At 60.7% G+C, this 54886-nt stretch carries 58 protein-coding genes (2 of these 58 cut by a window edge); 24 read left to right on the top strand and 34 right to left on the bottom strand.

The window, feature by feature from the left end; genetic code table 11:
• From Q0899_RS17980 to Q0899_RS17965, 4 genes are all read right to left on the bottom strand, one after another.
• Nucleotides 1-16: the start of a hypothetical protein gene (locus Q0899_RS17980; protein WP_298298718.1), read on the bottom strand. It extends 338 nt beyond the left edge of the window; only the first 16 of its 354 coding nucleotides appear in the window; the start codon lies at nucleotides 14-16; the stop codon falls past the left edge of the window.
• 75 nt (nucleotides 17-91) lie between these two features.
• Nucleotides 92-961, bottom strand: a complete 870-nt coding sequence (locus tag Q0899_RS17975; protein WP_299194669.1) for a 50S ribosomal protein L11 methyltransferase — start codon at nucleotides 959-961, stop codon at nucleotides 92-94.
• Nucleotides 962-1119: 158 nt separating this feature from the next.
• Nucleotides 1120-1770, bottom strand: a complete 651-nt coding sequence (gene msrA / locus Q0899_RS17970; protein WP_298298712.1) for a peptide-methionine (S)-S-oxide reductase MsrA — start codon at nucleotides 1768-1770, stop codon at nucleotides 1120-1122.
• Nucleotides 1771-1821: 51 nt separating this feature from the next.
• On the bottom strand, nucleotides 1822-3066 hold the full coding sequence (locus Q0899_RS17965; protein ID WP_298298709.1) for an MFS transporter: 1245 nt from the start codon (nucleotides 3064-3066) through the stop codon (nucleotides 1822-1824).
• Between the two features lie 86 nt (nucleotides 3067-3152).
• On the opposite strand from Q0899_RS17965, the gene Q0899_RS17960 reads away from it, so the two are divergent.
• The gene (locus Q0899_RS17960) at nucleotides 3153-4088 is read left to right on the top strand and encodes a hypothetical protein (RefSeq protein WP_299194666.1); all 936 of its coding nucleotides are present in this window, start codon (nucleotides 3153-3155) and stop codon (nucleotides 4086-4088) included.
• Between the two features lie 216 nt (nucleotides 4089-4304).
• Entirely contained in the window at nucleotides 4305-4931 is a 627-nt protein-coding gene (locus tag Q0899_RS17955) for a bifunctional 2-polyprenyl-6-hydroxyphenol methylase/3-demethylubiquinol 3-O-methyltransferase UbiG (protein ID WP_299194663.1), read from the top strand.
• A 1-nt stretch (nucleotide 4932) separates the two neighbouring features.
• On the opposite strand, the gene Q0899_RS17950 is transcribed toward Q0899_RS17955, so the two are convergent.
• Genes Q0899_RS17950 through Q0899_RS17940 form a run of 3 tightly spaced genes read right to left on the bottom strand, consistent with a single transcriptional unit; the run spans nucleotide 4933 to nucleotide 7248 of the window.
• Nucleotides 4933-5244: a transcriptional regulator gene (locus Q0899_RS17950; protein WP_298298700.1), complete on the bottom strand. Its 312-nt coding sequence runs from the start codon at nucleotides 5242-5244 to the stop codon at nucleotides 4933-4935.
• A 3-nt stretch (nucleotides 5245-5247) separates the two neighbouring features.
• Complete coding sequence (locus tag Q0899_RS17945) at nucleotides 5248-6228, bottom strand: sodium-dependent bicarbonate transport family permease (RefSeq protein ID WP_298298697.1); 981 nt, start codon at nucleotides 6226-6228, stop codon at nucleotides 5248-5250.
• 51 nt (nucleotides 6229-6279) lie between these two features.
• The gene (locus Q0899_RS17940; protein ID WP_299194659.1) at nucleotides 6280-7248 is read right to left on the bottom strand and encodes a LysR family transcriptional regulator; all 969 of its coding nucleotides are present in this window, start codon (nucleotides 7246-7248) and stop codon (nucleotides 6280-6282) included.
• A gap of 47 nt (nucleotides 7249-7295) precedes the next feature.
• Here Q0899_RS17940 and Q0899_RS17935 point away from each other — a divergent pair, with 47 nt between their 5' ends.
• The 4 genes from Q0899_RS17935 (at nucleotide 7296) to Q0899_RS17920 (ending at nucleotide 10965) form a co-directional block, all read left to right on the top strand.
• Nucleotides 7296-7910 (top strand): NAD(P)H-dependent oxidoreductase, encoded by a 615-nt coding sequence (locus Q0899_RS17935; protein ID WP_299194656.1) that lies wholly within the window; start codon nucleotides 7296-7298, stop codon nucleotides 7908-7910.
• Between the two features lie 17 nt (nucleotides 7911-7927).
• Entirely contained in the window at nucleotides 7928-8695 is a 768-nt protein-coding gene (locus tag Q0899_RS17930; protein WP_299194653.1) for an SDR family oxidoreductase, read from the top strand.
• A gap of 206 nt (nucleotides 8696-8901) precedes the next feature.
• On the top strand, nucleotides 8902-10299 hold the full coding sequence (locus tag Q0899_RS17925; protein ID WP_298298638.1) for a selenium-binding protein SBP56-related protein: 1398 nt from the start codon (nucleotides 8902-8904) through the stop codon (nucleotides 10297-10299).
• A 3-nt stretch (nucleotides 10300-10302) separates the two neighbouring features.
• On the top strand, nucleotides 10303-10965 hold the full coding sequence (locus Q0899_RS17920) for a hypothetical protein (protein ID WP_298360007.1): 663 nt from the start codon (nucleotides 10303-10305) through the stop codon (nucleotides 10963-10965).
• Here Q0899_RS17920 and Q0899_RS17915 read toward each other — a convergent pair.
• From Q0899_RS17915 to modA, 8 genes are all read right to left on the bottom strand, one after another.
• Entirely contained in the window at nucleotides 10955-12076 is a 1122-nt protein-coding gene (locus tag Q0899_RS17915) for a VWA domain-containing protein (protein WP_299194649.1), read from the bottom strand. The two genes, Q0899_RS17920 and Q0899_RS17915, sit on opposite strands and share 11 nt — an antisense overlap.
• Before the next feature lie 138 nt (nucleotides 12077-12214).
• On the bottom strand, nucleotides 12215-12835 hold the full coding sequence (gene rpsD / locus Q0899_RS17910; protein WP_298298627.1) for a 30S ribosomal protein S4: 621 nt from the start codon (nucleotides 12833-12835) through the stop codon (nucleotides 12215-12217).
• A gap of 130 nt (nucleotides 12836-12965) precedes the next feature.
• The gene (locus Q0899_RS17905) at nucleotides 12966-13625 is read right to left on the bottom strand and encodes a M50 family metallopeptidase (protein ID WP_299194645.1); all 660 of its coding nucleotides are present in this window, start codon (nucleotides 13623-13625) and stop codon (nucleotides 12966-12968) included.
• A 52-nt stretch (nucleotides 13626-13677) separates the two neighbouring features.
• Complete coding sequence (locus tag Q0899_RS17900) at nucleotides 13678-14736, bottom strand: Hint domain-containing protein (RefSeq protein ID WP_299194642.1); 1059 nt, start codon at nucleotides 14734-14736, stop codon at nucleotides 13678-13680.
• Nucleotides 14737-14897: 161 nt separating this feature from the next.
• Nucleotides 14898-18467: a hydantoinase B/oxoprolinase family protein gene (locus Q0899_RS17895; protein ID WP_299194639.1), complete on the bottom strand. Its 3570-nt coding sequence runs from the start codon at nucleotides 18465-18467 to the stop codon at nucleotides 14898-14900.
• Between the two features lie 6 nt (nucleotides 18468-18473).
• The gene (gene modC / locus Q0899_RS17890; protein ID WP_299194632.1) at nucleotides 18474-19574 is read right to left on the bottom strand and encodes a molybdenum ABC transporter ATP-binding protein; all 1101 of its coding nucleotides are present in this window, start codon (nucleotides 19572-19574) and stop codon (nucleotides 18474-18476) included.
• Nucleotides 19571-20248 carry a molybdate ABC transporter permease subunit gene (gene modB / locus Q0899_RS17885; RefSeq protein ID WP_298298612.1) on the bottom strand — a complete coding sequence of 226 codons (678 nt, stop codon included), beginning with the start codon at nucleotides 20246-20248 and terminating at the stop codon, nucleotides 19571-19573. The genes modC and modB overlap by 4 nt, the downstream gene beginning before the upstream one ends.
• A complete protein-coding gene (modA, locus tag Q0899_RS17880) occupies nucleotides 20249-21034 on the bottom strand; it encodes a molybdate ABC transporter substrate-binding protein (RefSeq protein ID WP_299194628.1) in 786 nt (261 codons plus the stop codon).
• Here modA and Q0899_RS17875 point away from each other — a divergent pair.
• On the top strand, nucleotides 21033-22007 hold the full coding sequence (locus tag Q0899_RS17875) for a threonine dehydratase (protein WP_299194625.1): 975 nt from the start codon (nucleotides 21033-21035) through the stop codon (nucleotides 22005-22007). The two genes, modA and Q0899_RS17875, sit on opposite strands and share 2 nt — an antisense overlap.
• Here the strand turns inward: Q0899_RS17875 and Q0899_RS17870 are convergent.
• Nucleotides 22004-23116 carry an acetoin utilization protein AcuC gene (locus tag Q0899_RS17870; protein ID WP_298360024.1) on the bottom strand — a complete coding sequence of 371 codons (1113 nt, stop codon included), beginning with the start codon at nucleotides 23114-23116 and terminating at the stop codon, nucleotides 22004-22006. The two genes, Q0899_RS17875 and Q0899_RS17870, sit on opposite strands and share 4 nt — an antisense overlap.
• 155 nt (nucleotides 23117-23271) lie before the next feature.
• Between Q0899_RS17870 and Q0899_RS17865 the strand changes: the two genes are divergently transcribed.
• The 5 genes from Q0899_RS17865 (at nucleotide 23272) to Q0899_RS17845 (ending at nucleotide 26921) form a co-directional block, all read left to right on the top strand.
• Nucleotides 23272-23748 (top strand): NUDIX hydrolase, encoded by a 477-nt coding sequence (locus tag Q0899_RS17865; RefSeq protein ID WP_298298605.1) that lies wholly within the window; start codon nucleotides 23272-23274, stop codon nucleotides 23746-23748.
• 62 nt (nucleotides 23749-23810) lie between these two features.
• Nucleotides 23811-24236 (top strand): DUF1178 family protein, encoded by a 426-nt coding sequence (locus Q0899_RS17860; protein ID WP_298298601.1) that lies wholly within the window; start codon nucleotides 23811-23813, stop codon nucleotides 24234-24236.
• Entirely contained in the window at nucleotides 24236-24895 is a 660-nt protein-coding gene (locus tag Q0899_RS17855; protein ID WP_298360026.1) for an SDR family NAD(P)-dependent oxidoreductase, read from the top strand. Before Q0899_RS17860 ends, Q0899_RS17855 begins: the two co-directional genes overlap by 1 nt.
• A 72-nt stretch (nucleotides 24896-24967) precedes the next feature.
• Nucleotides 24968-26218, top strand: coding sequence for an aspartate kinase (locus tag Q0899_RS17850; RefSeq protein ID WP_299194620.1), 1251 nt, complete (start codon nucleotides 24968-24970; stop codon nucleotides 26216-26218).
• A gap of 46 nt (nucleotides 26219-26264) precedes the next feature.
• Nucleotides 26265-26921, top strand: a complete 657-nt coding sequence (locus Q0899_RS17845) for a DUF1007 family protein (RefSeq protein ID WP_299194617.1) — start codon at nucleotides 26265-26267, stop codon at nucleotides 26919-26921.
• On the opposite strand, the gene Q0899_RS17840 is transcribed toward Q0899_RS17845, so the two are convergent.
• Nucleotides 26918-27661, bottom strand: a complete 744-nt coding sequence (locus tag Q0899_RS17840; RefSeq protein ID WP_299194614.1) for a TetR/AcrR family transcriptional regulator — start codon at nucleotides 27659-27661, stop codon at nucleotides 26918-26920. The genes Q0899_RS17845 and Q0899_RS17840 overlap by 4 nt on opposite strands.
• An 11-nt stretch (nucleotides 27662-27672) precedes the next feature.
• Between Q0899_RS17840 and Q0899_RS17835 the strand changes: the two genes are divergently transcribed.
• The 3 genes from Q0899_RS17835 to ptsP all read left to right on the top strand — a co-directional run bounded on the left by Q0899_RS17835 (nucleotide 27673) and on the right by ptsP (nucleotide 30890).
• On the top strand, nucleotides 27673-28071 hold the full coding sequence (locus Q0899_RS17835; RefSeq protein WP_299194611.1) for a DM13 domain-containing protein: 399 nt from the start codon (nucleotides 27673-27675) through the stop codon (nucleotides 28069-28071).
• 61 nt (nucleotides 28072-28132) lie between these two features.
• Nucleotides 28133-28492, top strand: a complete 360-nt coding sequence (locus Q0899_RS17830; RefSeq protein WP_299194608.1) for a hypothetical protein — start codon at nucleotides 28133-28135, stop codon at nucleotides 28490-28492.
• Between the two features lie 145 nt (nucleotides 28493-28637).
• Complete coding sequence (gene ptsP, locus Q0899_RS17825; protein WP_298298579.1) at nucleotides 28638-30890, top strand: phosphoenolpyruvate--protein phosphotransferase; 2253 nt, start codon at nucleotides 28638-28640, stop codon at nucleotides 30888-30890.
• Here the strand turns inward: ptsP and Q0899_RS17820 are convergent.
• Both Q0899_RS17820 and Q0899_RS17815 read right to left on the bottom strand, forming a co-directional pair.
• Nucleotides 30887-31651 carry an EcsC family protein gene (locus Q0899_RS17820; protein WP_299194605.1) on the bottom strand — a complete coding sequence of 255 codons (765 nt, stop codon included), beginning with the start codon at nucleotides 31649-31651 and terminating at the stop codon, nucleotides 30887-30889. The two genes, ptsP and Q0899_RS17820, sit on opposite strands and share 4 nt — an antisense overlap.
• A 60-nt stretch (nucleotides 31652-31711) precedes the next feature.
• Complete coding sequence (locus tag Q0899_RS17815; RefSeq protein WP_298298573.1) at nucleotides 31712-32233, bottom strand: GNAT family N-acetyltransferase; 522 nt, start codon at nucleotides 32231-32233, stop codon at nucleotides 31712-31714.
• A gap of 38 nt (nucleotides 32234-32271) precedes the next feature.
• Here Q0899_RS17815 and Q0899_RS17810 point away from each other — a divergent pair, with 38 nt between their 5' ends.
• The gene (locus Q0899_RS17810; protein ID WP_299194601.1) at nucleotides 32272-32880 is read left to right on the top strand and encodes a flavin reductase family protein; all 609 of its coding nucleotides are present in this window, start codon (nucleotides 32272-32274) and stop codon (nucleotides 32878-32880) included.
• A gap of 189 nt (nucleotides 32881-33069) precedes the next feature.
• Here Q0899_RS17810 and Q0899_RS17805 read toward each other — a convergent pair whose 3' ends face one another.
• Nucleotides 33070-34758, bottom strand: coding sequence for a SulP family inorganic anion transporter (locus Q0899_RS17805; RefSeq protein WP_299194598.1), 1689 nt, complete (start codon nucleotides 34756-34758; stop codon nucleotides 33070-33072).
• A gap of 163 nt (nucleotides 34759-34921) precedes the next feature.
• On the opposite strand from Q0899_RS17805, the gene Q0899_RS17800 reads away from it, so the two are divergent.
• From Q0899_RS17800 to Q0899_RS17785, 4 genes are all read left to right on the top strand, one after another.
• Nucleotides 34922-35794, top strand: coding sequence for an S-methyl-5'-thioadenosine phosphorylase (locus tag Q0899_RS17800; RefSeq protein WP_299194594.1), 873 nt, complete (start codon nucleotides 34922-34924; stop codon nucleotides 35792-35794).
• 18 nt (nucleotides 35795-35812) lie between these two features.
• Entirely contained in the window at nucleotides 35813-36442 is a 630-nt protein-coding gene (locus Q0899_RS17795) for a LysE family translocator (RefSeq protein WP_299194591.1), read from the top strand.
• Between the two features lie 19 nt (nucleotides 36443-36461).
• A complete protein-coding gene (locus Q0899_RS17790) occupies nucleotides 36462-37001 on the top strand; it encodes an adenine phosphoribosyltransferase (RefSeq protein WP_298298553.1) in 540 nt (179 codons plus the stop codon).
• Between the two features lie 267 nt (nucleotides 37002-37268).
• Entirely contained in the window at nucleotides 37269-39206 is a 1938-nt protein-coding gene (locus Q0899_RS17785) for a calcium-binding protein (protein WP_298298547.1), read from the top strand.
• Nucleotides 39207-39295: 89 nt separating this feature from the next.
• Here the strand turns inward: Q0899_RS17785 and Q0899_RS17780 are convergent, their stop codons facing one another.
• The 11 genes from Q0899_RS17780 to coxB form a co-directional block, all read right to left on the bottom strand.
• Nucleotides 39296-40705 (bottom strand): FAD-binding oxidoreductase, encoded by a 1410-nt coding sequence (locus tag Q0899_RS17780; RefSeq protein WP_299194586.1) that lies wholly within the window; start codon nucleotides 40703-40705, stop codon nucleotides 39296-39298.
• Between the two features lie 39 nt (nucleotides 40706-40744).
• A complete protein-coding gene (locus Q0899_RS17775) occupies nucleotides 40745-41566 on the bottom strand; it encodes an MBL fold metallo-hydrolase (protein ID WP_299194583.1) in 822 nt (273 codons plus the stop codon).
• Nucleotides 41567-41622: 56 nt separating this feature from the next.
• Nucleotides 41623-42207, bottom strand: coding sequence for a GNAT family protein (locus Q0899_RS17770; RefSeq protein ID WP_298298535.1), 585 nt, complete (start codon nucleotides 42205-42207; stop codon nucleotides 41623-41625).
• Nucleotides 42208-42212: 5 nt separating this feature from the next.
• On the bottom strand, nucleotides 42213-43487 hold the full coding sequence (locus tag Q0899_RS17765; protein ID WP_299194580.1) for a pitrilysin family protein: 1275 nt from the start codon (nucleotides 43485-43487) through the stop codon (nucleotides 42213-42215).
• On the bottom strand, nucleotides 43484-44872 hold the full coding sequence (gene thrC / locus Q0899_RS17760; RefSeq protein WP_299194576.1) for a threonine synthase: 1389 nt from the start codon (nucleotides 44870-44872) through the stop codon (nucleotides 43484-43486). The genes Q0899_RS17765 and thrC overlap by 4 nt, the downstream gene beginning before the upstream one ends.
• Before the next feature lie 14 nt (nucleotides 44873-44886).
• Complete coding sequence (locus Q0899_RS17755) at nucleotides 44887-45564, bottom strand: SURF1 family protein (protein ID WP_298298529.1); 678 nt, start codon at nucleotides 45562-45564, stop codon at nucleotides 44887-44889.
• Between the two features lie 88 nt (nucleotides 45565-45652).
• Nucleotides 45653-46453 (bottom strand): cytochrome c oxidase subunit 3, encoded by an 801-nt coding sequence (locus Q0899_RS17750; RefSeq protein ID WP_298298523.1) that lies wholly within the window; start codon nucleotides 46451-46453, stop codon nucleotides 45653-45655.
• Between the two features lie 21 nt (nucleotides 46454-46474).
• Nucleotides 46475-47068 (bottom strand): cytochrome c oxidase assembly protein, encoded by a 594-nt coding sequence (locus Q0899_RS17745; protein ID WP_298298518.1) that lies wholly within the window; start codon nucleotides 47066-47068, stop codon nucleotides 46475-46477.
• Nucleotides 47068-47262: a hypothetical protein gene (locus tag Q0899_RS17740; protein ID WP_298298514.1), complete on the bottom strand. Its 195-nt coding sequence runs from the start codon at nucleotides 47260-47262 to the stop codon at nucleotides 47068-47070. The genes Q0899_RS17745 and Q0899_RS17740 overlap by 1 nt, the downstream gene beginning before the upstream one ends.
• Nucleotides 47262-48203: a heme o synthase gene (cyoE, locus tag Q0899_RS17735; protein WP_299194571.1), complete on the bottom strand. Its 942-nt coding sequence runs from the start codon at nucleotides 48201-48203 to the stop codon at nucleotides 47262-47264. The genes Q0899_RS17740 and cyoE overlap by 1 nt, the downstream gene beginning before the upstream one ends.
• 37 nt (nucleotides 48204-48240) lie before the next feature.
• Nucleotides 48241-49140, bottom strand: coding sequence for a cytochrome c oxidase subunit II (gene coxB / locus Q0899_RS17730; protein ID WP_298360058.1), 900 nt, complete (start codon nucleotides 49138-49140; stop codon nucleotides 48241-48243).
• 162 nt (nucleotides 49141-49302) lie between these two features.
• Here coxB and tldD point away from each other — a divergent pair, with 162 nt between their 5' ends.
• The 3 genes from tldD (at nucleotide 49303) to dprA (ending at nucleotide 52542) form a co-directional block, all read left to right on the top strand.
• Nucleotides 49303-50730 carry a metalloprotease TldD gene (tldD, locus tag Q0899_RS17725; RefSeq protein WP_299194567.1) on the top strand — a complete coding sequence of 476 codons (1428 nt, stop codon included), beginning with the start codon at nucleotides 49303-49305 and terminating at the stop codon, nucleotides 50728-50730.
• Entirely contained in the window at nucleotides 50727-51209 is a 483-nt protein-coding gene (locus Q0899_RS17720) for a GNAT family N-acetyltransferase (protein ID WP_298298499.1), read from the top strand. Before tldD ends, Q0899_RS17720 begins: the two co-directional genes overlap by 4 nt.
• Nucleotides 51210-51426: 217 nt before the next feature.
• Nucleotides 51427-52542 (top strand): DNA-processing protein DprA, encoded by a 1116-nt coding sequence (gene dprA, locus Q0899_RS17715; RefSeq protein WP_299194564.1) that lies wholly within the window; start codon nucleotides 51427-51429, stop codon nucleotides 52540-52542.
• Here the strand turns inward: dprA and Q0899_RS17710 are convergent.
• On the bottom strand, nucleotides 52529-53362 hold the full coding sequence (locus Q0899_RS17710; RefSeq protein WP_299194561.1) for a DMT family transporter: 834 nt from the start codon (nucleotides 53360-53362) through the stop codon (nucleotides 52529-52531). The genes dprA and Q0899_RS17710 overlap by 14 nt on opposite strands.
• A 105-nt stretch (nucleotides 53363-53467) precedes the next feature.
• Here Q0899_RS17710 and Q0899_RS17705 point away from each other — a divergent pair, with 105 nt between their 5' ends.
• Nucleotides 53468-53857, top strand: coding sequence for a VOC family protein (locus Q0899_RS17705; protein ID WP_298298487.1), 390 nt, complete (start codon nucleotides 53468-53470; stop codon nucleotides 53855-53857).
• Here Q0899_RS17705 and Q0899_RS17700 read toward each other — a convergent pair.
• The gene (locus Q0899_RS17700; protein WP_299194558.1) at nucleotides 53854-54342 is read right to left on the bottom strand and encodes a GNAT family N-acetyltransferase; all 489 of its coding nucleotides are present in this window, start codon (nucleotides 54340-54342) and stop codon (nucleotides 53854-53856) included. The two genes, Q0899_RS17705 and Q0899_RS17700, sit on opposite strands and share 4 nt — an antisense overlap.
• A 186-nt stretch (nucleotides 54343-54528) precedes the next feature.
• A protein-coding gene (groL, locus tag Q0899_RS17695) for a chaperonin GroEL (RefSeq protein ID WP_298298481.1) crosses the window boundary here: on the bottom strand, nucleotides 54529-54886 show its end. Its footprint extends 1286 nt past the window's final position; 358 of the gene's 1644 nt are visible here — the last part of the coding sequence; its start codon lies off the right edge, out of view; it ends in the stop codon at nucleotides 54529-54531.

The raw sequence follows: 54886 nt of genomic DNA, 5'->3' as shown, positions 1-54886 counted from the left end.
TGTTGACGTCAGCCAATGGTCTGCCTCGTGCTTTTTCTATGCACTTCAGCTGACGTATAGGCAAAAACCTGCTGAAATCCTAACGAATTTCCTAATTTCGCGTTAATCTTAACGCAGTCCATTCGCCAATGTCGCGTCTTTGCGACAGTTGGAAGCCAACAGCCTCGTAGGCGGCTTGCACCTCGTCGCCCTGCTCGACCAGCAGCCCAGAGAGTATAATCGTACCCCCTTTGGCCGTGTATTGCGCCATATCGCCGGCCAATGCGAGTAGCGGCGGCTTCAATATGTTGGCAAAGATCAGATCAAACGGCGCGGCCGATTTAAGCACATCATGCTCAAAGCCCATGGCTTCGACGCAAGACACCTGCCCTTCCATCCCGTTGGCCCGAAGGTTGGCCTCGGCAACGTCCACGGCGACCGCGTCAATATCGCTTGCGATGACGTTGTTGCCCCAGACACGAGCCGCAGCCATGGCCAAAACGGCGGTGCCGCAACCGATATCCGCGCAATTTTGCGCCACACCGCCCTCGGCGATGTAGTCTTCCAATGCCAGCAGGCAGCCTTGTGTGGTCCCATGATGCCCGGTCCCAAAGGCCATGGCCGCTTCGATCAGCAGTGAAATCCGGTCTTGCGGCACCTTGTCGGCGTCATGACTGCCGTAGACAAAAAACCGTCCGGCCTCCACAGGGGGTAACTCCCGGCGCACATGCGCGACCCAATCCTGATCCGGCACTTCGGACACAACAAAGTCCTTTGCCCCATGCGCCGCCGCCAAAATCGCCAGGGCAATTTCGTTGGGGGCGTCCAGAAAGTAGCCACCCACTTCCCAATAGCCCGATCCGTCCTCTACCTCGAACACGCCGACGCCGGTGGGGGCTGGTTCCAACGCCTCCAGAGCTTCACCCAAGGCTTGGGCCGGGCTTTCACCCATCAATGTGGTCAACGCGGTGAATGTCGGCATGGCGTCCTCGCAGCAGCAAATTCAGCCGCAGCCCTATGCCCCGCGCTGCGTCCGGTCAACACCATCATTGTTTCAAAAATACCTTGGGGGGAGCGCAGCGGGGGGCAAAGCCCCCATAAACCATCACGCGCGGCGCAAGCCGCTCATTTAGGCCTCGGTTAAGCCCCGGTGCCAATTGGGCAGGTCACCCCCGTGCCACCAATCCCGCAATAACCCGCGGGGTTCTTTGCCAGATATTGCTGGTGGTAATCTTCGGCAAAGAAGAACTCCGGCGCATCGACAATCTCCGTGGTGATCTCGCCGAACCCTGCGCCCTCCAGCCGCGGCGCAAACACGGCCTTGCTCTGCAACGCCGCCGCCTTTTGCGCCTCGGTATAGGCATAGATGCCCGAGCGGTACTGCGTACCCATATCATTGCCCTGCCGCATGCCTTGGGTCGGGTCATGCCCTTCCCAGAACACCTGCAACAGCGCCTCAAAGGAAACAACTGCGGGGTCATACACCACTCGCACCACCTCGTTATGGCCGGTCTGGCCGGTGCATACTTCCTGATATGTCGCATTCGGGGTAAATCCCCCCGCGTAGCCCACCATGGTGGAATAGACGCCCTCAATCCCCCAGAACATCCGCTCCACGCCCCAAAAGCAGCCCATACCAAACATCGCCTCTTCCATGCCCTTGGGCACGTCCAGCGACAAAGGCCGGCCGTTCACAAAATGCGTCTCGGCGGTGGGGATTGCGGCGCCGCGCCCCTGCAAGGCAGTGGCAGGGGTCACCATTTCAGCTTTCTTGCGGGCAAATCCAAACATCTCGGTCTCCTGAAGTCTGTCTCTCAGATATAGGGCATGCAGCCCCAATTGCTACTCCGCCGGGGCGGCGCGTCCGCGGGCAAATATGGTCTCACGCCCTGGCGTGGGGTGGCGCGGGATCAGCATCGACAAAACCAGCGAGGTCACCGCCATGCCCGCCGCCAACACAAACACGCCGATTTCGCTGACAATCCACAAATACCCCAAAAGCGCCGGCAGAAACACTGCAGCAATATGGTTGATGGTGAAGGCCACGGCCGCCGTCGGCGCAATATCGGCGGGATCCGCAATCTTCTGGAAATAGGTCTTGATCGCGAAGGCCATCGAGAAAAACAGATGGTTCAACACGTATAGCGCCGCGCCAACGGCGACGCCCCAGCCGAAATAGTAAATCCCGCCATAGGCAAGAAACACCAGGCTCAAGCCGGTATATTCCACCACAAGCATGTTGCGCTCACCGTAGCGGTGGATAGCTTTGCCGATCAGCGGGGCCAACACCATGTTGGCGACATAATTGATCAAAAACAGCGAGGTGACCTCATGCACTTCGAACCCGAAATGTTCGACCATCATGAAGGCGGCAAAAACCAGAAAAATCTGGCGCCGCGCGCCTGAAACGAATTGCAGCGCGTAATACAGCCAATACCGCCGCCGCAGCACCATCTTCTTGATTTGCGGGTTCGGGGCCTCAAACTGCGGGAAGTAGAAAAATGCGAAGACCGCAATCGCGACCGTAATGCCGCCAGACGCCATGTAGACAAAAGCGTAGCTCAGATCGAACGCCTTCCATGTCAGCACCAGCGCCCCGTAGGCGATGAGGGACGCAAAAGAGCCCGCCGCCGTCAGCCAACCCAAAACCTGCGGGGCCTTTTCGATCTCTATCCACTGCAGCTGCAGCGACTGGTTCACCGTCTCGTAATAGTGATACCCGATGGAAGAGATCAGGGTCAGCATCATGATACCGCCCACGCTCGGGAAATACGCCGTCAGGGCCGAGGCCCCGCCCAAAAGCACCAGCGACACCAGCCCCAAAACCTGCTCGCGCACGAAGATGATCACAAAGATCACCGTCACCGCCAAAAAGCCTGGGATTTCACGCACCGTGTGCAGCCAGCCGATCTCGACGCCGGTGAAGCTGGCGGCCTCCACGACGAAGTTGTTCAGCAGCGCCGACCAGGTCGCAAAGGCGATCGGCATGGCAAAGGCCATCAAGAACAACAAGAACACCGGCTGACGGTGAAATGGCAGCTTGCGGGCCTCCGCAAGCGGCATTTGTCTGATGCTGTCTCCGATCATGTCTTCACCGATACGCCTCCTGCCGCGCAATGGCGAGGCATATTGCGCACTTCCCTCCTCGCACCAGCGCACATTAACTTGCAGCCATGCACAAGCGCTTCAAAACATGGCTCTTCAACGGCACGCCTTTCTACGCACGGCTGATGTTCATCATCGGGGCGGCAACGCTCACGATGAAAGCTATGCTGGAAAGCCGCTATGGCGACTCGGTGGTGGTTTATCTGGCGATCCCATTTGTGATCTCCATCCTGCTCCACCAGTTCACTGCCCCCCGCAGCGATGACACGGTCGCCGGACATGTGCTGCGCCATGTCCGCAGCGCGATGATCGTTATGCTCGCCTCCTCCGCCCTGCTGATGGAGGGGTTCATCTGCGTGCTCTTCATGATCCCGATCTACCTGTTGGGCGCATTGCTGGCCTATGTGTTCATGGAAATCCGGCAAAACGCCCGCACGCGCAATTCGCAGATGAAGGCCTATGCGATCCCCGCGCTTGTGGCGCTGCTCTCCATCGAAGGGCTCACCGCCGCCACCTCGCTGCCGCGCTTTCAAACCGTATCGGTCACCCGGGAGCTGCCCGCAACCGCCGCCGAGCTGCAGGCAAATATGGCCAAGCCCATCACCTTCAACAACGACCGCACCTGGTTACTGTCGGTCTTCCCGCTGCCCGTGCAGGTCAACGCGGGCAGCCTCAACGCGGGCGACACCCACAGCCTCGACTTCATTTACAAACGCTGGTTCTTCACGCTGGCCAAACGGGGCCAGATGCATCTGCACCTCGACGAGGTTCGCCCCGACTACATCCACACCACGGTCACCAAAAACACCAGCTACCTCGCGGGCTATATGGATATCGACGGCACCGAGGTGCATTTTCATGAGCAAGACAACGGCACCACCCGCGTCACCCTCACCCTGCGCTACGAGAGCCATCTCGACCCGTCTTGGTATTTCGGCCCGCTGCAATCACTGGCCATGCGCCAAAGCGCAGACTACCTGATCAACAACGTCATCGCCCGCTGACATGTCCAGCCCCAACCTGTCTCACCCCGGGCCAAGCTTCTTTTTGCCAGAAATATGCTGGGGGGAGGAGCGCAGCGACGATGGGGCGAAGCCCCAATCACCCCAAGCCGCAGGCGAGGGGCATCACGCGCGGGCCGCAGGCACGCTCAATTCTTCCAGCCCGGCGCTCACCAATGCCCGCTTCCTGCCTCTGCGCCGCTGTGGCATAGTCGCGCTATGACGACGGCCAATCCAGATACGCTCGCCACCAAATACGACATCGCCGCCAGCCGGTGGGCCGACAAGATGCGCCTGCTTGGCTATTACGACGCCTATCTCGGCCTACTCTCGTCTCAAAATTTCCGCGCGCCTTCCGGCACCCGCGTCCTCGATATCGGCTGTGGCACCGCCGCCTTTGCGGAAGCGTGGATCGCCATTCACGGTCCCGACCAGCAGGTCACCTTGCTCGACCCTTCGGCTGAAATGCTGACCCATGGGGCCCGCGCATTGGCCAAGCGTGGGGTCGTCGCGCAAACCCGCGCGCAAACGCTGCAGGATCACGCGCCGGACCAAAGCTATCACTGCCTGATGGCCGCCCACGTGCTGGAACACGCCGCCGACCCCGTCCAGATGCTGCGCCAGATGCGGGCGCTGGTCGCGCCGGACGCGCGGCTGTGGCTGTCTGTCTCCAAGCCCCATTGGTGCAATGCCATCATCTGGCTGCAATGGCGTCACCGCGCCTACCGCGCGGACCAGGTGGAAAACATGCTGGATCAAGCCGGCTGGCAGCTGGAAACGGATTATGCGTTCCCAAGCGGCCCGCCCTCGCGCACCAGCAGAGGCTATCTCGCCAAGGCGGTCTAGCTCAGAACCGCTCCGCCCGCAGCACTTTGGCGTCCGTGACGTTCACCACGCCGATATGGCGGGTCAAGACGCCCAACACAGCCTCCAGCAACGCATCAAGCCTTTCCGGCTTCACAAGGCACACCACCGCAGACATCCCGTCCGCGCGCCCCACAGTGCCCTGTCGCGACCATTGCCCCGACCGGCCAGACCCGCCCTTGACGGGCAGCACCGAAAACCCGGTCACGCCCTCGTCGGTCAGTAGCCTCGTCAGGCGTTTCTCCATCACCGCTTCGATGATGATTTCCACACGTTTGGCGTCATGCATGTCCATGGCTTAACCTCCGATAACTGTGCTGGCGACGGCAATGTAGAGCGGGATGCCCAGGACCAGATTGAAGGGGAAGGTGATCCCCAATGACAGGGTCAGGTAGACGGCCGGATTGGCCTCTGGCAGCGCCACCCGCATGGCCGCCGGCACCGCAATGTAGCTGGCCGAGGCCGACAGCACCATCATCAGCGCGACGCCGCCAGTGGACAAGCCCAGCACCGCGCCCGCCACCAGCCCAAACGTGGCCCCAACCAACGGCATGATCAGGCCAAACGCCACGACCATGCCCGAAACAGTGCCCTTGGCGTTGCGCAATCCGCGCCCAGCAACCAGCCCCATATCCAGCAAGAACAGGCACAAAACGCCTTTGAAAGGTGCCGTGATAAACGCGTCGATCTCAGCTTTGCCTTCAGCGCCGGTGATGCCCCCGATCAGGAATGCGCCCACCAGCAACACGATGGAGCCGTTCAACATGATCTCCCGCATCAGCTCGCCGCTCATGCCGCCGCTGTCGGGGTTGGACCGCGACACCAACCACAGGGCGGCCACAATGGCAGGCGCTTCCATCGCAGCAGCCACGGCCACCATATAGCCCTCCGACCCAATGCCTTGCGCGTCCAAAACGGACGACGCCGCGACAAAGGTCACAATCGAAATGGAACCGTAATGCGCCGCCACGGCCGCGGCGTCCAGCGCGCTCAGCTTGGTCATCACGCGCAGCAGGGCGTAGGCCACGAACGGAATCAGGCCAGACAGCACTACGCCTGCGATCAGCGAGCCGATCAACAACGCGTCCACGCCATGCCCCGCCACGCTGGCCCCGCCTTTGAACCCGATGGCAAACAGCAGATAGAGCGACATGCCTTTGGCAATGGCTTCGGGAAAATTCAAATCGGACCGCGCCAAAGCCGCCGCAACCCCAAGTGCAAAGCTTAAGATGATGGGAGACAGCAGGTTCGCCGCCGCAAGATCCAGAATTCCGCCCATATCCACCTCGCCCCGTTGAGTTCCGGCTTACCTAGGGGCAGCCTCCTGGTTTCACAACCCGCCTGAGGCCGATTGTCCCAGCCGCGCTTTCAGAAAGTCCATCACCGCCCGCGTCTTGCGCGGTAGTTGCGATCGGCTGGGGTATAAAAGCCATGCGCCGGTCTCGAACTCCGACGCGGTTGCCTGAAATTCCGGCAACAGCTGCACCAGTCGACCGTTGGCCAGATCGTCAGCGACCAGCCAATCCGTCAGCAACCCCGGCCCCATGCCCTCACGCACTGCGGCCCGCAATGCCAACGGGTTCGAAATGCTGATCGGGCCGCGCACCGGTACTTCTTGCACCGACCCGTCTTTCGATTTGAACCACCACGCGGCTCTCAGGCCAGGCAAGGTGTAGCGCAAACAGGCATGCTCCCGCAGGTCGGCAGGCGACGCCACCGGCGCATGGCTTGCAACATAGTCAGGCGAGGCGCAGACCATATACCGCGTCGCGCGCAGCTTGCTGCTTATCAGATCGCCCTGCGGAGACGCCGCCAACCTGATCGCTAGATCAATCCCCTGCTCCGCCAAATCAACCCGCTGGTCGGTCAACACCAAATCCAGTTCAACATCCGGAAGGGCCTCCCTCAGTTCCGGCAATAGCGGCACAAGGCACTCGCAACCAAAAGCAACAGAAGCCGTTAGCCGCACCAACCCTTTCGGCGTGCTGCGCACCCGCGCCGCGGCCTCCCCCGCCGCCGCAATTTCGTCCAAGGCGGGGCCAATGCGTTCCAAATAGGCGGCCCCCTCCGCCGTCAAGGACAAGCTGCGGGTAGAGCGGTTGAACAGCCTGATCCCAGCCTGTGCCTCAACGCTCGCCACTGCGCGGGACACCGAAGACGGATCCACATCCCCCGCCCGTGCGACGGCAGCAAAACTACCAAGCTGCGCGACCTGCCGCGCGAGGATCAGGGATGCAATCTCCATTCGTGCGAATATCACATCAATGCGATGCGGTATCCACCATTTTTTGCACGACATGCCTTGGCTATCCCTTGCCCAACGCAACACTGACGGAGTTTACCCGAATGCCCACCCTACTCAGAATTGACAGCAGCACCCGTGTCGAAGGGTCTCACACCCGGGCCCTAGGCGATCAAGCGCAGGCGGCGTGGCTGGCCGCCAACCCCGCCGGCACCGTGATAACCCGCAACACGCCAGACGGCTCGATCCCCTACTTGTCGCAAGACACCATCGCAGGGTTTTTCACGCCGCCGGACGATCAAACGCCCGAGATGAAGGAAGCAACCGCCCTGTCCGACCAACTCATCGCCGAATTGCACTCCGCCGACCTGCTGCTTATCACAGCACCGCTCTACAATTTCGGCGTCCCCGCAGCGCTTAAGGCTTGGATCGATCTGGTCACCCGCATGGGCCACACGTTTTCCTATGAAGACGGCGCATTCAAAGGCCTCACCCAAACCAAACGCGCCATTGTCGTCTGCGGGTACGGGTCCGGCGATTACTTGCAGGGCCAACCCAAAGAAGCCGCAAACTTTCTGGAACCCTACCTGCGCTTCCTGTTAGGCTTCATCGGAATTGAGGACGTGCAAGTCGTGTCCGTGCAATCCACCACGGCAGATGCCGACACAGTGACGCGCAACATGGACCAAGCCCGCGCCGACCTTGCGCTGATGATCTAACGAAGGACCCCGCCCCCATGACCGACCTGACCAACAAAACCGTGCTGATCACCGGCGCCAGTCGTGGCATCGGCGAAGCCGCTGCCCGACATTTCGCGACGCTTGGCGCAAATTTGGTTCTCGCCGCGCGCAGCACCGACGCGATTGAGAAAATTGCAGCTGAAATTGCAGACGCCGGAAGGAAGGCAACGGCGGTGCAGTGCGACGTGGCCTGGCATCACGACGTCAAAAACGCGGTCGATACTGCGGTCGAGACGTATGGCACCATCGACGTTCTGATCAACAATGCGGGCCTGATCGACCCCATCACCCGCATCACCGACAGCGACCCCGAGGATTGGACCCATGTGGTCGATGTAAACCTCAAGGGCGTCTATTACGGCTACCACTCAGCGCTGCCGATCATGCAAAAGCAGGGGGCTGGCACAATCATCAATATCTCATCTGGTGCCGCCACCGGCGCGCTGGAAGGCTGGAGCCACTATTGCGCCACCAAGGCCGCCGTGTTGTCCCTGACAAAATGCGGGCACAAGGAAATGGCCGATCACGGCATCCGCATAATGGGCCTATCGCCGGGCACTGTGGCGACAGAAATGCAGCTGCAAATCAGGGACAGCGGCATCAATCCGGTCAGTCAGTTGGACCCCAATGTACACATCCCACCGGAATGGGTGGCGCAAGGCCTCGCCTACCTCTGCGGCCCCGGCGGCGATGCGTGGCTCGGGCAGGACTTCTCCATGAAGACCGCCGAGGGTCGCGCAGCACTGGGCCTGCCCGCCCCCTAACCCTCTGCGAAAGAACAATATTCCAAATCATATCGGACGCACGGAAGAATTTCCTTGCTTTTGAAATCCGACTCGCGCTCAATTGTCTTACATTTAAAACGGACTGCAGCCACAGCCGCGTAGAAGCCGTCCCAAGACCAACAGGGTTTGAAACAGCATCCGCCAATCGAACCTGAATATGACAGATTCAATTGGGAGGAATTTTCATGAACCTAAGGCCAGACCCCACGTTCCACGCAACGCCGCAGCTTGCCATGGCGGCCCCGACCGAAAACTACGCCTTCACCATCATGCTCAGCCCCGACGGATCGCAATCCGATGGCATCGCGGTGGTGGATGTGAACCCCAAATCCAAAACCTATGGCGAGATCGTGCATCAGGTCATCGTCCCCCACAAAGGCGACGAATTTCACCATTTCGGCTGGAATGCTTGCTCTTCCGCCCTTTCGCCGCTGACGGGCCACGCATTCCTCGAACGCCGCTATCTGATCGTGCCGGGAATCCGCTCCTCGCGCATCTACATCATCGACGTCAAAGATCCGCTGAAGGCCAAGATCCACAAAACCATCGAGCCGGAGGAGGTTTTCGCCAAAACCGGCTACTCCCGCCCGCACACCATCCATTGCGGCCCCGAGGGCATCTACGTCTCCACCCTTGGCGGCGGCGGGGAGGACGGCACCGACGGCCCGCCCGGCATCTTCATCATGGATTGCGAAACCTTTGACATCATCGGCCGCTACGAGATGGACCGCGGCAAGCAGGACAAACATTACGACTTCTGGTGGAACCTGCCTCAAGACTACATGGTGTCGTCTGAATGGGGCCTGCCTCCGCAGTTCGAGAACGGCGTGGTTCCCGACGATCTTTTGTCCAACAAATACGGGCATTCCATCCACTTCTGGGACCTGCGCAAGCGCAAGAACATCCAGACCATCGACTTTGGCGAGAACTACCAAATGGCGCTGGAAATCCGTCCCGCCCATGACCCCGCCAAATCCTATGGTTTCTGCGGCGTGGTGGTCGACACGACCAACCTGCAAGGCGCGATCTTCACATGGTGGCGTGACGACGACGGCAATTGGCAGTCCAAGAAGGTCATCACCATCGACCCGCGGCCCGAAGACCCCGAAAACCTGCCGCCGTTGCTGCAAGGCTTCGGCGCGGTGCCGCCCTTGGTCACCGATATCGACCTCAGCCTGGATGACAAATATCTTTACGTCGCCTGTTGGGGTTTGGGCGAGATGCACCAGTATGACGTCTCCGACCCAATGAACCCGGTGCTCGCGGGCAAAGTTGAAGTTGGCGGCATCGCCAAAGGCGCGGACCACCCCAACGGCAAGCCGTTTGTCTACGGCCCGCAAATGGTGGAGATCAGCCGCGACGGTAAACGGGTCTACTGGACCAACTCGCTCTATTCCACGTGGGACGACCAGTTCTACCCCGACGATGAGGGCGGCCAGATGGTCATGGCCAACAATGACGAGAACGGCTTCCATCTCGACAAAGACTTCTACGTCGAATTCCCCAAAGGCTACCGGTCCCACCAGATCCGGTTGGAGGGCGGCGACTGTTCCACAGACAGCTTCTGCTACCCAAACGTCTAGGGCTTGGAAGACGTAACATCGGTGGCGGCCCTCTGGTGGGCCGTCATTTTCTCCGGCATCTATCACGGCGTGAACCCCGGCATGGGCTGGCCCTTGGCCGTCTCCGCCGCGCTGTTCGAGCAAAAGCCATCCGCCTTGCTGCGCGCACTCGCCGCCCTCGCTATCGGGCACTTCATCGCCATGACGGCGATCCTGTTGCCCTTCTCGGTGATGATCACCCTCGTCGAATACGAGCGACAAATCCGCATCGGCGCGGGCCTGCTGGTTATCGCGCTGGGCATCTACCTGCTGATCAACCGCCGCCACCCGCGCTTCCTGGCCCGCGTCAGCCCCGCCAAGCTGGGCCTGTGGTCTTTCCTTGCGGCACTCGCCCATGGCGCGGGCCTGATGCTGGTACCGATATACTTGGGCATCTGCGCCGTCGCGGAATTAGACGCTGGCCACACCGCCGCCTACGCGCTGATGAGTTCAAATGTTGGCATCGCCTTCACCGTTGCCACGGCCCACACCGCCGCGATGATGCTGGCGGGCGGCGTCCTGGCCGCGATCATGTACTACTGGCTCGGGCTGAAATTCCTGTCCAAGACGTGGTTCAACCTCGACGTGGTCTGGGCGCTCAGCCTGATCCTCGTGGGCGTGGTCGGTATCTGGCACGCTACTGCTTAGGTGGTAGCGCTGTCAGGACAGACAATTCCCGAGCCGCGGCCCGCGCAGCCTGCTGCTGGTCCAACAGATCGTTGTACAGCTTGAGCAAAGGTTTGGTGATCTCGCCCTGATCCCGCCCAATGCGCAGCGAGATTTCCAGCCCGCATTGCTTGTCATCCTCGGGGCCGAGCGCCTTTAGCTGCGCCCGCATGATCTTGGCAAAGTTCGTCTCGGACTGGCGGTTCATGCAAGGGGCAAACCCCTGCAGCGCCTTGTAGATGGGACGGTTCGCGCGGCTCTCATTTTCAAAAATGCACTTCTGGAACCGCACATGAGACTGCTCCGCAGCAGACGCCGCGTTCAAATGCGCCCGCAACGCCGCCGCATCCTTCGCCGGGAAAAACTGCCCGCCCCCAGCGGCTGAAATCGCCTCCAACTGTGCCCGCGTCGCCGCATCCACGTCAAACCCGATCACATTCACTGTCGCCTGAACGCCAGATTCGTGCAGTGAGCGCGCTGCTGCCACCGGGTCGCCGCCGCAGGTCTCCTCCCCGTCCGAGACCAGATAGACGACCGGCACGGACTCCACGCCCTCCTTCACAGGCGGCAGGTTGCCAAATTCTTGCTCCGCATAAGCCAGCGAGGCAGCCATCGGGGTCCACCCCGTCGGCTGCAAAGCGCGAATGCTGTCCGACACATCACGTCGGCTTTTCCCGATGGGCCGCATCATTTCTATGCCCGCGCAGGACTCGGCCTTGCCGCTTTCCTGATTGGTGCCCAGATGCCCGTAAACCATCAGCCCCACCGGCAAGTCAGCGGCCAGATCATTCAGGAACTTGGCAGCCTCACGCTTAGCCGCGTTCATTTTGCTGTCGCCGTTCAGCTGCCCTGCCATGGAACCCGAGGCGTCCAAGATCATCACCACATGCGACGCCTGCCGCGCGCCAGCGTAGTCAAACGGTTTCACGCATTGTTCAAATGCTTCGGTCGGTGGAATGACTGGGATGCAGCTGTCAGGGTCTGCTGAGGTCTTGGTGAGCATCTGCTGATAAAGTTGTTTGCAATGATCACCGTCCGCCAGGGCCGGCATGGTTCCCGCCAGAAGTGCCGTAAGAACGATCCGCCTAAGCATGAAACCTCCAAACCAATGAATAACGTCAGGCTAGGGCCCCATACGCAGGAGCGATAGGGGATACCAACCCGTAATTTCCCCCCAAACGCAAAAAGCCGCCCCCGAAGGAGCGGCTTTTCAATCTCAAATCGCGGCAGATTAGTTCTGCGCGTAATATTCGATCACGAGGTTTGGCTCCATCATGACGGGGTAAGGCACGTCGCCCAGACCCGGGGTGCGCACGAATGTCGCCGTCATTTTGGAGTGGTCCGCCTCGATATACTCAGGCACGTCGCGCTCAGCCAACTGCACGGCCTCCAGCAACGCAACCATCTGCTTGGACCGGTCCCGCACCTCGATCACGTCGCCTTCTTTGACGCGGTAGGACGGGATGTTCACCTTCTTGCCGTTCACACGGACATGGCCGTGGTTCACGAACTGGCGTGCTGCAAAGACGGTCGCCACGAACTTGGCGCGGTAGACAACCGCGTCCAGACGGCGCTCCAGCAGGCCGATCAGGTTTTCGCCAGTATCGCCTTTAACACGAGCCGCTTCGATGTAGATGCGCTTGAATTGCTTCTCGGTCAGGTCGCCGTAGTAGCCTTTCAGCTTCTGCTTGGCGCGCAGCTGCAGACCAAAGTCGGAAAGCTTGCCCTTGCGGCGCTGACCGTGCTGGCCGGGGCCGTATTCACGGCGGTTAACAGGGGATTTCGGACGACCCCAGATGTTTTCGCCCATCCGGCGGTCAATTTTGTATTTGGCAGCGGTACGTTTAGTCATACGCTGATCTCCTTCTAAAGAACCCTTGCGGGCGTGAAGGGCGTTGTCCTCTTCCCGGATTTTGCCGGAACGACAGGGCATCCCCTTGCGGGGGCCACCAACACCAATGAAACGCGGCTTATATAGGGGATCAGCCCCGAGTCAACGGGCCTTTGGCACGAAAATCAATGTTGCTATGCTGCCCCAAAGCAAACCGCAGGGCGACAACGATAACCAGCAGACTGATCACCAGCCACGTCGCCCCCCACATGATGGTGGTTCCACCAAACTCCTCGGCCAGCATGAATGCATCCGAGCGCAGGGTTGAGCGCCGGATTGTGTCGTCAAAAATGTCATAAGGCACATAAATCATCGACGTCAGCCCGATCACCCGCAACACCATGTCGTTGATGGCAAGTGAAAGCCATTTGGCGCAAGCCAGCATCGCGGCCCCGGTCACCGCCCCAAATGCAATCGTAAACGCGTCACGCATGTAAAGCACGGTCGCCAGCAAGGTGACGGTGCCCAAAACCGCCATCACAATGCGATCCGCGGTACTGCGCAAAGCGAGCACAAGCAGAACCATGCCAATGACCAGCGAGCCGACATATCCGGCAGACAAGATCACAAACCGCGACCCGCCCCGGGTCAAAGCAAACCCGCCCTGATGCGGCGAGACGTTCAGCTGCTCGATATCGCCGCCAGTCATAATCGCCGCCGCGCCATGCGACAGCTCATGCAGGTAAACCACCAGTATCTTCAGCGGAATCACCACGGGCGTCTGCCACAGGGCAAAAATAACCGCCGTCATCGCAAAAAGCTGCCAATGCCCGCTTACAAATGTCTTCAGGCGCTGCACCGGATCAGACCCGCTCGTGCAGCAGGATCGCGGCCTCTGGCTTGGCCAGGTTGCGCCGCGCGTGACCCCCGTAGCTTTGCAGGTCATCGGCTAGGTCGGGGAACACGTCCAGCAGCGCATCGCGCTGCTGCGGCTCAACGGTTTCGAGCGTGGTGTTGGCGGGGTGGAAGCTTTCGGTCGGCACCCCGTTGGCCCACAGGATCTGGTGCCGCGCAAACATCAAATGAATATAGGTGACCTCGCGCACGCTGTAATCGACATAGATCGAGTGGTCGTTGACCATGTCGCGGGCCGAAATCAGAACCTCCTGCGCGTTGAACAAATCCTGCGCATTCGGACCCGAATACAACATCCGGTGGTGGGGGGAGACCAAAAGGTCCTCATCCGGGACCTTCATCTCCAATGCGCCCGCGCGTAGCCGCACGGGCCGCAATTCGGGCATGGCGTACATCCGAGCGCCCGTGATCCGCCGCGCTCCGATCCACAAAATCTGCTGTACGCCGTTATCCTTGGTCTGCACCATGTCGCCGACGCCCAGATGCTCGACCAGTTGGTGCCCGTCCGGGGTGCCGATACGCGTCCCGGCGGTGAAACAAATGACGTCGCCGCCAAACTCGCCGGTGCGGCGCAGCACGGTCTCTTCGGGTGCCACGCGCATGACATTGTAATTCCGCCCGGCAGCGGGCATGCCGTCGGCGCACCAGAGCAATGTCTTGCCTGTGCCGGCCGCATCAACCGGGATCAAGGTGAATTGGCTGGTGCCATCCGAGATCAGAAAACCTTGCGGTATTTCGTCATGGGGCAAAGGCGCGTCGTGCCCGGTGCCTGCATCTGGCACCTCAAATCGCCGCTGCACGGCCTTGGCCACGCGCGCGCGCCAGGCGTCATGGCCCAGCGAGGTGCCCAAAAGAAATGTGGATTGCGGCCCGTCCAATCGAACGGCCTCGCCCTGCCAACTCCAGACCTGTCCTAATTGGGGGGCTTGGCCGGTCGTTGCCGGCACGCCATCCAAACGGGTCTGATCAGAGGTCAGGACATACGTGCCGCCGAAGCCCGTGCCCATCGCCTGTTACCTGCTCAAGTGTTTTTGTCGTCGTCTTTTGCAGCAGGCTATCACGCCTCAACCGCGCCTGCCTAGCGCCTTGACCTCACACAGAAAATTTGAGTCGATTTTGTCACAACCCGTTTCATCTTGGTAAAAATATGCGCCCCGCAGGGCCGGTATCACTCAGCCGCGCCCCAGCCACCCCCGGCAGGCGTGCGCATCTCAAATGCCTCGCCCGCAGCCAGTTCGGCCTCGTCATTTCCTTTCAAACGCTGGCGTGTACCGTCCAGCCGCAGCACTTCATCAACCCCCACAGCACCATCCTCGCCGCCATGTTTCCCATGCGCCCGCGTGATCCGGTGGCACGACAGCGTCGTCACCGTCACATCCTCCAAAAACCGCAGCCGCCGGATCACCCCGTTGCCACCACGCCACTTGCCGTCCCCGCCCGAGCCCTGCCGGATTTCAAACCGCTCCAACCGCACTGGGAACCGCGTCTCCAATATCTCGGGATCAGTCATCAACGTGTTGGTCATATGCACTTGCACCGCTGACTGGCCATTAAAACCCGGTCCCGCGCCGGTGCCACCCGCGATGGTCTCATAATTCTGGAACCGCTCATTGCCCCAGACAAAATTGTTCATCGTCGCCTGAGATCCCGCGATCACGTCCAACGCGCCCAGCAGGCAATCGCACATGGATTGGCTGACTTCGGTATTGCCAGAAATCACCGCCGCCGGAGGGCGCGGGTTAATCATCGTCCCCTCAGGCGCAATGATCGTCAGGGGGGTCAGGCAACCCTCGTTCAGCGGAATGTCCGACCCCACCAGCAGCCGGAATACATACAAAACCACCGCGTTACACACCGCACGCGGCGCGTTGTAATTGTTAGCGCGTTGTTCGGAGGTGCCCGTCCAGTCAATCACCGCCTCGCCCTTCTCGGCGTCGACCGTGACCTTCACGCGGATCACCTGACCCTCATCGAGCGGGTATTCGAACGAGCCGGATTTCAGCCTTCCAACGACCCTGCGAACTGAGGCCTCCGCATTCGCCTGCACATGGCCCATATAGGCCAGCACCGTGTCCAACCCGAAATTGTCCACCATCCGGTGAACTTCGCGAATGCCCGTGGCATTGGCAGCCACCTGCGCCTCCAGATCGCGCATGTTCTCATCTACGTTGCGACACGGATATTTACCCGAACTTAACAATTCCCGCGTCGCCTGTTCGCGGAGCGTTCCGCCATCGACCAGCCGGAAATTGTCGATCACCACGCCTTCTTCCTCGATATGCGTGCTGTCAGGCGGCGCCGACCCCGGCGTGCGCCCGCCAATATCCGCGTGGTGCCCGCGCGAGCCCACATAGAACAGGATCGTCTCCCCCGCCTTGTCGAAGACCGGCGTGATAACAGTGACATCCGGCAAATGGGTGCCGCCGTTATAGGGGTTATTCAGCATGAACGCGTCGCCGGGTTTCATCGCGCCCGCGTTCAGCTCCGCCACCTTGCGCACGGAATCCGACATCGACCCCAGATGCACCGGCACATGTGGCGCGTTCGCGACCAAGGCGCCCGTCGCATCGAATAGCGCGCAGGAGAAGTCAAAGCGTTCCTTGATGTTCACCGACCATGCCGTGTTCGCCAGAGTGCTCCCCATCTGTTCGGCGATGGACATGAACAGGTTGTTGAACACTTCAAGCATCACCGGATCGGCCTGCGTCCCCAACGCCGTTTCCCGTTGAATTTCCTCTGTGCGGCGCAGGATCAGGTTGCCCGCGCGGTCATGCTCCGCCGACCAGCCGGGTTCGACGATGTTGGTGCCCGTGGCCTCCGTGATGATCGCGGGGCCTTTGATATGTTGCCCTGCGGGCAGGTCCTCTCGTTTGAACAAAGGGGTCTTCGCGCCCGCCATAGTGACATGCGCAAAAGCGGAGGCGGTTCCCCGCGGGGAACTGGTGGCGTCGGACAATGCGTCGCCTGCACCGATCGCTTCGACCGACAGCATGTCGATCATCAGGTCCCCTGATGGCGAGGCGAACCCAAACCGCGCGATATGCGCGGCCTCAAAATCCCGCGCCATGTCCTCAGGTTCCCCGCGGGGAACCCCGAGGGACTGATGCGAGCCCTTGTATTTCAGATGCACCCGATGCTGCACGGAAATGAGGTCGGCTGGAACACCCTGCCCTTCGACCTCGCCCGCCGCGTCCCGCGCCATATCGTCAAGCCGCGCATTGGCCTTGGAGGTGTCATTAAGGTCGCCGTCAAACTGCTCCTCCCTGAGCGCCCTGATATCAGCCAGCCCCATCCCGAAAGCGCTGAGGACCCCAGCGAAAGGATGCAGGAATACGGTCTTCATCCCCAGAGTGTCAGCAATCAGACACGCATGCTGCCCGCCCGCGCCGCCAAAGCAGTTCAGCGTATAGCGTGTCACGTCATAGCCGCGTTCCACGCTGATCTTCTTGATCGCACGCGCCATGTTCTGCACCGCGATGCGCAAGAACCCTTCGGCGGTTTCCTCTGGGGTCACCGCGGGGAACCCGGTGGCCTCGGCTATCTCGGCGGCGAGGGCTTTGAATTTCTCTGTGACGATGTCGATGTCCAACGGCTGATCCGCATTGGGTCCGAAGATCGCGGGGAAATGGTCGGGGTTCAGCTTGCCGAGCATCACGTTGCAATCTGTCACCGTCAGCGGCCCGCCGCGGCGGTAGCATGCGGGGCCGGGATCAGCGCCGGCACTTTCGGGCCCAACCTGATAGCGCCCGTCGCGGAAGGTCAGAATGGACCCGCCACCCGCCGCTACGGTGTGGATATTCATCATCGGCGCGCGCATCCTTACGCCCGCAACCTCAGTCTCGAAGGAACGTTCATATTCGCCGGCATAGTGGCACACGTCAGTAGAGGTTCCGCCCATGTCGAACCCGATCAGCTTATCAAAGCCAGCCGCTTCAGCCGTTTTGACCATGCCAACCACCCCGCCTGCTGGGCCGGACAGAATGGCGTCGCGGCCTTGGAACAGACGGGCATCCGTTAACCCACCGTTGGACTGCATGAAGAAAAGCTTAGCGCCCTCCAGCGCGCCCGCGACCTGATCAACGTAGCGGCGCAGGATGGGCGACAGGTAGGCGTCGACCACCGTGGTGTCGCCGCGCCCGACCAATTTGATGAGCTTGGAGGTGGATGACGAGGTGGAGATTTGAGTGAACCCGATTTCACGCGCGATCTCCGCGATACGGTCCTCATGCGCGGGGTTGAGATAGGCATGCATCAGCGCGATCGCAACGCCGCGAATGCCGGCGTTGAAGGCCGCTTCGAGCGGCTTGCGCACCGCGTCTTCATCAAGCGGCGTTATCTCGTTGCCAGCGGCATCCAAACGACCGGGAACCTCGGCAACATCGGCGTAGAGCAGCTCCGGCAGGATGATTTCGAGGTCAAACAGGCGGGGGCGGTTTTGGTAACCGATCCTTAACAAGTCGCGCAGCCCTTCGGTGATCAGCAGCAGCGTCGGGTCGCCCTTGCGCTCCAGCAGCGCGTTGGTGGCCACAGTCGTGCCCATCTTCACGGCGTCAATCTGGCCCTCCGGCAGCGGATCATGCACGCCCAACCCGAGCGCGCGGCGCACGCCCTCGACAGCGGCATCTTGGTACTGCTCCGGATTCTCGCTGAGCAGCTTCAACGTGTCGAAACAGCCATCAGGGCGCTTAGCCACCACATCCGTAAATGTGCCGCCGCGATCTACCCAGAATTGCCACATAACGCTTTATCCTTTGTGCTGGCCGATATTGCCGGGTGCTACGGACACGGTTTTGATGACCGCATAACATTTGATGCCCTGCGCCAGCTTCAACGCGCGGGCGGAGCGGCGGGTGATGCGGGCGAGCAGCCGGTCTTCGCCCGATTTCAGCGCGACGGCGACGCCGGGGCCTGCACCCTCGATAATTTCTGCGACGACGGCCGGAAGGATGTTCAACGCCGAGAGCCCGTCCGGCTTGTCCCTGGACAGAATGATGTCGGACGCCAAGATGCGGACCCGCAATTGGGTTCCGTCAGGGGCGTTGAACTTCGGCAGCAGCAGCCTGCCGGCGGAGGTTGCCAGCTCGCTCAGCCCGTCGCCCGCGTCCTGCGATTTGACATGCACCGTCAGCACCGCTCCCGCCTCGCGCACGCCTATGTCGGGAACCGCGGCGGGGTCTGACAGGATGTCGGCGGCGGGGCCTTGGCGGATGACCTGACCCTCTTTCAGCAGAACAAGCGTGTCGGCCAGCCGCGCCACCTCGGCCATGGAATGGGAGACGTAGAAAATTTGCGTGTCGGTCATTTGGGTGAGCTGGTCGAGATAGGGTAAAATCTCGTCCCGCCGCGCCTGATCGAGAGAGGCCAGCGGTTCATCCATCAGCAAGATGGCCGGGTTGCTCATCAGGGCGCGCCCTATGGCCACCCGCTGCGCCTCCCCGCCGGACAGGTCTTTTGGGGACCGCTCCATCAAATGGCCGATCCCCAGTGTCTCGGCCAACAGCGGCAAGGAGGTGGGCAGCGAGACCATTTTGGGTCGCCCGTAATCGAGATTTTGCGCAACGCTCATATGAGGGAACAGGCGCGCGTCCTGAAATACGTAGCCGACCCGGCGCTGGTGGGGCGGCACAAAGACGCCCGTGTTGGTGTCGCTAAGCACCCGATCCCCGATGCGGATAAAGGCGTAGTCGGGTCTGCTCAGCCCCGCGACCGCATTGACAAGACTGGTCTTGCCGGACCCAGACGGGCCGAATAGCGCAGTGACCCCGCTTTGCGTGCCTTGCAGCCCAACGTCGAGGGTGAACGCCCCCAGCTGCTGACGCACCCGTATCTCGAAACCGCCACTCATCTGCGGGCCGCCTTTTGTGCAAGCCACTCCGAGATAAGCAGCGCGGCGACCGCGATGATGACGGCAATGATGGTCAGGTTGATGGCGGAGCGTTCCGCACCGGGGACCTGCAGGAAGGCGTAGATGGCCGAGGGCAGCGTCCGGGTCTCGCCGGGGATGGAGGCGACGAAGGTGATGGTGGCCCCGAACTCGCCCAGAGCTTTGGCAAACGCGAGGACCGCGCCTGCAATGACGGATGGCAAGCACATTGGCAGCGTGATTGTGGCGAACACCCTGACGGGGGATGCCCCGAGGGTTGTGGCCGCCTGTTCAAGTTTGGGATCGACTGCCTCTATCCCCAACCGGATGGCGCGAACCATCAAGGGGAAGGCCATGATGGCGGCAGCCAGCACCGCGCCGGTCCACTTGAAGGCCAGGGTGACACCGATTTTGGCGAGCATTGCACCGATCGCGCCTTGAGCGCCGAAGGCCAGCAACAGCAGGTAGCCGGTGACCACGGGCGGCAGGATCAGCGGCAGGTGCACGGCGGCGTTGAGGATCTGTTTGCCGGGGAAGGTTTTGCGGGCCAGCACATGCGCCACCCAGATCGCCAGCGGCAGGCTGAGGATGGTGGCCGTCAGCGCCACCTGCAGCGACAGGGTGATGGCCTGCCATTCTTCAGGGCCAAGGCTCATTTACAGCACCGTGAAGCCGGCCGCCTTGAAAATCGCGGCGGCTTCGGGGGAGGTAAGGGCTTGGATTGTGTGGTTGTATGAGCGTGACAGCGCGGCCATCGGGTAGGTGATCGGCGGGTGCAGGTTGGGGGCGAAACGGTGCAAGATTTTGACGCGTGGGTCTGCGCGGGCGTCGGTTGCATACGTAACCGCGAAGGGTACTTCGCCGCGGGCTGCGAGAACCAGGGCGGCGCGGACGTTGTCGGTCTCGACAATTTCCAGCTGGTCCCAGAGGTTCAATTTTTCGAATGCGGCTTTGGCGTATTGACCGGCGGGGACCGCGTTCGTGAAGCCCATGGCGATGCGGCCTTTGGGCGCTGCGCTTAGGTCCAGCGGCGGGTGCCCCTGCGGGCCGACAATGACCAGCGCATTGCCCAAAAGGTCGCGGCGGGTGCCCGCCATAATCTGCGGCGTCACCGCGTCCATCCACTGCGCATTGGCAGAGATGAAGAGGTCGGCCGGCGCGCCTTGCTGGATCTGGCGAGCGAGCGTGCCGCTGCCTGCATATACCAGCCGCATGGGGGTGACTTCCGAGGCGATCTCGTCGAGCACGGATTTCAAGCTGGCCGCGGCGAACACGGTAGGCACCTCGGACGCATAAGCGCGCGTGGTACACGCGGCGGCCCCGAGGGCAATCATATGGCGTCGCGTTAGCAGCATCCGGGCGATTGTGACCTCCGGCGCGGCGGGCGCAAGCGTTATTTCTGGACTTGTGCGCGCGGCGCAGGGGCGTAGGGTTCGGCTCATGTTTACTATGACCAAATCCGACTTAGAGGCGGCCGCCGCACTGGTGCACCGCCATATGGCCCCCACCCCGCAATATTCATGGCCGTTGCTGAACGAAAGTACCGGCTGCGAGACATGGGTGAAGCATGAAAACCATGGGCCCACCGGGGCCTTCAAAGTGCGCGGCGGGATCACCTTCATGGACTGGCTGGTGCGCACGCATCCCGAATACAAGGGCATCTGCACCGCGACCCGAGGCAACCATGGGCAGTCTCAAGCCCGGGCGGCAACGGCGTTGGGATTGCGGGCGTTGGTTTATGTGCCACGCGGCAACTCGGTGGAGAAAAACGCCGCGATGCAGGCCTTTGGAGCGGAACTGGTAGAGTTCGGCGATGACTTTGACGAGGCGAAGGTGGAGGCGTTCCGCGTCGCCGAAGAACAAGGGCTGTTCATCGTGCCGCCCTTCCATGACGAGTTGGTGCGGGGCGTTGCGACCTACGCATTTGAGCTGTTCAGCGAGGCGCCGGATCTGGACGTGGTTTACGTGCCCATCGGCTGCGGGTCAGGGATTTGCGGCACCATCCTAGCGCGGGACGCGTTGGGTCTGAAGACGGAAGTCGTGGGCGTGGTGTCGGACCAGGCGCAGACGGCGAAACTGTCGGTGGAAGCGGGACGGTTGGTCGAGACGAACTCGGCCCGCACCTTTGCCGACGGAATGGCCGTGCGGGTCCCTGTGCAGGAGGCATACGACATTTATTCCAAAGGAGCCGCGCGGTTTTTGGCGGTGAGCGACGACGAAGTCGCCGATGCGATGCGGCTTTACTACACCGCGACGCATAACATGTCGGAGGGCGCGGGCGCCGCGCCATTGGCGGGGCTGATGCAGGAGCGTAACGCCATGTCAGGCAAGAAAGTGGGCGTGATTTTGTGCGGCGGCAACGTGGATACCGGCTGGTTCAAGACGGTGTTGGAGGGCGGCACGCCAACGGTTTAGAACCTTGCGAGGTCGCGAAGCGTTTGAATGTCGCGGCGCAGGCCCTCGTGGATTGGGCCGCCTCTCGGTTGGTCGCGGATGGTGGTGAACCAGTGGTTGGGCGGGTTGCGGCCTCGGCTGTTGCTCTTGAATTCTAACCCACGCAGGACGGCTTCGGCTTGCTCGGGGAGCGTTTCGGGAATGTCATGCCCATTGAGCGTTGCCCAAACGCCGGTCCAGAGACGACCAACGGACCACGGATTGTACCCCCCACCGCCTTGCACCAAATAGCGCGGGGCCATGTTTTGCAAAGCGCTGACCACCGCCCAATGGGCGTTGTTGGACACAGAGAGATGGGATTGAGGGTCCTCCTCAACTGCGTCGGCCCCGCATTGCAGCACGATCGCGTCCGGTTTGAAACTCTGCACCAGAGGCAGGATCAGTTCATCCAGGATCAACGCCATGTCGTCGTCATGAAGCCCGCGCGGGACCGGCAGGTTTAGTGTGGTGGGCGCGCCGCCCAACAGGCCAGAGCGTGGCCAAAGGCCCGCCTCGTGCGTTGAGATCAGCAAGGTGCCAGGATCATCGCCAAAGGCATGTTCCACCCCGTCCGGGTGGTGGGCGTCTATGTCCACATAAGCGATGCGAGCAGCGCCGTTGCGACGCAGGGACTGGATCGCAAACACCGGGTCATTGAGGTAGCAAAACCCGTTGGCGTGCCCCGGCATCCCGTGATGGGTACCGCCGCCGGGCTGGTAAACGATGCCGCCCGACTTCAACAATTCGCCCGCCAGCAGCGCGCCGCCAACCCCGGTGGCGGGGCGGGAAAACATCTGCGGGAAGACCGGGTTGGTGACAGTGCCAAGCTGGTAACGCTCTTTGTCCTGCTCACCGACCTCTTGCGTGCGTTCGGCGCGTTGAAGCGCCTTGATGTAGTCGCGGTGGTGCCAGGCCTGCAACGCCGATGCTTTGGCCCGGGGGGAGGTCACGTACTGCTCGGGCGGCAACCAATCCATGGCGCGCGCCAGGTCCATCACGGTTGACACACGCGGCACCCGAAGGGGGTGCCAACGGCCGTAGCTGGAGCCTCTGTAGATCTCGGATCCGATGAAAATGGGCCGGGCGGTCATGGCGTTCGACCATAAATCGGCAGGTCCGGAAGCCAAGCCCTATCCGCTGCCCTGCGTGTTGCAAATCCTTAACCAAAACAGCCTACCCTTTAAAAACTGGGATTTTGCGGCTATGATACTGCAAAACAAATAAGAAACGACGATTTAGGCGGTTTATGTCACTTCTGCGTATGAAGCAGGCCCCTCTGCGGATGGAGGCCAAAAACAAACGAGACGTTCGCACCCAATTCGCGGCCCTGTGCTATCGCGTCAAGAACGAAAAAACTCAGATTTTGCTGGTCACAAGCCGTCAACGGGGCCGCTGGATCATCCCCAAGGGCTGGCCGGTTGAAGGCGCGACACCTGCGCAAACCGCCGCCACCGAAGCTTTTGAGGAAGCGGGTGTTGAGGGCAAGGCGCTCAATGTTTGTCTGGGACTATATTCCTACACCAAAATGATGGACGGCACGGACGATTTGCCGTGTGCCGTGTCGGTATTCCCGGTGCGGGTGAGGAAAGTGTTGGACGAATACCCCGAAATGGATGAGCGACGCCGCAAATGGTTCAGCCTGAAAAAGGCCGCTGAAAAGGTGCGTGAACCGGAATTGCGCAAGATTTTGAAGCATTTTGACCCGGCTTTGCTGGAACGGTAGTTGCACCTGCGCAAGCGCCGCCTATGTTTGGTCGAACACGTTTGTAAGAAGTTGTCCAACAGATGATCCGCTACTCCCTGATATGCGACAAGGACCACCAGTTTGACAGCTGGTTCCAGTCCGCTGACGCGTTTGACAAGCTTCTGTCGGCGTCGATGGTCACGTGTGCCATCTGCGGCGGGACGGACGTTCGCAAGTCAGTGATGGCCCCACGGATCGGAAAGGCGACTGACACGAATGTGGAGCGCCCCTTGTCCGCGCCCGCATCCACAGCGGAACAGGCGTTCAAAGAGCTGCGGGAGAAGGTGGAGGCCACCTCGGAGGATGTGGGGACCGACTTCGCCGCCGAGGCGCGCAAGATACATGACGGCGAAACGCCTGAGCGTTCTATCTACGGTCAGGCCAAACCGGACGAGGCGAAAGCCCTGATAGAAGACGGCGTGCCTGTGGTGCCTTTGCCCTTCATGCCCTCCAGAAAGACCAATTGATGAGCAATGTATTGATCACCGGTGCCACCCGCGGCATCGGGCGCGCCCTGTTTGACGGTTACGCGGCGCGCGGCGACGCGGTGTTTGGCACATATCGTGGGTCGCGGCCGGACGGCGGCGACTGGATGCAATTGGATGTGTCTGAAGCGGGCGCATTTGACCGTCTAGCAGCCAACTATGCGGCGGATACGGTGGATTTGCTGGTGTGTAATGCGGGCGTTTACCACGACAAGGGCCAAGCGCTGGACGGCGGCTACCCCGCGCAGATGTGGGCAGACAGCTTTGCCACCAACGTGACCGGCGTGTTCCTGACCATTCAGACATTGCTGCCGAAACTGCGGGCAGCAAAGGCCGGCAAGATCGCAATTATCTCGTCACAAATGGCGTCCTCTGAATTGGCGCCGGGCGGATCCTACATCTATCGCGCCTCCAAATCGGCGGTGCTGAATTTGGGACGCAATCTGGCGAGCGACCTGGCGTCTGAAGGCATAGCAGTTGGCATCTATCACCCCGGCTGGGTGCAGACAGATATGGGCGGCGACGCTGCGGCAATCACAGTAGATCAGTCCCGCGACGGGCTGATGACGCGGTTTGATGCGCTCGGCATAGGTTCGACCGGCGAGTTCCTGACCTATGACGGCAGCCCGCATCCCTTCTAACGGCGGCTTGCCCTTGGCGGCGTAGCGGCATAAGACGCGGGCGGACTTTATCTCTACGCAATGGACGATGAAATGACTGCGCCCGCAAAACGGCTTGTTATGAAATTCGGCGGGACCTCCGTCGCGAACCTGGACCGCATCAAGCGGGCCGCCAAACGCGTAGGCGTCGAGGTGGCGAAAGGTTACGAGGTGATCGTCATCGTCTCCGCCATGTCGGGCAAGACGAACGAGCTGGTAGGCTGGGTCAACGAAACCTCCCCTATGTATGACGCGCGCGAATATGACGCGATCGTGTCGTCAGGCGAGAACGTCACCGCCGGGCTGATGGCGCTGACGCTGCAGGAAATGGACGTCCCGGCGCGCAGCTGGCAGGGCTGGCAGGTGCCGCTGAAAACCACCGACGCGCATGGCGCGGCCCGGATCGAAGAAATTCCGACCGACAATCTGGACGCTAAATTTGGCGAAGGCATGAAGGTCGCGGTCGTCGCGGGCTTCCAGGGCATTTCGCCCGAAGGCCGGATCACTACGCTTGGACGCGGCGGGTCTGACACCACCGCCGTGGCCTTCGCCGCCGCGTTTGAGGCGGAGCGGTGCGACATCTACACCGATGTGGACGGGGTCTACACCACCGACCCGCGCATCGAAGACAAGGCCCGCAAATTGGACCGCATTTCCTTTGAGGAAATGTTGGAGCTCGCGTCTTTGGGCGCGAAAGTGCTGCAAACGCGCAGCGTTGAGCTGGCAATGCGTTACAAGGTGAAGCTGCGCGTTCTAAGCAGCTTTGAGGAAATGGATGACAACGCGGGCACATTGGTCTGCGACGAGGAGGATATCGTGGAAAGCAACGTAGTGGCAGGCGTGGCCTATTCGCGCGACGAGGCAAAGATGACGCTGATCTCGGTCGCCGACCGCCCGGGGATCGCCGCGGCGATCTTTGGCCCGCTCAGCGACGCGGGCGTCAACGTGGATATGATCGTGCAGAACATTTCCGAGGAAGGTCGCACCGACATGACCTTTTCCTGCCCGGTGAACGAGGTGGCGCGCGCCGAGAAAGCCATGGAAGACGCCAAGGCCGCAGGCGAAATCAACTTCCACGACCTGGTGGCGGATACGGATGTGGCCAAGGTCTCAGTTGTTGGCATCGGGATGCGGTCGCATGCCGGTGTGGCGGCGAAGATGTTTGAGGCTTTGCAAGCCGACGGCATCAACATCAAGGTCATCACCACGTCCGAGATCAAGATTTCGGTGCTGATCGACCGCAAATACATGGAACTGGCCGTACAAGCCCTGCATGACGCGTTTGAGCTGGAACAGGCCGCCTGAGCCAAGCACGATTGAGTTGACGGGGCGGCTGCGGTAGCATTTGCCCATGAGATATCTCGCGCCCCTTATCGCCGCCGCCCTGCTTGCCCCGCAGGCCGCAGACGCCCACCCGCATGTATTTGTACAGGCGGGTGTAGATATTGTTTTCGACCGCAAGGGCCGCCTGACGCATATCAAGGTGACGTGGGGCTATGATGCCTTCTATTCCCTGCTGATTGCCGAGGACAAAGGGCTAGACAAAGACGGCGACGGAGCGCTGACCAAGCGCGAAGAACGCAAGTTGGCAGGGTTCGACGCGAAATGGGCGCCGGGGTTCAATGGCGACCTGGTCGCCAAACTGGACGGCCAACCGTTGAAGCTATCCGGCCCGATGAAATCTACGGCGACGATGGTGAACGGGCAGATCGTCTCCACGCATATTCGGGAGGTGACGGGCAACCCCCTGGTGGGCGGTGACACGCTGTCGGTGCAAGCTTTTGATGAGAGCTACTACACCTCATACGAGCTGACTTTGCCGGTGCGGTTGATCGGAAATGGTCAATGCGCCATCCGCCGCGTCGAGCCCGACATCGACAACGAGCTTGCCCAGATGGAAGCGATGTTGCTGTCAATCGACGCCGACGCCGACCTGGAAGAGATGGACATCCCGATGCTCGGAGAGGCGTTCGCGACCGAGATATTGGTGTCCTGCCCTTCTACTTAAGCGCGCGCCCTGAGCAACGCGATAATAGCCGTGACACTGGCATCAAGCTGGGCCGCGGTTGTTTGGGCACGGGTCAGCGTGCGAATACCGACATACTGTGTCACCAACATATCGGACAGGATCGCGCGGGTCTCTGGCGTGACCGAGGCAAAATCACCCGCGGCCGCGAGCGCCGCATCGAAACCTGCCTTCATTTGATCTAGCAGATTTTGCACGATTTGGGAGATTTCCATGTCTTCGGAAGCGGGCCCAGCGGCGGCGGTGCACATGAGGCATCCGCGCTGATCGCCGCCGCGCACGGTTTGCACCACGTTGCGGAACAATGTCTCAATGCGGTCAAGGCCGTCAGAAATTGAGTCGTCTGCAAGCAAGTTCACCGCGGGGGTGACCGCCTCCTGCTCGTAGCGTTGCATTACCCTTAAAAAGAGCGAACGTTTATCCGTGAAGGCTTTATACAGACTTCCGCGGGTGATCCCCATGCCGTCCAGCAAATCCGGCAACGACGCATCCTCGTACCCCTTGGCCCAGAACACGTTCATCGCCGCGTTCAGCGCGTCATCGGTATTGAATTCTCTGGGCCGGGCCATTGGGTAACCTTTTTTGTATTGGTGATGTTTAATTATAAACCAATTAGTCCACAATTCACAAACATGTGTTTTGTACCAATTGGTTCCTAATGGTAATTCGATCCCAGTCAGCGCCTTTCTCCCCGAAATTCTGACCGATTGAAACCAACTCAAGGACAACCAATATGATCTTCCCCCTTCCCCGCTTCGCTGCAGTGGCAACCGCAGCAATTTTCCTTGCCCTGCCCGTCGCAGCAACGGCTGGCACCGCAAACACAACCGGTACATTCACCGGCGCCAGCGACCACATCACCACCGGCGGCGTGACCATCGTCAAAACCGCAGGCGGCGGCGCGGTTGTTATCCTGGACGAAAACTTCAGCCTTGATGGCGCCCCCGATCCACGCGTGGGCTTTGGCACAAATGGTGTCTATGCCGACGCCTCTGACCTGGGGGAGTTGACCCAGAAAGAGGGCCTGCAGGTCTACATCGTGCCTGCCAACGTCAATGTCGACGACTTCAATGAGGTCTACATCTGGTGCAGGCAATTCGCAGTGCCGCTGGGCGTCGCCGCACTGAACTAACCCCTACGCGGCGCGGGGGATGAGCCCTCGCGCCCATCCCCCGCCTTAAAAGGAGTACCCCATGTCCCGTTTCGTGACCAAAACCATCCACGCTTATCTAGATTACCCAGTCGCCCTTGGTTTGATCGCCATGCCCTTCATCTTGGGCCTTGGCGCTGTAAATCCCATCGCGCTCCAACTGTCCGTGGCCACAGGCCTTGCCGCCTTGGTGTTGACGCTGCTGACTGACCATCATCTGGGCGTCGTCAAAGTCCTGTCCTATCAGCTGCATTTGACGGTCGATTTCCTTGTTGGCCTCGCCTTTGTCGCCGCGCCGTTCCTATTCGGCTTCACAGGTCTGGAGGCCGCCTACTACTGGGTCATCGGCACAACCGTGCTGATTGTCGTTGGGCTGCATAAACCCGAAGCAGCAATGGCATAAGACCCCTATGTCGACCCATTGGGTGGGCCAATTGGCCCGCCCATTTGCAGTGTAGGTAGGGGATTGCCTACCGCGTGCAATCACGTCTCCCCATCCAGAACAAACTACCCTATATCTAGGCCAAGACCAATCGAGGGGGGCCGGTTTGGCCGAAAGATCAGAGAGCGAAAGCCGCAAACTGTTGGGCCGCCTGCGCGAAACGCTGGCCGAAGACAGCGCGGGGCAGGAACGGCTGGACCGGATCACGCATCTGATTGCGGATTCGATGGGGACGGACGTCTGCTCGATCTACCTGTTCCGCGATGCCGACACGTTGGAGCTGTGTGCAACCGAAGGCCTGAACCCGGAATCAGTGCACCAAACGCGCATGCGGATTGGCGAAGGCCTTGTGGGCCGCGTCGCGCGCACCAAACGCGCCGTAAACACGCCGGATGCCCCATCGGCAAAGGGTTTCCGCTTCATGCCGGAAACCGGAGAGGAAATTTTCAGCTCATTCCTTGGCGTGCCGGTGCAGCGGCTTGGCGAAAGCCTTGGTGTGCTGGTTGTGCAATCCAAGGACGCCCGCGCCTATTCGGAAGATGAAGTTTATGCGCTGGAAGTTGTGGCCATGGTGTTGGCCGAAATGACCGAGCTTGGCGCATTTGTGGGCGACGGCGAAGGCGCCATGCAGGCCCGCCACACCCAGCAGGCAATGTTTCGCGGCTCCACCGGCCAGGAGGGCGCGGCAGAGGGTCGCGTTTACCTGCATGAGCCCCGTGTCGTGGTCACGAACCCGATCTCGGACGACCCACATGAGGAATTGCGCCGCTTGCAAGACGCGATGGATTCGCTGCGCTCCTCAGTGGACGAAATGCTGGGCGCAATGGGGCGCGGCGCGGACAAAGAACAGGTGAAGGTCCTTGAGGCCTACCGGATGTTCGCCAACTCCCGATCTTGGGTGCGGCGGATGGAGGAAGATATCGCCCTCGGGCTGTCGGCAGAGGCCGCCGTAGAAAAAGAGCAATCTGCGACCCGCGCGCGAATGGAACGGGTCCCCGACGCCTATTTGCGCGAGCGCCTGCATGACCTCGACGACCTGTCGAACCGGCTGTTGCGGCTTTTGACTGGGCAAGGCTCTGATACGGGGGCCGAAGTGCCGGAAAACCCCATCCTCATTGCGCGCAACATTGGACCCGGAGAGTTGCTGGACTACGGCAAGAAGCTGCGCGGCATCGTGCTGGAAGAAGGTTCGGTCGGCTCACATGCCGCGATTGTCGCGCGGGCCTGGGCCATTCCGCTGGTGATCAACGCCAAACGCATCCTGACGGAGGCGCTGAATGGCGACCCCATTTTGGTCGACGGCGATCAGGGGATTGTGCATCTGCGCCCCGAAGATACCGTCGCCACTGCGTTCCGCGACAAGATCGCGATGCAAACCCAGGCGCAGGCGCGTTACGCGTCGATCCGGGACAAACCGGCTGTGTCGACCTGCGGCTATGAGGTTGCCTTGCATATGAATGCAGGGCTCATGGCCGACCTGCCCTCTTTGGAAAGCTCAGGCGCAGAAGGTGTCGGGCTGTTTCGCACCGAGCTGCAGTTCCTGACCCGCGCCAGCGTGCCCAAACGGTCCGAGCTGGCGGCGATATACGGCTCCGTCATGGACGCCGCCAAAGGCAAACCGGTGGTGTTTCGCACGCTCGACATCGGGTCGGACAAAGTACTGCCCTATATGAAGCCCCAAGATGAGCCAAACCCCGCAATGGGTTGGCGCGCGATCCGCGTGGGGCTGGATAAGCGCGGCGTGATGCGCATGCAGCTGCAGGCCTTGATCCGCGCTGCGAATGGGCGCCCCTTGAAGGTGATGTTCCCGTTCATCGCGCAATTTGACGAATTCCGCGACGCCCGCCAACAATTGCATGACGAGCTGGCGCGGGAAGAAAAGTTGGGGCATGCGCTGCCCTCCGACGTGCAGATCGGCGCCATGCTGGAGACCCCGTCTCTGGGTTTCGCCCCGCGCCAATTCTTCGAAATGGCCGACTTCATCTCGATCGGCGGCAATGACCTGAAGCAATTCTTCTTCGCAGCCGATCGCGAGAATGAGCGGGTGCGCAAGCGCTATGACACGCTAAACGTCAGCTTCCTGACCTTCATCGAGCAGATCGTGAACCGCTGCAAAGAAAGTGGGACCCCGCTTAGTTTTTGCGGCGAAGACGCGGGCCGCCCGATTGAGGCCTTGTGCTTTGCAGCGATGGGGATGGACACGTTGTCGATGCGTCCGGCCTCTATCGGGCCGGTCAAAAGCTTGATCCGCCGGTCCGACGTGTCAAAGCTGCGCGATGTGATTGACGAAGCGCGCGGAAGTGGGGCCCAATCGGTGCGCCCGGCCGTCATGGAATGGCTGACCGGGGGCGGAAGCTAGGCCTGCGACACGCGCGCCTCAAAGGCCGCGATCAAGGCCGCACGGTCTTCGCCGGTTTCTTCCGCCAATTTGCGCAGCCCAAACTGTACATGCGCAATGTCCTGATAGTAGCTGGTGAACGCGTAATTGATGGCAGCACCCGTCACCGCACCCAGCACCGGCACCGTTTGCAACGCCAGCTTCTTGCCCAGCGTCACCGCCAGCTTCGGGGCGACCGTGCTGAGCAACACCTGCATCGTTGCCCCCGTCACGCTTGCACGCAGCGTGAGAAAGCTCAGGTCCATCCCCTCATCTTCTGCCATCGGACCAGCAGAGGCGAATACCCTCAGGCAATCGGCGCGGGTGTCCTCATCGGTGGGGTCAAACCCGTAATCCGACGCGATACCCTGAATGGCGCGCAGAATGACCGTGGTTGTGACCGGCAATTCCGCCAAGGCGGTGGTCAAGCCGCCAAATCCGCCAGCAGCCCCCGTCGTCACGGTCACCATCCGCGTCAGCCATGTGCCGGAATCCGGCAAGGTCCCGCGAGACGCCGAGGCTGCGGAAAAGCTAAGTTCCAACGCCTTTAGCGTTGCGCTGTCGAGCCCGGCACGCGCCGGCTTGGGCAACTTGTCCAGCAACCCCTCCGCCTGGGAGCCAAGAAGGCTCACAACCTGCATGCCGATGCCTTGCGCGTCGCGGTAACGGGTGGCCAGCGCGTCCAGCTGTTCGTTGCGTCCAGGGCGAGGCTGAACAACAGGCGGCAATACAGTTTGGGTCATCAAGGCGCTCCTTCATTCAACATGTGGAGAGGCAGACCGCATTTATCAAGATTTCAGCCGTCACCCGGCCTTTTCGACCAACCCGGCGACACCGTCCCAAGCGCCAGGTTGCAGCGGCAGCCCAAGCACTCGATCAGGGTTTGTTGGGGGCGGCATATGAACGTGATCGAGCTTGGAAAATCCGAACTTCCCGTAATAGGGCGCGTCGCCAACCAACAGCACACGCGCCCACCCGGCGTCGCCCGCCCTGATCAGGCTGTCGCGCATCAACGCACCGCCAAGCCCCTCCCCCTGCCGGGTCGGGTGAACTGCAATTGGCCCCAGAAGCAGCGCATTGTGGCCTCCAATTGAAACGGGCCAATACCGGATCACCCCGCCAAGAATACCATCGGGATCACGGGCAACGATGCAAAGCCCCGCCACAGGGGCCACGTCATCGCGCAGGCGGTAAGAAGACAGCGCCTCCCGCCCCGGCGCGAAGCTCAGGTCATAGAGGGCTTCCACCTCCCACCAGTCATCTGCCGTTTCCTGCCGCAGTTCCACAAAACACGTCCCAAAATCCGCTTTCGGCTGGCGTAACATGGCGTTAGCTGTGGGGCAAACCTGTCAGGAGCCCCAAGATGTTCTACCGCCCGGAGGATGGCCACGGCCTGCCGCATAACCCGTTTAATGCCGTCGTCACTCCGCGTCCCATCGGCTGGATATCGACACGCCACAGCGACGGAACCGAGAACCTTGCCCCCTATTCCTTCTTCAATGCCGTGGCCTATGTCCCGCCGCAGGTCATGTTCTCCAGCACGTCAGGCAAACCGGACCGCGACAAGGGCAAGGACAGCGTGGCCAACATCATCGAAACGGGCGTGTTTTGCGTCAACATCGTCGAATACGCCGCGCGCGATGCGATGAACGTCACCTCAGGGGCCTATGACAAAGGCACGGACGAATTCGAATTGGCGGGCATTGAACGGGCGGAGTGTGACACCATCGCGTGCTCCCGCGTGGCGGGCGCACCGGCCAATCTGGAATGTAAGGTGACGCAAATCATCGACCTGCCGGGCGACGCCAACATCGCCGTGTTCGGAGAGGTCACCGGCATCCACCTGCGCGATAATTGTATGAAGGACGGGATATTCGACGTCTCGACTTTCCAGCCGTTGGCGCGGCTGGGGTACAAGGACTACACGCAGGTGAACACTCTGTTCAGCCTGACGCGCCCTGGCGAGGAATAAGATCGATGACGGCCAATGTCATACTCGTGAATTACGCTTAAACAGGCCGTGAGTGGCAGACTCAGAAAACAGCAATGGGACATTGACCTTACAGACACCATACACGGATCAAACGGTCAGCGTTAGTGGGAAATCTGGAAACATTGCGTCACTGGAACACAGGTAATCCCGAGCGCCCCCGCAATGGCGCTAATGGCCCCCTGCCAACTGCCCCGTTTTCACCGAGTAATCGACCGCAATCGCGTAGTCGGGATCATCGTCACTGTCGACCATCAGCTGCCCCGCATTGGTTAGCAATTCGTGGCAATCATGGCTGAGATGGCGCAGCTGCACCTTCTTGCCCTCGGCTTCATAGCGGGCGGCGACGGCCTCGATCGCTTGTAGCGCGGATTGGTCGGCGACGCGGCTATCGGCGAAGTCGATCACAACCAAGGACGGGTCCTCTGCCGGAGTGAACAGCTCATCAAAGCCGCTGGTGGAGCCAAAAAACAACGGCCCGTCAATGGCGTAGACCTTGGCGCCTTCGGGCGTGGTGTGGGTTTTGGCGTGGATGCGAGTCGCGTTCTGCCAGGCGTAGGCCAGCGCCGAGACGATCACGCCCACCACCACCGCCGTGGCCAGATCATACATCACCGTGGTGATGGTCACCAAAATGATGACAAAGGCGTCAGTGCGCGGAGCCTTGCGGATGATGTTGAAGCTGTTCCACGCGAATGTGCCGATCACCACCATGAACATGACGCCCACCAGGGCTGCCAGCGGGATCTGCTCGATCACCGGTGCGCCGACCAGAATGAAGGTCAACAGGAACAGCGCAGCCGCGATGCCCGCGATACGGGTGCGCCCGCCGGAATTCACGTTGATCATCGATTGCCCGATCATCGCGCAGCCGCCCATGCCGCCAAAGAAACCGGTCACGGTGTTGGCCACACCTTGGGCCACGCATTCCTGCGATGCGCCGCCACGTTTGCCGGTGATCGCGCCCACCAGGTTCAGCGTCAGCAGGCTTTCAATCAGGCCGATGGCGGCCAGAATCAACGCGTAAGGAAGGATGATCCAAAATGTCTCCAGCGTCAGCGGGGCCAGCAGGTCGCCATAGATGCCTTGCGCCACCGACGCGTTACCGGCGAATGAGAACGGGTTGTGGAAGGCTGGGAAGCCGCCCGCAATCTCCGCCAAGTCGCCCACGCGCGGGACGGGGATGTCGAAGGCAATGACCAGCAAAGCCACAATGCCGATCCCCGCCAGCGGGGCCGGCACCACCTTGGTCACCTTTGGTGTCGCCCAGATGATGCCCATGGTCAGCACCGTCAGCGCCAGCATAAGGGACAATTCAGCGCCCCCCAGCCATTCGCCCGCGGCCATCCCATGCCCGCCGGAGCCATGCTCCGCCGTGCCGGGCTTCTGAAATTGGCTCAGCTGCGCCAGGAAAATGACGATTGCCAGACCATTGACGAAGCCCAGCATCACAGGGTGCGGCACCAACCGGATGAATTTACCCCATTTCAGCACGCCCACCGCGATCTGGATCAGGCCCATCAAGATCACTGTAGCAAAGAGATACTCGACACCATGTTGCGCGACCAATGCCACCATCACCACGGCCAAGGCCCCTGTGGCCCCAGAGATCATGCCCGGGCGGCCACCGATCAGCGCTGTAATCAGCCCCACGATGAAGGCCGCATACAGCCCCACCAGCGGGTGAACGCCCGCCACAAATGCGAAGGCCACAGCCTCGGGCACCAGAGCCAGGGCCACGGTCAGGCCGGACAGAACTTCGATGCGCCAACGCGACGCCGTGTAGGCCCCATCGGGGACCAATTGCAGGTTGGTCAATACGGGGTTTTTGGCAAGAGCGGCAAGAAAGCTGCGGGTCACGCGGGCCTCACAAAAGTTCGGGTCTGATGATTTCCCTCGCCCTTAACGGGGACGGGGCCAAGATGCACGTGCGAAATGCGCCGACCTGCGAACTAGCCGTTTTAATTCTGTTAACCATGCGGCAGTATTGCCACCGCGACGAGAGCAATTTTCAGGGACAGATATGGCAGACACGATGATTGCGGTGATCGGCGGATCGGGCATTTACGACATCGAAGGACTGGAGGGCGCGGAGTGGCAGCAGGTGGACACACCTTGGGGCTCCCCGTCGGACCACATCCTGACCGGCACATTGGCTGGTGTAAGAATGGCCTTCCTGCCCCGCCATGGGCGCGGCCACGTGCATTCGCCGTCAACCGTTCCATATCGCGCCAACATTGACGCTTTGAAGCGCATTGGTGTGACGGATGTGATTTCCGTGTCCGCTTGCGGATCGTTCCGTGAGGAAATGGCACCGGGCGACTTCGTCATCGTTGACCAGTTCATTGACCGCACCTTTGCGAGGGAAAAGTCGTTCTTTGGCACCGGTTGCGTTGCTCACGTCTCCGTCGCACACCCCACCTGCCCGCGCCTCGGCGCGGCCTGCCTCGAGGCGGCCACGGCGCAAGGCATCACGGTGCACAATGGCGGCACCTATTTGGCCATGGAGGGCCCACAATTTTCAACGCTGGCCGAAAGCAAAATGTACCGCGAAAGCTGGGGTGCGGATGTCATCGGCATGACAAACATGCCCGAGGCCAAGCTCGCCCGCGAGGCGGAGATTTGCTACGCCTCCGTCGCGATGATCACCGATTATGACAGCTGGCACCCTGAGCACGGGGAGGTCGACGTGACCCAGATCATCGCCACATTGATGGGCAACTCCGAGAAGGCCAAAGGCATGGTGGCCCGCCTGCCTACCTTGTTGGGAGCGACCCGCGATGACTGCCCCCATGGTTGTGACAAAGCGCTGGAATACGCGATTATCACCCAACCTCCCGCGCGCGACCCTTCCGTGGTCGCCAAGTTAGACGCCGTCGCTGGCCGCTTATTGTAACCTAAAGGACTTCTAGATATGTCATTTGATCTTTGGCTGGCCTTCGCCGCCGCCTCCACTGCGTTGCTCATGATCCCTGGGCCCACCGTCCTGCTGGTGCTCAGCTACGCGCTGACGCAAGGCAAGCGGGTTGCCGTGGCCTCTGCCCTTGGGGTCGCAACGGGCGATCTAGTCGCCATGACGCTTTCCATCATCGGGCTGGGCGCGATCATCGCCACCTCTGCCACCGCCTTTACCATCGTGAAATATGCGGGCGCGCTGTACCTGCTCTATCTGGGCATCAAGATGCTACGTAGCGAGCGCTCTGACGGATTGGGCGATCTCTCCAACAGCGACCATGCTGAGGCATGGACCGTATTCCGTCACACCGCGACGGTCACGGCGCTAAACCCCAAATCCAACACATTCTTCATTGCCTTCGTGCCGCAATTCATCGCCACTGAGGCGGCCTTCGCGCCGCAAGCGGGCATATTGATTGCAACCTTCGTGGTCATTGCGGGCGTCAACGCGCTGATGTTTGCCTTGGCGGCGAACGCGATGCGGGTGCGCATATCCAGGCCTTCCGTTCTGCAATGGATGACCCGGGCCGGCGGAGCCACGCTGATCGCTATGGCCGCCTTCACCGCCACCTTGCGCCGCGCCAACTGATCACATCCGGAGACCCATTATGCCCGACACGAAACAGGTCAAAGACTACATCCGCACCATCCCCGACTTCCCGCATGAGGGTATCATGTTCCGCGACGTGACCACGCTGTTTCTGGATCCACGCGGGTTTCGCATGGCCATCGACCAGATGCTCGCCCCCTACCCCGGCACCGATATCGACAAGGTCGCCGGACTTGAGGCGCGCGGGTTCATCCTTGGTGGCGCGGTTGCGCATCAGCTGGCCAAGGGCTTCCTGCCTATTCGCAAGAAAGGCAAGCTGCCCGGCAAGACGATCGAACAGAGCTACTCGCTTGAATATGGCGAGGCCACGATGGAAATTCACGACGACAGCATTCAAGCCGGTGACAAGGTGCTGCTGGTCGATGACCTTTTGGCCACGGGTGGCACGGCAGAGGCCGGCATCAAGCTGATCGAGAAACTGGGCGGCGAAGTCATCGGCTGCGCCTTCATCATCGACCTGCCGGAACTTGGAGGCCGCAAGAAGCTGGAAAAGCTGGGCATGGACGTGCGGGTATTGTGTGAATTTGATGGGACATAGCCGCCGCCACTCCCCCAAAAAAAATTTCTGGAGCTCGCCCCCGAAACTTTGGCAACTGACGCCGCGTCATTTCTAAATTAAGTCAATTTCAAGCCTCTTCGTTGCCCTCTAATCACCTCAATTCCAGTTAATAAACCGTTAAGAAATCATCCACCTTTGCGGTGCAACAGCCCCTTTGCAGTGCTGGATTTCGGTGTGAATGCTGATGCATTTGCCCGATTCTTTGCAAAGAGCGGGTCGCGCCGTTGAATTAAGGAAACGGTCAAAATGTACTTCTACGCACTCTATAGCTGGGCAGTTAAATATTATTCTTATTACTATAGCATTTACAGCTACTACTTCGGCGGCAGCTCGAACTCTAGCAGCAACGGAACGGTTTCCGTGCGAAACTTCCCGAACGACTTTACCGTTGTAGAGGAAACTCCAACGGTGTTGGATCTTGCCCCCCTGAACTTACGCTACACAGGCCGCAGTCGGGACGAGCTGACCATAACGCTGAGCGTTGACGACGGCACCTTGGAAGCCGAAAGCGCACGTGGCGTTGAAGTCTCTGGCTCAGGCACCAACACTATCACCCTCACCGGGACACGCAGTGAGCTGAACCGCTTCTTCAACCGCGAAGATGTGACATTCACCGGCTCCGAGAACGCATCCGGCGACAATGTGGCAACGCTGACCCTGACGGATGAAACCAGCGGGAACAGCACGGTTCTGGGCACCAGCGACCTGAGCATCACCGACACCCCGGACACGTTTGACGGGACGTCCGGCGATGATAATCTGACAGGCACCAATGGCGTTGACACGATCAACGGCTATGCGGGCGACGACCTGATCGAGGGCGGCCAATCGGGCGACACCATGGACGGTGGCGACGGGACCGACTGGCTGTATTACACTACATCGTCTGCGGGCGTGAACGTGGATCTGAGCGGTACGACACAAACCGCATCGGGTGGCGACGCAGAGGGCGACGTGATCTCGAACTTCGAAAACGTGCGCGGCTCCAACTTTGACGACGTGCTGATTGGCGATGAGGGTGAAAACCACCTGATCGGCCTGGCAGGCGCCGACGTGCTGCGTGGCAATGGTGGCGACGACGTCATCCGTGGCGGCGCGGGCGCGGACACGCTGGAAGGCGGCGCAGGGACCGATGCGTTGGAATATTCCAGCTCCGGCCAAGGCGTGAACGTGAACCTGAACCTCGATGGCAGCGGCAACCATATTGTCTCTGGCGGCGACGCTGAGGGCGACATTGCCAATGGCTTCGAGGACGTCTTTGGCTCCGACCGTGATGACGTGATCATCGGCGATGCGGGCGATAACTACCTGCTTGGTCGCCTTGGCGACGACACTATCGACGGTGGCGACGGCAATGACCACATTCGTGGTGGCGCAGGCGCAGACACGCTGGAAGGCGGCGCGGGCACAGATTTGCTGAGCTACCTGGACGCAACTGCGGGCATCGCGATTGATCTGGAAACCGGCATGGGTTCTGCTGGTGACGCCGCTGGCGACGTGGTGTCCGGCTTTGAAAATGTCTACGGCTCGAACTTTGGTGACGTGATCACCGGCGACGGTGAGCGTAACATCATCTTCGGTTATGACGGCGACGATACGCTGAATGGCGGCGCAGGCAATGACACAATCCGTGGCGGCCTGGGCGATGACACGATGGATGGCGGCGACGGCATCGATTACGTGAACTACCGCGACGCGACGTCCGGCATCACCATCGACCTGAACGCTGACGTGAATGGCTTCCAGTCGGTGACTGGCGGCGGCGTGGGCAACGACACGATCTCCAACTTCGAGAACGTGGACGGAACCAACTTTGACGACCGGTTCATTGGCGACGAAAACGCCAACATCTTCATCGGTCGCGGCGGCGCAGACACGTTTGTGTTCAACGGCGCATTGGGCAACGGCAATGTTGACCGCATCGTCGACTTCGCCAGCGGTACCGATTTGATCGAGCTGGACAGCGCCGTCTTTGACGGGCTGAACCTGGGCACACTTGACCCGTCCGCCCTGACGATCAACGCCACCGGCGATGCCGAAGGTGCTGGCGCGCAGATCACTTATGAAGCTGACACCGGCTACCTGCGCTACGACGCTGACGGTGAGGGCGGCGACGACGCCATCATCTTTGGCCGCTTGCGTGCCAATCTGACCATCGACGAGAACGACTTCCTGATCGTCTGATAACGGTTGAAAACCTAAGTCAAAAAGTCCGCCAAACCTTTCCGGATTGGCGGGCTAACTTTTTGGAATTGGATAAGGCGGTGGTTGAGCTAGCGCACAACCGCGCCGGGGTTCATGATCCCATTGGGGTCCAGCCCCGCCTTGATCGCCCGCATCGCGGCCAGTTTCGCCGGGTCGCCGTATTTCTGAAGGTCACCAACCTTCAAACGCCCGATCCCATGCTCCGCTGATATCGAGCCGCCCAACGCGTGGGTCAGATCATGCACAATCTCTTTCACCTTCGACCGCTCCGCTTCAAAATCCGCCCGGTTGCGGCCTTTGGGGGGAAACACATTGTAATGCAGGTTGCCGTCGCCAACATGTCCGAAGCAGTTGATCCGAAACTCCCCCAGCTGCGCGAGAGCCTGCCCGCCACGCTGGATGAATTCGGGGATGCGGGTAATTGGCACTGAAATGTCATGGCTGGATACCGAGCCAACACGACGGTTCGCCTCCGGAATATTCTCGCGGATGTTCCAGAACTCCTGACGCTGCGCCAAAGACTGCGCTATCATGCCGTCGCTGACCAAACCACGCTCCAGCGCCTCAGCGAACAAAGCTTCCAAAGCCGCCTCGGGATCTGCGCCGCCAAACGTTCCAACATCCACCAGCACCATCCATTCTGGCGCGGCTTCAAAAGGCACTCGCGTTTCCGGCCCGGTTTCTTTCAGAAAATCCAGACCCATGTGGTTGATCAGCTCAAAGGCCGACACCTGCTGTCCCAGTTGCTCCCCCGCAAGCGCCAGCAAATCCAGCGCTGCTTGCGGGTCGTTGACCACCATCAACGCGGCCCCTGCGCCCTCGGGCTTGGGGAACAGCTTCAAGCTGGCAGCTGTGATGATGCCCAGCGTCCCTTCCGCCCCGATCAGCAGATGCCGCAAATCGTAGCCTGTGTTGTTCTTGCGCAGAGGCGTCAGCCCGTTCCAGGTTGACCCGTCGGGCAGCACCGCCTCCAACCCCAGGCACAAGTCGCGCATATTGCCGTAGCGCAACACATTCACGCCACCTGCATTGGTGGCCAGGTTCCCCCCAATCCGGGCCGACCCTTGGGAAGCCAGCGTCAGCGGGAATACGCGGCCAACCTGATCTGCCGCGTCCTGCACGGATTGCAGGATTGCCCCGGCCTCGCAGACCAAGACATTCTCGACAGGGTTCACGTCGCGGATCGCGGTCATCCGCTCCATTGACACGATCACCGGCATGGGGCCGGTTTCGGCGACCTGCCCGCCGACCAAACCTGTGCCGCCGCCATAGGGAATGACGCCGACCTTGGCCGCGTTGCAGGCGGCGACTATTGCGGCGACTTCCCGTGTCGAAGACGGGGCCAGCAGCAATCCCCCTGCTCCTTTGTACCGCCCTCTAGGCTCTTCCAGATAGGCCGGGGTCAATTCGCGAAATGCCTCCGCCGGAAGGGCTTTTGCCAGCGTGCCGCGAAGGGCGTCGGAAACAGAATTTAACATGGGTCGAGATAGAACCACATCGCGCGTAGATGCAAACGCCTATTCAACCGGAGGGTTGTAGTAGGCGGGTCTCAAAACCATGACCGTGGGCCGGCGCGGCAGGCTGCGTGCGGATATTTCGATAAAACTGCTGTCGGGTTCGACTACATCGAACTCGTCGCCCATGCCGGCCAGAAAGCTGTTCAGCGAGATGCGCCCGAACCAATGCATCGGGATCACAACCGAGGACTTCAGCCGCTTCAGCACCCGCATCATCGTGGGCGTGTCCAGCGACAGCCCGCCATCAACCGCCGCCATCACCACATCGAGCCGCCCCAGCGCGGCGTATTGCGCGGCATCGGGTTCGTGATGCAAGTGGCCAAGATGCCCGATGCACAGCCCCGCGACCTCGAATACGAAGATGGAATTGCCGTCTTTCTCAACCCCGCCGCCAAATCGGCTGCGGATATCCGTGGGGACGTTGCGCACCAGCATCTCGCCCAGATCCAGATGGTGATCCGCCGCGCCACCGTGCTTCCAGCCTTCCAGCACGTGTGGGATCGCCGGGTCTGGAACGGAGGTCCAGTGGCTGCCATGCGCGTGGTTCATGGTGACCACATCGGGGATCAGGTCGATGCCACCGGTGTAGCCCACATAATCCGTCACCGCATTCAGCCCGCCAGCGGTTTGGATCAGGAACATCGCGTGATCAACGTAGGTCAGCCGAACCGTGTCTTGCGCCACCGGCTGCTGCCAATTGGCACGATGCACAAACGTCATCTGCGGCGAGGCGTCAGCCAAGGCAATGCAATGTGACGGGCGCCGGTCCTGAGCAACCGCCAGCGTGGGAATCATCAGTGCAATCGCGAGAAACATCCGCATAGAGGGATGCTACACCCAAGCAGCCAGAAATCGGAAATCACATCTTTCAGATTGGCCTAGCCCGCATCCGTCCGCCCCCGCCGGTCCATGCGCAGATTGGCGTAGAGCACGTGGTTGCGCCAGCGTCCCCCGATTTGCAGGTAGCTTTGGGCCACGCCCTCGTATTTGAACCCCGCCTTTTCCAGTACCCCGCGCGAGGCGGCGTTTTCTGGCAGGCAGGCTGCTTCCACGCGGCTCAGGTCCAGCGTTTTGAACGCGTAATGCACCAAACCGCCGATCGCTTCGTTCATGAAGCCCTGGCGCGAATGGCGTTGTCCGATCCAGTACCCCAAAGTACCCGCCTGCGCGGGACCACGGCGGATATTGTCCAACGTAATCGCGCCCAGCAGCGCGTTGTCCTCGCGGCGCAGCATGAAAACAGGCACCGCGCTGCCCGTGTTCAACGAACGCTGCGCCCAATATACGCGGTTGGTAAAGCTCTTGCGGGTCAGGTGGTCATTGGCCCAAACCGGCTCCCACGGCGTTAGAAATTCCGAGCTTTCCGCCCGCAAAGCGGCCCAATCGCGGTAGTCGCCATGCTGCGGCAGGCGCAATGTCATGCGCTCCGTTTCGATCCTGACTTTCTTTCGGGTGCGTAGCATCGTGGTCAGGCTGCCAGTTTCCCGGCCAGACTGTCCAGATCGCGTGCCTTGGACACCGGCCCATAAAGCGCCATGGCCGGGGCACCTCCGGAGGCCATTTGCGCCGCAAATGCCCGGACCTGCGCCACATCAACGGCGTCAATTTTGGCGACGGTTTCGGCCAGAGCGGGCACCCTGCCCCAGATGCCAACCAGTCGCGCAAGGCGTTCAGCCCGTGATGACGGGCTTTCCAGCCCCATCAATAGCCCCGCCTTCATTTGCGCACGCGCGCGATCCACCTCAGCGGTACCGAGGTCATCTGCCGCACGCTTCAGCTCGTCCACGGTCAGATCCGCAAGGCCCGCAATGTCGTCGCCAGAGGTGCCCGCATAGACTGTCATCATGCCCGTATCGGAATAGCTGCCAATCTGCGCAAAAATGGAATAGCAAAGGCCCCGCTTCTCCCGCGCCTCCTGGAACAAGCGGGACGACATGCCACCACCAAATGTCGAGGCGAAGATTTGCGCAGTGTAGAACGCGTCATCCCGGTAGCCCGGCGCTTCCAGAGCAAGCGTGAAATGGGCCTGCTCAAGGTCCTTGATCTCGCGCCGTTCCCCGCTGACAAACTTGGCAGGCTCTGCAACCAGAGCGGGACGCGCTGCCATATCCCCAAACAAGTCTTCCGCCATGCGTACAACTTCGTCGTGATCCACGGCCCCCGCGGCAGACAGGATCAATTGTCCTGGCCCGTAATGCTCGGACACGAAGCCCGACAGGTCGTCACGGCTGAAAGAGGAGACGCGTTCAGTCGGCCCCAGAATGGTGCGCCCGATGGGTTGGTCGGGATAGGCCGCTTCCTGCAACCAGTCAAACACCACATCGTCAGGCGTATCCAGAGACTGTCCGATTTCCTGCAAGATCACCCCGCGCTCAACTTCGATCTCGTTCGGATCGAATATGGGGTTGCGAAGAATGTCGGCAATAACGTCCAGCCCCAGCGCCACGTCCTCTTTCAAAACGCGGGCGTAGTAGGCGGTCACCTCGCGCGAGGTATAGGCGTTGATATAGCCGCCCACATCCTCGATCGCTTCCGCAATCTGCAGCGCGTTGCGCCGTTTGGTACCTTTGAAGGCCATATGCTCCAGAAAATGCGCGATGCCGTTCTGGCCCAGCCGCTCGTGCCGGCCACCGGCGCCGACCCAGATACCCACACTGGCGCTTTCCAGCCCCGGCATGTGTTCGGTCACCACACGAAAGCCGTTTGGCAAAGTGTGCAGGCGGGGTTCAGTTATCGCGTTCAAGCAGAGATCCTTTCGCGGATGATGGCTTGGATGGCGGCCACATCGCCTTTGACATGTGTAATGGTCTCGTCACGGTCGTACAAATCGGCCATCCGCGCAGGCAACGGAGGGTGGATGCCCGATGCATCCTCAACCGCTGCGGGAAACTTCGCCGGGTGCGCTGTCGCTAGTGTGATCATCGGCGTGTCACCCAAGTGATCTTGCGCGACGTGCACGCCCACTGCGGAATGCGGGCAGAGCAATTCGCCCATGGCACTATGCGCAGCTTTGATCATCGCGGAGGTCTGCGTTTCCGATACCCGACCAGATGCGTAGGTCTCTTTCAATGCCTGATACGCGCCTTGGCTGACTTTGAAAGAGCCATCGGCTTTCAGGCTGTCCATCTGTTCCGCAACGGCCTTGCCGTCTTGGCCATATGCGTAGAACAACGCGCGTTCAAAATTGGATGACACCTGAATGTCCATCGACGGGCTGATTGAGGGCTTCACCCCATCAGTGGTGTAGCTACCGGTTTCCAAGGTGCGATGCAGGATGTCATTTTGGTTGGTGGCAATCACGAGCTTCTCAATCGGCAGGCCCATCCGCTTGGCAATGTAGCCCGCAAAAATGTCGCCGAAATTGCCTGTGGGCACAGTGAAGCTGACCGCACGGTCCGGTGCTCCCAGCGACACGGCGGAGGAGAAGTAATACACCACCTGCGCCAGCACACGCGCCCAGTTGATGGAATTGACTCCGGCCAGCCTGACACCATCGCGGAACTCAAAGTCGTTGAACATGTCCTTCAACGCGCCTTGGCAGGTGTCGAAATCACCTTCAACGGCTAACGCATGCACGTTGCTTTCGGCAGAGGTCGTCATCTGGCGGCGTTGCACTTCGGACACCCGGCCGTCGGGGTACATGATGAATACGTCGACAGCGTCGAGGCCCTTGAAGGCTTCGATCGCCGCGGAGCCGGTGTCGCCCGAAGTCGCGCCGACGATGGTGACCCTTTCCCCGGACCGTGACAGCGCCGCCTGAAACAACTGCCCGATCAGTTGCATCGCGAAGTCCTTGAACGCGAGCGTGGGGCCGTGAAACAGTTCTAGCAGGAAATGGTTCGGCGCCAATTGTACCAAGGGCGCGCGCGCGTCGTGACCAAACCCTGCATAGGCCTTCGCGATGATCTCGCGGAATTCGGCATCGGTGAACGTATCTCCGATGAAGGGCCGCATGACCGTGAAAGCGATCTCTTCGTAAGACTGCCCGCGCATCGCCCGAATGTCGGTGTCCGACAAGGTTGGCACCGTTTCGGGCAAATACAGGCCCCCGTCGCGGGCGAGGCCCGTCAGCATGGCCTGTTCAAAACTCAGAACCGGTGCGTCTCCGCGTGTCGAGATGTAGCGCATTGGGGGGTCGTCCTCTAAACAGTCCGCTGCCTGATACGCCAAAGCAGATACGCTGTCATCCCCGCCCATGCCGCGCAGAGCAGAAACCATGTGATGGCGTATTGCAGGTGGTCGTTCGGGATACCCTGGGTGGTGACTGGTACCGGCTGTACGGCGGGCGTCGTTGCAGATGTCGCGCGGGCAACGATCAATAGCGGTTCGGTCCCCAGCGCATCCGCCATGGCATCCACGTCACGCGCGAACCAGATGTTGTTGGCCAAATCAGGATTTGGGGTGAAACTATCCACCTCATCAGGCCAATGAAGGTTCCCCTGAAGTCGTACCCCCGTCGCCGCACGGTCTTCATCTTTGCGAGGCGTCGGGACATAGCCTCGATCAACCAAGACAGTGCGGCCATCGGACGTGACAAACTTCGAAATGACCCGGTAGCCCGCGCCTTGGTGCTTGATTGAGAACAACACATGCAGCTCTTCGCCTGTGTGATCACCCGAGACCTCTACGGGCAGGTATCTCATTGGCATTGCGCTGAGCGCGCTTGGCAAAGGTACCGGCGTGGCCGCAATCTTGGCGTCGATCTCAGCCAGAACGCCTTGCTTCCACGCCAAGCGCTGCACCTGCCAAGTGCCAAGAGACAGCAATATTCCGCAGCCGATCAGGCCGAACAGAAGCGGGACAATCATGCGCGCAGACATTGGACCTCAATGCAAAAGCGCGAGGGGGTGACCCCTCGCGCGTAAAAAGTTTTTCGAAAAACTTTTCTCAATTTTCTTTCCAAGAAAATTAGCCGCCCCAGATGTAGACCGCGGCGAACAGGAACAACCAGACCACATCCACGAAATGCCAGTACCAGGCAGCCGCCTCAAAGCCGACATGCCGCTCTTGGGTGAAGTGGCCGGCGCGAGCCCGCATGTAGCAGACGAACAGGAAGATGGTGCCGATGACCACGTGGAAGCCGTGAAAGCCCGTCGCCATGAAGAAGTTGGCACCGTAGATGTTGCCGGAGAAACCGAAGGCCGCGTGGCTGTATTCGTAAGCCTGGAATGCGGTAAACAGGATACCCAGAAGCACCGCGATGATTAGGCCGGATTTCAGATCCTTCCGGTTATTTTCATGCGCCAATGCATGGTGCGCCCAGGTCGCCGCAGCACCGGAACACAGCAGGATCAGCGTGTTGATCAGTGGCAGGTGCCATGGGTCAAATGTCTCAATCCCCGCAGGCGGCCAGACGCCATCCACCATCGGGCTGTTTTCGCCCATCGGGTACATCGCATGTTTGAAGAAAGACCAGAACCACGCCACGAAGAACATGACCTCGGACATAATGAAGAAGATGAAACCGTAGCGCAGCCCGATGCGGACAACCGGTGTGTGGTCACCCACCTGGCTTTCCTCAACCACGTCGGACCACCAGCTGAACATCACGTAAAGCACCAGCGCCAGGCCCATCAGGCCCAGGAACGGTGTGCCGCCCTTCATCCAGATGACAGAGCCGGACAGCATGACAAACGCGCCAACAGCCCCCAGAAACGGGTTAATGGAAGGTGGCAGGATGTGGTAGTCGTGGTTCTTAGCGTGTGCCATTGGTGTCCCTCGGTTTGGACCTTAGTTGATGTCGTTGTTTTCGTCGGAAACAGGCGCGATGTCCAGCGCGGCCTGCGTGTCCTCCAACGGAATTTCGTAGAATGTGTAGCTCAGCGTGATGGCATCAATGTATTTGCCGTCGCGGTCGTCGACGATCTCAGGGTCCACATAGAAGGTCACCGGCATCTGCACCCGCTCGCCGGGCTGCAGCACCTGCTCTTCAAAGCAGAAACAGTCGATTTTGGTAAAAAAGCCGCCCGCCGTGAACGGGAACACGTTGTAGCTGGCCGACCCGGCGATGGGGCGGTTCGTCGGGTTATACGCCTCGTAGAAAGCCAGCCCGGTTTCGCCGATGCGGATTTCCATCTCGCGCTCAACCGGTTTGAACTCCCACGCCATTTCAGACGTCAGTGACCCGTCAAAGCGCACCTTGATCGTCTGGTCCAGAATGACGTCAGACGCGGCATCCGCCTCCAGCGTTGCCCCGCCATATCCGGTGACGCGGCAGAACCAGTCGTACAAAGGCACCGACGCAAAGGACAGGCCCACCATGGTGAACACCATGGCGCAAAGCATCGTCAGCGTGCGTTTAGCCGGGTCCATCTTGGAGAACATCAGTTGCCCTCCCCAATTGGGACAAGCTCGGGGCGCACCACATGGTCGAACCCTTGGTTCAGGCCACCGTTGGTGATCTTCACATAGGTCAGGCCAAACACGATAAACACGAAGCAGGCCAACGTGATGGCCACGCCCGCATTCCGCGAAAAGCGGCGCTTGTGTATCTCGTGTTCCGCGCGCGGGGCCGCCATCACCACGCCCCCATTCCGAAGCCTTGCACCCAGATCGCTTGCAACAGCAACGCGCCGAAGCTTGCGAAAAGGTAGGTCAGGGAGAAGCGGAAGTACTTCTTTTCGGCCTTGTAACCATCGGCATCCGCAATCGCGTCATCGCGCTGCCACAGCTGCCACGCGCCGTAGACAAACTTCGCGTTCAGATACAGCGCCGCCACCAGATAGATCCAGCCGCCGATAGAGGTGAACGCCGCATAAACCGCCAGCGGCGCCAGCAACGCGGCATAGGCCAGAATATGGGTCCGGGTGACGCGCTTGCCGTGGGTCACGGTCAGCATCGGCACACCTGCCTTGGTGTAATCCTCATTCATGAACAGCGACAGCGCCCAGAAATGCGGCGGCGTCCACATGAAGATGATGGCAAACATCAAAACGCTTTCGACCGACACGCCACCTGTGGCCACGGCCCAGCCAATCATCGGAGGGAAAGCACCGGCTGCGCCACCGATGACAATGTTCTGCGGCGTCCAGCGTTTCAGCCACATTGTGTAGATGACGGCGTAAAAGAAGATGGTGAAGGCTAGAATTCCCGCAGCGACCCAGTTGGCCGCAAGGCCCAGCATCACAACGGCAATCGCCGACAGCCAAAGCCCGATGGTCAGCGCCTCGCCTTTGGTCACCTTGCCCGCAGGGACGGGGCGGCGGGACGTGCGCTTCATAATGGCGTCGATGTCGTGGTCATACCACATGTTCAGCGCGCCGGACGCGCCGCCGCCCAGGGCAATGAACAGGATTGCGACGAAGGCCACAAACGGGTGCACATAGACAGGCGCCACAAAGACTCCAACGGCGGCGGTGAAGACCACCAAAGACATAACCCGAGGCTTCAGCAGCGCGACGTAATCGCCGAACTGCGCTTCATCCTCATAGTTGCCTAGATTTTGGGTTGCGTCTGTCATGGATATATAGGGCGGGGTTCACCCCGCCGCTCCCGTCTTATTTGGATGCGACTTGGATCGAAGGGGCCACAGGCGCGATACCTGCATATTCTTCTTTTGCTCCAGCCAGCCACGCGGCGTATGCCTCCTCCGACACCACTTTGACGGTGATTGGCATGTAAGCGTGCGCTTGCCCGCAGAGTTCCGAACACTGGCCAAAGAAGATGCCTTCCTGCTCAGGGGTGAACCAAAGCTGCGCCAAACGGCCGGGAACGCCGTCCTGCTTCACCCCAAAGGATGGGATGGTCCAGGAGTGGATCACGTCAGCGGCGGTGACCTGCATCACGATGGTTTTGCCGACTGGCACAACCACCGCAGTGTCCGTGGCCAGCAGGAATTCCTGATCGCTGTAGCCGGCATCCGCCAGTTCAGCCGACACGTCAGGGGTCAGGCGGTTTTCGCCAGCGCCAATCATGAAGCTGTCAAAGCCGAAGCCCTCGTCGACATATTCGTAGCCCCAGTACCATTGGTAGCCGGTCGCTTTGATCACAATGTCGCCTTCAGGGATGCGCTGCTGCTTGAACAGAACCGGGATTGAGAACGCGCCGATGACCACCAGAATGATGATTGGGATGATCGTCCACGCCACCTCGATTGTGGAGTTGTGGGTGAAGGTCTTTGGCGTCGGGTTGCGCTTGGCGGCGAATTTGAAGGCCGCGTAAGCCATCAACGCCGTCACAAACAGGGTGATAATTGTGATGATGACAAAGACAAAATTGTCCAGCCAGTGGATGTCCCGTGCCAGCTCGGTCGTGGCGGGCTGGAAGGCGATGCCATCCGCATGAGGCGCGCCGATGATCTCAAGGTCGCCCAAAGGATTGTCGATATTGGACTGCGCCCAAGCGGCACCTGCCATGGAAAGAGAGGCCAGAGCACCCAGAATCGTCGAAATTCGCATAGTATTTTCCCTGCTATTCGGGGCGCGCCGCTCGTGGCACGGAATCCCCCGTTGCGTCTGCCGCTGTCAAAACCATATTAGTGGCTGCGGGGCAAGGCTCTCGCGCACTCTCGCGCTACCTTGCCGCAGGCAAATGTGCCCAAATCTGATGGAGACACCCCAATGGCCCTCAAAATGGACGCGTTCACCCCGTTCGAGACGATGCTTGATCAGGATCGGGCGCTACAAATCCTGCGCGCAGCCACCGACGGCGCTGATGATGGCGAGCTATTTCTGGAACGCAAACGCGGCGAGGTGTTCGCCTTTGACGATGGCCGGTTGAAAACGGCCTCTTACGACGCCTCCGAAGGGTTCGGACTGCGCGCCGTGAAAGGCGAGACCGCCGGTTACGCCCATGCCACCGAGATTTCTGAGCAGGCCTTGCTGCGCGCCTCGGAAACCGCGCGTCTGGCTGTGGGCGCGGGTGGTGCGACATTGGCCGCAGGCCCGCAGGCCACCAACCGCAAACTCTATACCGACGAAAACCCGATGGACGGCGCGTCATTCACCGCCAAGGTCGACACGCTGAAAGAGATGGATGCGTTTGCGCGGGGCCTGGATGAGCGCGTCGTGCAGGTGTCGGCCTCCCTTGCCGCGTCCCATCAACAGGTTGCCATCCTGCGCCCGGACGGCACTCTCGTTTATGATGACCGCCCAATGACCCGCATCAACGTCTCGGTCATCGCCGAAAAAGACGGCCGGCGCGAAAGCGGGAACGCGGGCGGCGGCGGCCGGGACTTGCTGACGCCCTTGATGGACCGGTCCCATTGGGAAGGATTGGTCCGCGAGGCGTTGCGCATCGCTTTGGTCAACCTCGATGCGGTCCCAGCGCCGGCGGGCGTGATGGATGTGGTGCTTGGCCCGGGTTGGCCCGGCATCCTGCTGCACGAGGCGATTGGCCACGGGCTGGAAGGCGACTTCAACCGCAAGAAAACATCTGCCTTCGCAGGCCTGATGGGTGAGCAGATCGCCGCCAAAGGCGTCACCGTGCTGGATGACGGCACCATCCCGGACCGGCGCGGGTCCATCACCGTGGATGACGAAGGCACGCCTTCGGGCAAGAACACCCTTATCGAAGACGGCATTCTGGTCGGCTACATGCAGGACCGCCAAAACGCGCGGCTGATGGGGGTCGATCCCACCGGCAACGGGCGGCGCGAATCCTATGCACACCCACCGATGCCCCGGATGACCAACACCTACATGCTGGGAGGCAACGCAGAGCCCGAGGCCATCGTCAAAGACCTCAAAGACGGCATCTATGCAGTGGGATTTGGCGGCGGGCAGGTTGACATCACCAATGGCAAATTTGTCTTCTCCTGCACCGAAGCCTACCGCGTTCGCAACGGTGTCGTGGGCGAAGCGGTCAACGGGGCAACTCTTATTGGTGACGGCGCCACGGCGCTGAAACATATCCAGGCAATAGGCAACGATATGGCGTTGGACCCCGGCATGGGGAATTGTGGCAAGCAGGGCCAATGGGTGCCAGTGGGCGTCGGCCAACCAACGCTGAAAATCGGCGGCCTGACCGTTGGAGGAAGCCAGACATGACGTTGCGCCGCGCGACCGAGGACGATTTTGCACCGCTGACCGTCCTTTGGGCTGAGGGTTGGGATGCAGGTCATTTGAAACACGCGCCCAAGGCGCTGGCAAAGCTGCGAACCGCCGCCAGCTTTCATATGCGGCTGCGCAACTTTGGCGATGACCTGATGGTCACCGGTGAGCGTGGCGCGCCGACAGGGTTTGTGGCCTTCAAGGGAGATCATATCGACCAGTTCTATGTCCGACTGGACCAACGCGGTACCGGGCTCGCGGCTCAGTTGATGCAAGCCGCGGAGGCCGAGCTCATGAACCGAGGCTACCAAGTCGGCGTGCTGGACTGCGCCACAAAGAACGAGCGTGCCCGCGCCTTCTACGAAAAGGCAGGATGGGTTGAGCGTGGCATTGAAGAAATCACCGTGGATACGTCGGCCGGTCCGTTCACGCTCCGCGCGCATGTCTATGAGAAGCCGCTGCGAAACACGGATTGATTCTGCATTGCCTTACAGATGGTTAAAAACACGTCGAGTTAGCCGCATTCACCTCGCCATTTATGGGGAGTGGGCACAATTGGCGACACTGCCTGGGGCATGTTTTTTCTTCGCGCAATCAGTACGTTGAGATTTTTTTCCCCGCGTCAATTTGTCATTCACACTCCCTTAATCTCTGAGGCCCAAATATTGCCTCACTGATCAGATGGAGTTTCAGATGGCCAGCGACCTGCTGTCTACCCCACCCCCCCTCGCACCCCCCAAGACATGGGACGCGACGGTCAGCTGGCTCCGTCTGATCAGATCCCACCGCGTCGGACCAACCACGTTTTTCCGACTGCTTGCGGAACATGGCACGGCTGAAGCCGCGCTGCAGGCTCTTCCCGCCATTGCCGGGAAGGCCGGGGTTGCGAAATATGCGCCCTTTTCTGCCAAAGCAGCTGAACAGGAACTGAAGATCGGCAAACGCATAGGGGCAACCCTGGTTTGCTACGGCGCGGCGGGATACCCTGCCTTGCTTGCGGAGATCACCGACCCGCCCCCGCTGATATGGGCGATTGGCGATGTTTCACTCACGGAACGGCCGGCCATTGCATTGGTCGGCGCACGCAACGCCTCTTCGCTTGGCACGCGTATGGCGACATCTTTGGCAACCGGGTTGGGCGAGGCAGGGTTCACCATCGCCTCCGGACTGGCACGCGGCATCGACACCGCGGCGCATTTGGCCACGCTGGACACCGGCACTGTGGCCATCCAGGCGGGCGGCGTGGACGTGACTTACCCCAAAGAAAACGCCGCTTTGCACGACCAAATCGCCAAATCCGGCCTGCGGCTGTCCGAACAACCCTTGGGGATGGAGCCCATCGCACGCCACTTCCCCCGTCGCAATCGCATCATTTCGGGCATGTCGCGCGCCGTCGTGGTGGTGGAGGCCGCCGCCAAATCCGGTTCGTTGATCACCGCGCGTGAGGCGCTGGATCAGGGTCGCGATGTGCTGGCCGTACCGGGCCACCCGTTCGACGCCCGCGCGGCAGGCTGCAACATGCTGATCCGTGACGGCGCCGCATTGGTCCGCTCAAGCAAAGACATTTTGGAGGCGCTCGCCAAACCGCAACCCAAAGCTGCGCCAAAAACGCCACGAAAGAGGCCGGTCCACAATGCAGGCCCGGCCCACGCGCAAATTTTGGGGCTTTTGGGCCCGACGCCCGTTGCCGAAGATCAGCTGATCCGCGATCTCGACGTGCATCCTGATCTGGTGACGCCGCAATTGCTGGCACTGGAACTGGAAGGAAAAATCACACGTCAGGCTGGAGGACTTCTCAGCCGCCTTTGACGCGCATCAGCGACAGGGCGATGCCGCCGAGCACCACAAGGCTTCCCAGTACAGTCGGCACCGTCACCGCCTCGCCCAGCAGCAAAACACCCCCGACCAGCGCGATGACCGGCACGCTCAGCTGCGCAACGCCTGCCACGCTGGCATGCAGCTTCGGAAGCACCATGTACCACAGCGCATAGCCTAAGGCGGAGGTGATCCCGCCCGACAAAATCGCCATGGTGATGCCAAACGCATTCGGTGTTTCGATCCCGGTTGGGATCAGCGTCAGCGCGACCAAAGGCACCGACCACAGAAAATTCAGTCCCGTGGCTTGCAAGGGGTTCGCCACGCCACGCCCAATCAACGAATAGATGCCCCAACCCAAAGCCGCCAAAGCCATGAAGGCCACGTCCAGCTGCGCACCGCCATGCGTGGCCACGCCACCCACGATCCAACACAGCCCAAGCAAAGCCATTCCCATGCCAACCCACCGCATCGCGGGCACCCGTTCACCCAAAACAAGCGCCCCTGCGAACATGGTCACCTGAACGCCGCCAAACAGGATCAATGCGCCCAAGCCCGCGTCCAGCCCGATATATGCCTGACTGAACCCCACCAGATATGCCGTTAGCCCCAGCACGCCCCAAAAACTGGGCCACGCCCGCAGCGTACCGCCCTGGACCAGGACCAGAACCGCCAAAACGGCAGACCCCGCGACCACACGCACAAATGCAAACATCTCGGCGGTGATCGCGCCCGACGCGACTCCAACCCGGTTGAGCAGTGAATTGGCGGCAAAAGCTGCCATGGTCAGCGCGACAAGAAGAAACAATTTCATGTCCGCACCCTTTGCCAACTTGGCGCTTCGGCGCAATGGCGAAAGATGATTTTGGCGGGAACGTGACTTGCGCTAGGATACATATATCTCGGCAGGAGCCAGACCATGGAGAAAGTCACAGGAATTGGCGGGTTCTTCTTCCGCTCCCACGATCAAGCCGCGCTTCGGCACTGGTACAGCACCCATCTTGGGATCGACCCGACGCCAACGGATTATGAAAGCCCGTGCTGGCGGTCCGGCGGCGGGGCCACCGTCTTTGAACCATTCGCCCACGACACCGGGTATTTCGGCGCCCCGCAAAACCAATGGATGATCAATTTCAGGGTCCGCGACCTCGATGCCATGATGGCGCAGCTGAACGCGGCCGGTATCGAGGTGTCTTTCGAAGGCGATGAGCCAAACGGGCGGTTTGCACTGCTCTCCGACCCGGAAGGCAACCGCATTCAGCTGTGGCAGCCCATTGGCAATTCAGCAGAAATGGAGGAGAAACCCTAGTCCTGCGCCGCAAAGGCCTTCGGGTAGACCAGCCTTTCCACGGGCACGGTCATTTCAGGCGCGGCCAGCAACGTATTCTCGGTACCAAAGGGCGATGTCAGCCGCGCGGCCCGCGTCGCCAGAAACCCGCAACGGCGATAGAATTTGCCGTCGCCCACCACGATCATGGTGCGGCCAAGCCCCTTGGTCAGCTCGTCCACGATGCCCTTCACCATGAAATGGCCGCGCCCCTGCCCTTGCCAGTCCGGGTGGACGGCAACGGGCGCAAGGCAGAGCCAACCTTCCGGCTCCACAAACCTCGAAACCGCCAGATAGCCGGCCGCTTCCTCGCCCCATGGCATGATCACCTCGCGGTAAATCGCCTTTTCCGCGCGCAGATCATGAAGCAGCTGGACCTCTGCAGATGCTCCAAAAGCGGCCTCCAACAGCCGGTCAATCGCGGCGTGGTCGTCTTCGCGCGCTTCTCTGGTAAAACTTGGATCCATCTGCTTGGCCCTCAACAGCGGTCTTGGCGCCCGTTTGCTCGGGCTGCTTTGCCGCAGTTTGGAACAGTGGCGGCCCATTTGGCAATCCCCCAGCCAAATCACTGCAAACGAAAAGAGCGGCCCGCAGGCCGCTCTTCCCAATCTTTCGTGTCAGCGTGACGCCACCAAATCCCGAAGGATTTGATCTTACATCATGCCGCCCATGCCGCCCATGTCGGGCATGCCGCCAGGTGCGCCGCCGCCGTCTTTCGACGGAGCGTCTGCCACCATGGCTTCCGTGGTGATCAGCAGCGCCGCAACCGATGCTGCATCCTGCAACGCGGTACGAACAACTTTCGCCGGGTCAATCACGCCGAATTTGAACATGTCGCCATATTCTTCGGTCTGCGCGTTGAAACCAAAGGCTGCGTCGGAGGATTCGCGGATTTTGCCCGCAACAACCGCACCGTCGACACCAGCGTTTTCAGCGATCTGACGCAGCGGGGCCTCGATGGCCTTGCGCACGATGTTGATGCCGACACTCTGGTCGTTGTTGTCGCCTTCC

Source organism: uncultured Litoreibacter sp. (assembly GCF_947501785.1).
GTDB lineage: Bacteria > Pseudomonadota > Alphaproteobacteria > Rhodobacterales > Rhodobacteraceae > Litoreibacter.
The sequence above is the reverse complement of the archived record's forward strand: the minus strand, read 5'-3'. Positions and strand labels throughout refer to the sequence as shown.

What these genes read in the sequence shown, in the direction of transcription:
- Q0899_RS17865 (WP_298298605.1), top strand. Translation starts at nt 23,272, where the DNA reads ATGTCACTTCTGCGTATGAAGCAGGCCCCTCTGCGGATGGAGGCCAAA.
- Q0899_RS17960 (WP_299194666.1), top strand. Translation starts at nt 3,153, where the DNA reads ATGCACAAGCGCTTCAAAACATGGCTCTTCAACGGCACGCCTTTCTAC.
- Q0899_RS17720 (WP_298298499.1), top strand. Translation starts at nt 50,727, where the DNA reads ATGACGTTGCGCCGCGCGACCGAGGACGATTTTGCACCGCTGACCGTC.
- Q0899_RS17770 (WP_298298535.1), bottom strand. Translation starts at nt 42,207, where the DNA reads ATGCTACGCACCCGAAAGAAAGTCAGGATCGAAACGGAGCGCATGACA.
- Q0899_RS17750 (WP_298298523.1), bottom strand. Translation starts at nt 46,453, where the DNA reads ATGGCACACGCTAAGAACCACGACTACCACATCCTGCCACCTTCCATT.
- modA (WP_299194628.1), bottom strand. Translation starts at nt 21,034, where the DNA reads ATGAGCCGAACCCTACGCCCCTGCGCCGCGCGCACAAGTCCAGAAATA.
- Q0899_RS17755 (WP_298298529.1), bottom strand. Translation starts at nt 45,564, where the DNA reads ATGTCTGCGCGCATGATTGTCCCGCTTCTGTTCGGCCTGATCGGCTGC.
- Q0899_RS17700 (WP_299194558.1), bottom strand. Translation starts at nt 54,342, where the DNA reads ATGGATCCAAGTTTTACCAGAGAAGCGCGCGAAGACGACCACGCCGCG.
- cyoE (WP_299194571.1), bottom strand. Translation starts at nt 48,203, where the DNA reads ATGACAGACGCAACCCAAAATCTAGGCAACTATGAGGATGAAGCGCAG.
- Q0899_RS17785 (WP_298298547.1), top strand. Translation starts at nt 37,269, where the DNA reads ATGTACTTCTACGCACTCTATAGCTGGGCAGTTAAATATTATTCTTAT.
- modC (WP_299194632.1), bottom strand. Translation starts at nt 19,574, where the DNA reads ATGAGTGGCGGTTTCGAGATACGGGTGCGTCAGCAGCTGGGGGCGTTC.
- Q0899_RS17795 (WP_299194591.1), top strand. Translation starts at nt 35,813, where the DNA reads ATGTCATTTGATCTTTGGCTGGCCTTCGCCGCCGCCTCCACTGCGTTG.
- Q0899_RS17820 (WP_299194605.1), bottom strand. Translation starts at nt 31,651, where the DNA reads ATGACCCAAACTGTATTGCCGCCTGTTGTTCAGCCTCGCCCTGGACGC.
- Q0899_RS17710 (WP_299194561.1), bottom strand. Translation starts at nt 53,362, where the DNA reads ATGAAATTGTTTCTTCTTGTCGCGCTGACCATGGCAGCTTTTGCCGCC.
- Q0899_RS17930 (WP_299194653.1), top strand. Translation starts at nt 7,928, where the DNA reads ATGACCGACCTGACCAACAAAACCGTGCTGATCACCGGCGCCAGTCGT.
- Q0899_RS17850 (WP_299194620.1), top strand. Translation starts at nt 24,968, where the DNA reads ATGACTGCGCCCGCAAAACGGCTTGTTATGAAATTCGGCGGGACCTCC.
- Q0899_RS17705 (WP_298298487.1), top strand. Translation starts at nt 53,468, where the DNA reads ATGGAGAAAGTCACAGGAATTGGCGGGTTCTTCTTCCGCTCCCACGAT.
- Q0899_RS17845 (WP_299194617.1), top strand. Translation starts at nt 26,265, where the DNA reads ATGAGATATCTCGCGCCCCTTATCGCCGCCGCCCTGCTTGCCCCGCAG.
- thrC (WP_299194576.1), bottom strand. Translation starts at nt 44,872, where the DNA reads ATGCGCTACATCTCGACACGCGGAGACGCACCGGTTCTGAGTTTTGAA.
- Q0899_RS17740 (WP_298298514.1), bottom strand. Translation starts at nt 47,262, where the DNA reads ATGGCGGCCCCGCGCGCGGAACACGAGATACACAAGCGCCGCTTTTCG.
- Q0899_RS17900 (WP_299194642.1), bottom strand. Translation starts at nt 14,736, where the DNA reads ATGGGCACGGGCTTCGGCGGCACGTATGTCCTGACCTCTGATCAGACC.
- Q0899_RS17875 (WP_299194625.1), top strand. Translation starts at nt 21,033, where the DNA reads ATGTTTACTATGACCAAATCCGACTTAGAGGCGGCCGCCGCACTGGTG.
- Q0899_RS17945 (WP_298298697.1), bottom strand. Translation starts at nt 6,228, where the DNA reads ATGGGCGGAATTCTGGATCTTGCGGCGGCGAACCTGCTGTCTCCCATC.
- Q0899_RS17815 (WP_298298573.1), bottom strand. Translation starts at nt 32,233, where the DNA reads ATGTTACGCCAGCCGAAAGCGGATTTTGGGACGTGTTTTGTGGAACTG.
- Q0899_RS17860 (WP_298298601.1), top strand. Translation starts at nt 23,811, where the DNA reads ATGATCCGCTACTCCCTGATATGCGACAAGGACCACCAGTTTGACAGC.
- Q0899_RS17855 (WP_298360026.1), top strand. Translation starts at nt 24,236, where the DNA reads ATGAGCAATGTATTGATCACCGGTGCCACCCGCGGCATCGGGCGCGCC.
- Q0899_RS17830 (WP_299194608.1), top strand. Translation starts at nt 28,133, where the DNA reads ATGTCCCGTTTCGTGACCAAAACCATCCACGCTTATCTAGATTACCCA.
- Q0899_RS17915 (WP_299194649.1), bottom strand. Translation starts at nt 12,076, where the DNA reads ATGCTTAGGCGGATCGTTCTTACGGCACTTCTGGCGGGAACCATGCCG.
- Q0899_RS17975 (WP_299194669.1), bottom strand. Translation starts at nt 961, where the DNA reads ATGCCGACATTCACCGCGTTGACCACATTGATGGGTGAAAGCCCGGCC.
- Q0899_RS17965 (WP_298298709.1), bottom strand. Translation starts at nt 3,066, where the DNA reads ATGATCGGAGACAGCATCAGACAAATGCCGCTTGCGGAGGCCCGCAAG.
- Q0899_RS17800 (WP_299194594.1), top strand. Translation starts at nt 34,922, where the DNA reads ATGGCAGACACGATGATTGCGGTGATCGGCGGATCGGGCATTTACGAC.
- Q0899_RS17935 (WP_299194656.1), top strand. Translation starts at nt 7,296, where the DNA reads ATGCCCACCCTACTCAGAATTGACAGCAGCACCCGTGTCGAAGGGTCT.
- Q0899_RS17810 (WP_299194601.1), top strand. Translation starts at nt 32,272, where the DNA reads ATGTTCTACCGCCCGGAGGATGGCCACGGCCTGCCGCATAACCCGTTT.
- Q0899_RS17835 (WP_299194611.1), top strand. Translation starts at nt 27,673, where the DNA reads ATGATCTTCCCCCTTCCCCGCTTCGCTGCAGTGGCAACCGCAGCAATT.
- Q0899_RS17870 (WP_298360024.1), bottom strand. Translation starts at nt 23,116, where the DNA reads ATGACCGCCCGGCCCATTTTCATCGGATCCGAGATCTACAGAGGCTCC.
- Q0899_RS17790 (WP_298298553.1), top strand. Translation starts at nt 36,462, where the DNA reads ATGCCCGACACGAAACAGGTCAAAGACTACATCCGCACCATCCCCGAC.
- Q0899_RS17775 (WP_299194583.1), bottom strand. Translation starts at nt 41,566, where the DNA reads ATGCGGATGTTTCTCGCGATTGCACTGATGATTCCCACGCTGGCGGTT.
- Q0899_RS17925 (WP_298298638.1), top strand. Translation starts at nt 8,902, where the DNA reads ATGAACCTAAGGCCAGACCCCACGTTCCACGCAACGCCGCAGCTTGCC.
- Q0899_RS17745 (WP_298298518.1), bottom strand. Translation starts at nt 47,068, where the DNA reads ATGTTCTCCAAGATGGACCCGGCTAAACGCACGCTGACGATGCTTTGC.
- rpsD (WP_298298627.1), bottom strand. Translation starts at nt 12,835, where the DNA reads ATGACTAAACGTACCGCTGCCAAATACAAAATTGACCGCCGGATGGGC.
- msrA (WP_298298712.1), bottom strand. Translation starts at nt 1,770, where the DNA reads ATGTTTGGATTTGCCCGCAAGAAAGCTGAAATGGTGACCCCTGCCACT.
- Q0899_RS17905 (WP_299194645.1), bottom strand. Translation starts at nt 13,625, where the DNA reads ATGACGGCGGTTATTTTTGCCCTGTGGCAGACGCCCGTGGTGATTCCG.
- Q0899_RS17955 (WP_299194663.1), top strand. Translation starts at nt 4,305, where the DNA reads ATGACGACGGCCAATCCAGATACGCTCGCCACCAAATACGACATCGCC.
- Q0899_RS17950 (WP_298298700.1), bottom strand. Translation starts at nt 5,244, where the DNA reads ATGGACATGCATGACGCCAAACGTGTGGAAATCATCATCGAAGCGGTG.
- dprA (WP_299194564.1), top strand. Translation starts at nt 51,427, where the DNA reads ATGGCCAGCGACCTGCTGTCTACCCCACCCCCCCTCGCACCCCCCAAG.
- coxB (WP_298360058.1), bottom strand. Translation starts at nt 49,140, where the DNA reads ATGCGAATTTCGACGATTCTGGGTGCTCTGGCCTCTCTTTCCATGGCA.
- Q0899_RS17780 (WP_299194586.1), bottom strand. Translation starts at nt 40,705, where the DNA reads ATGTTAAATTCTGTTTCCGACGCCCTTCGCGGCACGCTGGCAAAAGCC.
- tldD (WP_299194567.1), top strand. Translation starts at nt 49,303, where the DNA reads ATGGCCCTCAAAATGGACGCGTTCACCCCGTTCGAGACGATGCTTGAT.
- Q0899_RS17940 (WP_299194659.1), bottom strand. Translation starts at nt 7,248, where the DNA reads ATGTCGTGCAAAAAATGGTGGATACCGCATCGCATTGATGTGATATTC.
- modB (WP_298298612.1), bottom strand. Translation starts at nt 20,248, where the DNA reads ATGAGCCTTGGCCCTGAAGAATGGCAGGCCATCACCCTGTCGCTGCAG.
- Q0899_RS17895 (WP_299194639.1), bottom strand. Translation starts at nt 18,467, where the DNA reads ATGTGGCAATTCTGGGTAGATCGCGGCGGCACATTTACGGATGTGGTG.